At 71.9% G+C, this 56,905-nt stretch carries 52 protein-coding genes (2 of these 52 running past the window's edge); 32 read left to right on the forward strand and 20 right to left on the reverse strand.

The features are described from left to right. Both QQG74_RS05935 and QQG74_RS05940 read left to right on the forward strand, forming a co-directional pair. Positions 1–442 carry the 3' portion of a hypothetical protein gene (locus tag QQG74_RS05935; protein WP_341719284.1) on the forward strand. The gene continues 188 nt to the left of window position 1, outside the view, so the window shows 442 of its 630 coding nt (coding positions 189–630); its start codon lies beyond the left edge, outside the window; its stop codon occupies positions 440–442. A gap of 26 nt (positions 443–468) precedes the next feature. After that, positions 469–933 (forward strand): PPOX class F420-dependent oxidoreductase, encoded by a 465-nt coding sequence (locus QQG74_RS05940; RefSeq protein WP_341719285.1) that lies wholly within the window; start codon positions 469–471, stop codon positions 931–933. A gap of 189 nt (positions 934–1,122) precedes the next feature. Here QQG74_RS05940 and QQG74_RS05945 read toward each other — a convergent pair whose 3' ends face one another. The 3 genes from QQG74_RS05945 to QQG74_RS05955 all read right to left on the reverse strand — a co-directional run bounded on the left by QQG74_RS05945 (position 1,123) and on the right by QQG74_RS05955 (position 4,649). Beyond that, a complete protein-coding gene (locus QQG74_RS05945) occupies positions 1,123–2,565 on the reverse strand; it encodes a M28 family peptidase (RefSeq protein ID WP_341719286.1) in 1,443 nt (480 codons plus the stop codon). Positions 2,566–2,672: 107 nt separating this feature from the next. Continuing rightward, on the reverse strand, positions 2,673–3,314 hold the full coding sequence (locus QQG74_RS05950; RefSeq protein WP_341719287.1) for an NAD(P)H-binding protein: 642 nt from the start codon (positions 3,312–3,314) through the stop codon (positions 2,673–2,675). 102 nt (positions 3,315–3,416) lie between these two features. Beyond that, entirely contained in the window at positions 3,417–4,649 is a 1,233-nt protein-coding gene (locus QQG74_RS05955) for a serine hydrolase domain-containing protein (protein ID WP_341719288.1), read from the reverse strand. A gap of 73 nt (positions 4,650–4,722) precedes the next feature. Between QQG74_RS05955 and QQG74_RS05960 the strand changes: the two genes are divergently transcribed. From QQG74_RS05960 to QQG74_RS05980, 5 genes are all read left to right on the forward strand, one after another. Beyond that, positions 4,723–5,319: a pentapeptide repeat-containing protein gene (locus QQG74_RS05960; RefSeq protein WP_341719289.1), complete on the forward strand. Its 597-nt coding sequence runs from the start codon at positions 4,723–4,725 to the stop codon at positions 5,317–5,319. Between the two features lie 129 nt (positions 5,320–5,448). Continuing rightward, complete coding sequence (locus QQG74_RS05965) at positions 5,449–6,468, forward strand: hypothetical protein (RefSeq protein ID WP_341719290.1); 1,020 nt, start codon at positions 5,449–5,451, stop codon at positions 6,466–6,468. Between the two features lie 104 nt (positions 6,469–6,572). After that, on the forward strand, positions 6,573–7,010 hold the full coding sequence (locus tag QQG74_RS05970; protein WP_341719291.1) for a nitroreductase family deazaflavin-dependent oxidoreductase: 438 nt from the start codon (positions 6,573–6,575) through the stop codon (positions 7,008–7,010). 128 nt (positions 7,011–7,138) lie between these two features. Continuing rightward, entirely contained in the window at positions 7,139–7,480 is a 342-nt protein-coding gene (locus QQG74_RS05975; protein WP_341719292.1) for a DUF1330 domain-containing protein, read from the forward strand. A gap of 237 nt (positions 7,481–7,717) precedes the next feature. Next, entirely contained in the window at positions 7,718–7,999 is a 282-nt protein-coding gene (locus tag QQG74_RS05980) for an adhesin (protein WP_341719293.1), read from the forward strand. Positions 8,000–8,078: 79 nt separating this feature from the next. On the opposite strand, the gene QQG74_RS05985 is transcribed toward QQG74_RS05980, so the two are convergent. Then, on the reverse strand, positions 8,079–9,155 hold the full coding sequence (locus tag QQG74_RS05985) for a hypothetical protein (RefSeq protein ID WP_341719294.1): 1,077 nt from the start codon (positions 9,153–9,155) through the stop codon (positions 8,079–8,081). 77 nt (positions 9,156–9,232) lie between these two features. Between QQG74_RS05985 and QQG74_RS05990 the strand changes: the two genes are divergently transcribed. Further along, the gene (locus tag QQG74_RS05990; RefSeq protein WP_341719295.1) at positions 9,233–9,454 is read left to right on the forward strand and encodes a hypothetical protein; all 222 of its coding nucleotides are present in this window, start codon (positions 9,233–9,235) and stop codon (positions 9,452–9,454) included. Between the two features lie 5 nt (positions 9,455–9,459). Here the strand turns inward: QQG74_RS05990 and QQG74_RS05995 are convergent, their stop codons facing one another. The 3 genes from QQG74_RS05995 to QQG74_RS06005 all read right to left on the reverse strand — a co-directional run bounded on the left by QQG74_RS05995 (position 9,460) and on the right by QQG74_RS06005 (position 12,065). Next, complete coding sequence (locus QQG74_RS05995) at positions 9,460–9,966, reverse strand: PepSY domain-containing protein (RefSeq protein ID WP_341719296.1); 507 nt, start codon at positions 9,964–9,966, stop codon at positions 9,460–9,462. A 123-nt stretch (positions 9,967–10,089) separates the two neighbouring features. Continuing rightward, positions 10,090–11,373: a HAMP domain-containing sensor histidine kinase gene (locus QQG74_RS06000; RefSeq protein WP_341719297.1), complete on the reverse strand. Its 1,284-nt coding sequence runs from the start codon at positions 11,371–11,373 to the stop codon at positions 10,090–10,092. Further along, positions 11,370–12,065, reverse strand: a complete 696-nt coding sequence (locus tag QQG74_RS06005; protein ID WP_341719298.1) for a response regulator transcription factor — start codon at positions 12,063–12,065, stop codon at positions 11,370–11,372. Before QQG74_RS06005 ends, QQG74_RS06000 begins: the two co-directional genes overlap by 4 nt. A 112-nt stretch (positions 12,066–12,177) precedes the next feature. Between QQG74_RS06005 and QQG74_RS06010 the strand changes: the two genes are divergently transcribed. From QQG74_RS06010 to QQG74_RS06020, 3 genes are all read left to right on the forward strand, one after another. After that, complete coding sequence (locus QQG74_RS06010; protein WP_341719299.1) at positions 12,178–12,687, forward strand: septum formation initiator; 510 nt, start codon at positions 12,178–12,180, stop codon at positions 12,685–12,687. 290 nt (positions 12,688–12,977) lie between these two features. Continuing rightward, on the forward strand, positions 12,978–13,370 hold the full coding sequence (locus QQG74_RS06015) for a cupin domain-containing protein (protein ID WP_341719300.1): 393 nt from the start codon (positions 12,978–12,980) through the stop codon (positions 13,368–13,370). A 130-nt stretch (positions 13,371–13,500) separates the two neighbouring features. Further along, the gene (locus tag QQG74_RS06020) at positions 13,501–15,288 is read left to right on the forward strand and encodes a glycoside hydrolase family 15 protein (protein WP_341719301.1); all 1,788 of its coding nucleotides are present in this window, start codon (positions 13,501–13,503) and stop codon (positions 15,286–15,288) included. A gap of 182 nt (positions 15,289–15,470) precedes the next feature. Here the strand turns inward: QQG74_RS06020 and QQG74_RS06025 are convergent, their stop codons facing one another. Both QQG74_RS06025 and QQG74_RS06030 read right to left on the reverse strand, forming a co-directional pair. Then, a complete protein-coding gene (locus QQG74_RS06025) occupies positions 15,471–16,664 on the reverse strand; it encodes a threonine synthase (RefSeq protein WP_341719302.1) in 1,194 nt (397 codons plus the stop codon). Positions 16,665–16,680: 16 nt separating this feature from the next. Next, positions 16,681–17,820: a DNA polymerase ligase N-terminal domain-containing protein gene (locus tag QQG74_RS06030; protein ID WP_341719303.1), complete on the reverse strand. Its 1,140-nt coding sequence runs from the start codon at positions 17,818–17,820 to the stop codon at positions 16,681–16,683. Between the two features lie 149 nt (positions 17,821–17,969). On the opposite strand from QQG74_RS06030, the gene QQG74_RS06035 reads away from it, so the two are divergent. Beyond that, positions 17,970–18,758: an aldo/keto reductase gene (locus tag QQG74_RS06035; RefSeq protein ID WP_341719304.1), complete on the forward strand. Its 789-nt coding sequence runs from the start codon at positions 17,970–17,972 to the stop codon at positions 18,756–18,758. An 87-nt stretch (positions 18,759–18,845) separates the two neighbouring features. Here the strand turns inward: QQG74_RS06035 and QQG74_RS06040 are convergent, their stop codons facing one another. After that, positions 18,846–19,973 (reverse strand): cellulose binding domain-containing protein, encoded by a 1,128-nt coding sequence (locus QQG74_RS06040; protein ID WP_341719305.1) that lies wholly within the window; start codon positions 19,971–19,973, stop codon positions 18,846–18,848. A 272-nt stretch (positions 19,974–20,245) separates the two neighbouring features. Here QQG74_RS06040 and QQG74_RS06045 point away from each other — a divergent pair, with 272 nt between their 5' ends. Both QQG74_RS06045 and ctaD read left to right on the forward strand, forming a co-directional pair. After that, on the forward strand, positions 20,246–21,352 hold the full coding sequence (locus QQG74_RS06045) for an FAD-dependent monooxygenase (RefSeq protein ID WP_341719306.1): 1,107 nt from the start codon (positions 20,246–20,248) through the stop codon (positions 21,350–21,352). Between the two features lie 117 nt (positions 21,353–21,469). Continuing rightward, positions 21,470–23,230: a cytochrome c oxidase subunit I gene (gene ctaD / locus QQG74_RS06050; RefSeq protein WP_341719307.1), complete on the forward strand. Its 1,761-nt coding sequence runs from the start codon at positions 21,470–21,472 to the stop codon at positions 23,228–23,230. A 286-nt stretch (positions 23,231–23,516) separates the two neighbouring features. On the opposite strand, the gene QQG74_RS06055 is transcribed toward ctaD, so the two are convergent. The 4 genes from QQG74_RS06055 to QQG74_RS06070 are packed head-to-tail and all read right to left on the reverse strand — an operon-like array spanning position 23,517 to position 29,415. Further along, on the reverse strand, positions 23,517–24,818 hold the full coding sequence (locus tag QQG74_RS06055; RefSeq protein ID WP_341719308.1) for an MFS transporter: 1,302 nt from the start codon (positions 24,816–24,818) through the stop codon (positions 23,517–23,519). A 20-nt stretch (positions 24,819–24,838) separates the two neighbouring features. Then, positions 24,839–25,420, reverse strand: a complete 582-nt coding sequence (locus QQG74_RS06060; protein ID WP_341719309.1) for an isochorismatase family protein — start codon at positions 25,418–25,420, stop codon at positions 24,839–24,841. A 13-nt stretch (positions 25,421–25,433) separates the two neighbouring features. Continuing rightward, positions 25,434–26,720 (reverse strand): nicotinate phosphoribosyltransferase, encoded by a 1,287-nt coding sequence (locus QQG74_RS06065; protein WP_341719310.1) that lies wholly within the window; start codon positions 26,718–26,720, stop codon positions 25,434–25,436. 16 nt (positions 26,721–26,736) lie between these two features. Beyond that, positions 26,737–29,415, reverse strand: coding sequence for a LuxR C-terminal-related transcriptional regulator (locus QQG74_RS06070; protein ID WP_341719311.1), 2,679 nt, complete (start codon positions 29,413–29,415; stop codon positions 26,737–26,739). A 200-nt stretch (positions 29,416–29,615) separates the two neighbouring features. Between QQG74_RS06070 and QQG74_RS06075 the strand changes: the two genes are divergently transcribed. The 9 genes from QQG74_RS06075 (at position 29,616) to rdgB (ending at position 36,506) form a co-directional block, all read left to right on the forward strand. Next, positions 29,616–31,136 (forward strand): hypothetical protein, encoded by a 1,521-nt coding sequence (locus QQG74_RS06075; RefSeq protein ID WP_341719312.1) that lies wholly within the window; start codon positions 29,616–29,618, stop codon positions 31,134–31,136. Between the two features lie 88 nt (positions 31,137–31,224). Further along, entirely contained in the window at positions 31,225–31,515 is a 291-nt protein-coding gene (clpS, locus tag QQG74_RS06080; RefSeq protein WP_341719313.1) for an ATP-dependent Clp protease adapter ClpS, read from the forward strand. Further along, positions 31,491–32,012: a DUF2017 domain-containing protein gene (locus tag QQG74_RS06085; protein WP_341719314.1), complete on the forward strand. Its 522-nt coding sequence runs from the start codon at positions 31,491–31,493 to the stop codon at positions 32,010–32,012. Before clpS ends, QQG74_RS06085 begins: the two co-directional genes overlap by 25 nt. Before the next feature lie 54 nt (positions 32,013–32,066). Then, complete coding sequence (locus QQG74_RS06090) at positions 32,067–32,555, forward strand: M67 family metallopeptidase (protein ID WP_341719315.1); 489 nt, start codon at positions 32,067–32,069, stop codon at positions 32,553–32,555. A 65-nt stretch (positions 32,556–32,620) separates the two neighbouring features. Beyond that, entirely contained in the window at positions 32,621–32,971 is a 351-nt protein-coding gene (locus QQG74_RS06095) for a MoaD family protein (protein WP_341719316.1), read from the forward strand. A gap of 10 nt (positions 32,972–32,981) precedes the next feature. Continuing rightward, on the forward strand, positions 32,982–33,947 hold the full coding sequence (locus QQG74_RS06100; RefSeq protein ID WP_341719317.1) for a pyridoxal-phosphate dependent enzyme: 966 nt from the start codon (positions 32,982–32,984) through the stop codon (positions 33,945–33,947). Positions 33,948–34,211: 264 nt separating this feature from the next. Then, on the forward strand, positions 34,212–34,958 hold the full coding sequence (locus tag QQG74_RS06105) for an MBL fold metallo-hydrolase (RefSeq protein WP_341719318.1): 747 nt from the start codon (positions 34,212–34,214) through the stop codon (positions 34,956–34,958). A gap of 48 nt (positions 34,959–35,006) precedes the next feature. Beyond that, the gene (gene rph / locus QQG74_RS06110) at positions 35,007–35,735 is read left to right on the forward strand and encodes a ribonuclease PH (RefSeq protein WP_341719319.1); all 729 of its coding nucleotides are present in this window, start codon (positions 35,007–35,009) and stop codon (positions 35,733–35,735) included. Between the two features lie 165 nt (positions 35,736–35,900). Beyond that, positions 35,901–36,506: an RdgB/HAM1 family non-canonical purine NTP pyrophosphatase gene (gene rdgB, locus QQG74_RS06115; protein ID WP_341719320.1), complete on the forward strand. Its 606-nt coding sequence runs from the start codon at positions 35,901–35,903 to the stop codon at positions 36,504–36,506. 41 nt (positions 36,507–36,547) lie between these two features. Here the strand turns inward: rdgB and hutH are convergent, their stop codons facing one another. The 6 genes from hutH to QQG74_RS06145 are packed head-to-tail and all read right to left on the reverse strand — an operon-like array spanning position 36,548 to position 44,432. Beyond that, entirely contained in the window at positions 36,548–38,083 is a 1,536-nt protein-coding gene (gene hutH / locus QQG74_RS06120; RefSeq protein WP_341719321.1) for a histidine ammonia-lyase, read from the reverse strand. Continuing rightward, positions 38,080–39,270, reverse strand: a complete 1,191-nt coding sequence (gene hutI, locus QQG74_RS06125; RefSeq protein WP_341719322.1) for an imidazolonepropionase — start codon at positions 39,268–39,270, stop codon at positions 38,080–38,082. The genes hutH and hutI overlap by 4 nt, the downstream gene beginning before the upstream one ends. 51 nt (positions 39,271–39,321) lie before the next feature. Next, positions 39,322–40,680, reverse strand: a complete 1,359-nt coding sequence (locus QQG74_RS06130) for a formimidoylglutamate deiminase (protein ID WP_341719323.1) — start codon at positions 40,678–40,680, stop codon at positions 39,322–39,324. Beyond that, on the reverse strand, positions 40,677–41,894 hold the full coding sequence (locus tag QQG74_RS06135) for an allantoate amidohydrolase (RefSeq protein ID WP_341719324.1): 1,218 nt from the start codon (positions 41,892–41,894) through the stop codon (positions 40,677–40,679). Before QQG74_RS06135 ends, QQG74_RS06130 begins: the two co-directional genes overlap by 4 nt. Next, a complete protein-coding gene (gene hutU / locus QQG74_RS06140; protein ID WP_341719325.1) occupies positions 41,888–43,570 on the reverse strand; it encodes a urocanate hydratase in 1,683 nt (560 codons plus the stop codon). The genes QQG74_RS06135 and hutU overlap by 7 nt, the downstream gene beginning before the upstream one ends. A gap of 13 nt (positions 43,571–43,583) precedes the next feature. Continuing rightward, positions 43,584–44,432 (reverse strand): MurR/RpiR family transcriptional regulator, encoded by an 849-nt coding sequence (locus QQG74_RS06145; RefSeq protein WP_341719326.1) that lies wholly within the window; start codon positions 44,430–44,432, stop codon positions 43,584–43,586. A gap of 173 nt (positions 44,433–44,605) precedes the next feature. Between QQG74_RS06145 and QQG74_RS06150 the strand changes: the two genes are divergently transcribed. From QQG74_RS06150 to QQG74_RS06190, 9 genes are all read left to right on the forward strand, one after another. Beyond that, complete coding sequence (locus tag QQG74_RS06150; RefSeq protein WP_341719327.1) at positions 44,606–45,874, forward strand: hypothetical protein; 1,269 nt, start codon at positions 44,606–44,608, stop codon at positions 45,872–45,874. A gap of 32 nt (positions 45,875–45,906) precedes the next feature. Further along, a complete protein-coding gene (locus tag QQG74_RS06155; RefSeq protein WP_341719328.1) occupies positions 45,907–47,193 on the forward strand; it encodes a trypsin-like peptidase domain-containing protein in 1,287 nt (428 codons plus the stop codon). Positions 47,194–47,273: 80 nt separating this feature from the next. After that, a complete protein-coding gene (locus QQG74_RS06160; protein WP_341719329.1) occupies positions 47,274–49,316 on the forward strand; it encodes an acyltransferase family protein in 2,043 nt (680 codons plus the stop codon). A gap of 210 nt (positions 49,317–49,526) precedes the next feature. Beyond that, positions 49,527–50,585, forward strand: a complete 1,059-nt coding sequence (locus QQG74_RS06165) for a glycosyltransferase (protein ID WP_341719330.1) — start codon at positions 49,527–49,529, stop codon at positions 50,583–50,585. Then, on the forward strand, positions 50,572–52,089 hold the full coding sequence (locus QQG74_RS06170; RefSeq protein ID WP_341719331.1) for an O-antigen polymerase: 1,518 nt from the start codon (positions 50,572–50,574) through the stop codon (positions 52,087–52,089). The genes QQG74_RS06165 and QQG74_RS06170 overlap by 14 nt, the downstream gene beginning before the upstream one ends. Further along, positions 52,082–53,290: a glycosyltransferase gene (locus tag QQG74_RS06175; RefSeq protein ID WP_341719332.1), complete on the forward strand. Its 1,209-nt coding sequence runs from the start codon at positions 52,082–52,084 to the stop codon at positions 53,288–53,290. Before QQG74_RS06170 ends, QQG74_RS06175 begins: the two co-directional genes overlap by 8 nt. Then, on the forward strand, positions 53,287–54,525 hold the full coding sequence (locus QQG74_RS06180; RefSeq protein WP_341719333.1) for a hypothetical protein: 1,239 nt from the start codon (positions 53,287–53,289) through the stop codon (positions 54,523–54,525). Before QQG74_RS06175 ends, QQG74_RS06180 begins: the two co-directional genes overlap by 4 nt. A 17-nt stretch (positions 54,526–54,542) precedes the next feature. Beyond that, positions 54,543–55,811, forward strand: a complete 1,269-nt coding sequence (locus tag QQG74_RS06185) for a DUF1800 family protein (protein WP_341719334.1) — start codon at positions 54,543–54,545, stop codon at positions 55,809–55,811. After that, positions 55,808–56,905, forward strand: partial view of a DUF1501 domain-containing protein gene (locus QQG74_RS06190; RefSeq protein ID WP_341719335.1) — the 5' portion only. Its footprint extends 165 nt past the window's final position; 1,098 of the gene's 1,263 nt are visible here — the first part of the coding sequence; its start codon is at positions 55,808–55,810; its stop codon lies beyond the right edge, outside the window. The genes QQG74_RS06185 and QQG74_RS06190 overlap by 4 nt, the downstream gene beginning before the upstream one ends.

Below are 56,905 nucleotides of genomic sequence, written 5' to 3' on the forward strand. Positions count from 1 at the left end.
CCACCGGCTCGGCTTCTTCGCGATGCACGGTGAGCCGAACCGGTTGTGCCTGACCGACTGGCACTCGGTGGAGCTCACCGAGGTGGCCGAGCGGATGGCCGGGCGCTGCGAGGGGCGGCGGCTCTACTTCGGCAGCTGTTCCGTGCTGCGCGCCCCCGAGTCGGTGCTGCGCGACTTCCTCGACGTCACCGGTGCCGCGCTGATCTGTGGCTTCACCCGCGAGGTGGACTGGGTCGAGTCGGCCGCGTTCGAGACGGTGTTGCTCGACGTGCTCGCCAACGGTCAGCGACACAACGCCGCCGAGCTGCGGATGGGATCGGCACACTGGGCGCCGCTCGCCTCGTACCTCGGCTTCCGGGTGATCTACGCGAACGGCCGGGCGTGGCGACCACCGGCCCGCCCCCGGGTGCCCAGCCAGGCGTCCGCCGGACGGTCCGGCTGAGCGGTAACTGCTGGTAGAAACGAACGATGCCGCGCACAATCGCCACCAACTCCCGGGTCGACCGGGACGAACTCCTCGAGTTTCTCCGTCCACGGCACCGAGTGGTGCTGATGACCACCCGCGCCGACGGCCGTCCGCAGTCCTCGCCGGTCACCGCCGGGGTGGACGCCGACGGCCGTCTGGTGATCTCCACCTATCCGGAACGCGCGAAGGTCACCAACATCCGGCGCGACCCGCGGGTCTCGGCCTGCGTGCTCTCCGACGACTGGAACGGGCCCTGGGTGCAGATCGACGGCACCGCCGATCTGCTCGACCTGCCCGACGCCCTGGAACCGCTTGTGGAGTACTTCCGCAGCATCTCCGGCGAGCATCCGGACTGGGACGAGTACCGGGCGGCGATGGTACGGCAGGGCAAGTCGCTGATCCGGGTCACCATCACCGGGTGGGGGCCGGTCGCCACGGGCGGCTTCCCGGCCCGGCTGGCCGACTGAACCGGCTCCGGCTGCCCGACTGGTCCGGTCCGGGGTCCGGCAGGTCGGCTGGAACCGACTCCGGCTGCCCGACTGGTCCGGGTCCGGCAGGTCGGCTGGACCGGGGTCCGGCTCCGGCTGGTCGGCTGGGCCGGTCGGCTCTGGCAAGAAGGGCGGGGTGCGGCGATCTGCCATACCCCGCCCGATCGGTCAGGCCCGTGCTGTCGCGTACGTGGCGCAGCCGATCAGTTCCATCGACACCTGAAGCCGCTCCAGGCTGATGTTCTTGGCGATGGTGTCCTCCGGGCTGTGGTACGGAGGCTCCAGCAGCGCCGGCGACTCCTCACCCCGCCAGGAGAAGTTGGCGCTTGCGATACCGACCTCCTGGAACGACTGGTGGTCGCTGGCCCCGCGCTGGGTGACCGGGGAGATCTGCGGCTCGTAACCGAGCCGCTGCGCGGCGGCGGTGACCTCGTCGGTGGCCCGGTTGCTCTGGCCGGTGAACGACAGCTGCCAGTACCGCGTCGCCGGGTCCCAGCTGGTGGCGACCATGTCGTTCTGGTAGACGGCGAGGATCCGGTCGCGCTCGACCTGCGGCAGCTCGCGGACGTAGTAGCGCGACCCGATCAGGCCCTGCTCCTCCGAGCCCCACAGGCCGAACCGCACGGTGGCGTTGACCGGGATCGCCTTCAGCACCCGGGCCAGCTCCAGGCAGAGCACGGTGCCGGAGCCGTCGTCGTTGGCGCCCGGCGCACCGATCACCGAGTCGTAGTGGGCGCTGACCATCACCACCGGGCCGTTCGGGCCCGACCGTCCCTGCCGCTCGGCCAGCACGTTGTACGAGGTAAGCCCCCGGTGCGCGGTGGTGGCGATGGTGAGCGTCAGCGGCCGGGCGGCGAGCAGCGCCCGGAGCCGGTGCTTCTGCGCCTGGGCGACCCCGACCACCGGGATCGGCAGCGGCGAGTTGGCCGAACCGGGCAGGGTGGGGGAGAACGCCTGCGCCCGGCGGGGCTCCACCAGGTCGGCCGGGAGGAAGACCAGCCCGACCGCGCCGGCGGCCACCGCCCGCGCCGCCACCTGCTCGCGCTGGCCGGCGACGTAGTCCACCAGGGCGATCTTGCCGCTGACCTCGGCGGTGAAGTCGCTCGCGGCGCCCGCACCGACGTCGATCACCGAGGCGGTGACGCTTGTGTCGAGCGCCGCGTGGGCGCTCGCGCCGACCTGCCAGTTCAGGTCGGTGGGCAGGCCGGCCGGCGAGCTGAGCTGCGCGAGGAACTTGTCGGCCACCGCGAACGGCTGCAAGGTGGTCTGGTAGCCGTAGTGGTCGAGTTGGCCGGCGATGTAGTTGGCGGCCCGCCGCTCGGACTCGGTGCCGCCGATCCGCGGACCGATGTCCTCGGAGAGCACCTTCAGGTGCTCCAGCGCCCGTCGGCTCGACAGCTGGGCGATGACCTTCCGGTCGTCCGACGTGAGCCTCGGCGGCTTGTGTGCCCCCGGGCGCTGGTCGTTGGCGGCCCAGGCCGGCGCGGGCAGCGCCACGGTGGCGGCCCCGCCGAGGGCGACGGTGAGCATCCGTCGCCGGTTGAGGAAGCTGGAGCCGATGGAGGGGGAGGAATCGTGCGAGGGTGTCACGGTGTCGTCGAGTGAAGACAAGACGGCGCCTCCTGAGTCGAGATCGGACCCGGCGTTCAGGGGTGTGTCGCCCGGGTCACAGCCGCTCGAATCTAACTCGCGAGCTGCTGCTTCTCAAGATCGCGGCGTCAGTAGCCTGCGGTGAAGCGCATGTTCTGGTGGCGTGGCCGCTCGATCTCATCGACCACCGCGACGGCGAGGTCCTCGTAACTGAGGACGCTGCGACCCTCGGCGTCGACCACCGGATGGTCGGTGCCGGTGCGGTACCGGCCGGTGCGTTCGCCCGGATGGAACTCCAACGGCGGGGGAGAGAGGTACGTCCAGCTCACCCCGTCGGCCGAGGAGCGGTAGAGATCCAGGGCAGCCGCCTGGCCCAGCGCCGCGTCACGGTACTGGGCGGGAAAGTCCGGCTCGTCCAGCAGCCGCGTGCCGGCCGGCGTGAGCAGGGTGGCCCCGCCGCCGACGTGGATGACCCGGGGCGCGGCCGGCATGTCGCGCAGCGCGCCGAGCAGCGCCCGGACGGCGTCGGACCAGAGCGAGTGGTCACCGCCGCCGATCGCCACCACAAGCGCGTCCGCCGCCGGTGCCAATTCCCGTACGCTGCGCTCGCTTGTGGCGTCCCCGGTGACCACCCGGATACCGGCCGGCAGGTACGACGTGGCCTCCGGCCGGCGTACCGCGGCAACGACCCGGTGCCCCCGGTTGAACGCCTCGACGGCAATCCGCGATCCGGCGGTGCCACCCGCTCCGAACACGACGATGTCGCTCACGGTCCCAGGCTATGGACCGCAGCGGTCGGCCGTCGGCGGAACGGCGATCCCGCGACGTTTCGGTCGACAAGCGTGAACTGCGGTCCTCACCGGGCCGGGTCCTCAGTCGAGCAGCGCGGAGTAGACCAGCTGCCGCAGTTGCGGCCGGATCGGCCAGGTGCTCGACGGCATCAGCTGGGTGAAGAACAGGGCGGTGATCTCCTCGACCGGGTCGACCCAGAAGGCGGTGCTGGCCACCCCGCCCCAGTAGTACTCGCCGACGCTGCTCGGCAGCCGGGCCGGGATCGGGTCGTCCACCACCGCGAAGCCGAGGCCGAACCCGATCCCGTCCAGGGTCGTCTCGGCGAACCCGCCGGTCGACAGGGTCCCCAGGTCCTGACCCCCGGGCAGGTGGTTGCGGGCCATCAGACGCACCGTGCGGGGGGCGAGCAGGCGTACCCCGTCCAGTTCGCCGCCGCGCAACAGCGCCTGGGTGAACCGGTGGTAGTCGGCCGCCGAGGAGATCAACCCGCCGCCGCCGGAGAGCAGCGTCGGCTTCTCGTACGCCAGGTCGCCGATCGCGTCGTGGCGTACCGCGCGACCGGTCGCCGGATCCGGCACGTAGAGCGCGGCGAGCCGGGCGGTGTCGGCGCCGTCGACGTACCAGCGGGTGTCGTCCATGCCGAGCGGACGCAGCACACGGTCGGTGAGGAAGGTGTCCAGGCTCTGCCCGGAGACCACCTCGATCAGCCGGCCGAGCACGTCGGTGGCGACCGAGTATCCCCAGGCGGTGCCGGGCTGGAACAGCAACGGCAGGGTGCCGAAGGCCCGGCTGGCCTCGGCCAGGTCCACGTCCGCCGGTGGGTAGAGGTCGTAGCCGGCGGCCCGGTAGAGGCCGTCGACCACGGAGGTCTGCATCCAGCCGTAGGTAAGCCCGGCGGTGTGGGTGAGCAGGTGCCAGACCCGGATCGGCTCGATCGCGGGCACGGTGTACGGCTTGAGCGTCGACCCCTTCGAGTAGACCCGCATGTCGGCGAACTCGGGCAGCCAGCGGCCGATCTCGTCGGTCAGCTCGAACCGACCCTCCTCCCAGAGGATCATCGCCGCCACCGAGGTGATCGGCTTGGTCATCGAGTAGATCCGCCAGAGGGTGTCGTCGGCCACCGGCGCAGCGGCCTCCCGGTCGCGCAGCCCGTACGTCGAGGCGTGCGCGATCTCACCGCGCCGGGTGACGACGAGCTGCCAGCCGGCCAGCCGGCCGTCGTCGACGTACCTGCCGAAGTGCTCGTCGATCCGGGCCAGTCGGGCCGGGTCGAAGCCGAGCTGTGCCGCGTCGGTGCTGCGTATCGTGCTCACCCGAGCGAACCTACCGGCCGGTACCCGTGCCGGGAAGACATCCGGTGTCAGTGTCGACGGTTAGCCTGCGGTCATGCCGGAGCCGATCGAGGACGTCACCTTCCACGACGAGGACTGGTACGCCGAGGAGCTGGCCGACCGGCACTACGTCGGCTGCGCCTTCCACCGGGTCGACCTGACCGAGGCGACCAGCCGAGGCGCGATCTTCACCGGCTGCACCTTCGGCGACGTGCGGTTCAACGTCTCCCGGCACACCGACTCGGCCTTCACCCGCTGCACCTTCATCCGGTGCAACCTGTTCGAGGCGGAGTTCACCGGGTGCAAGGTCATCGGCAGCACCTTCGACCGGTGCGACCTGCGCCCGCTGACGGTCACCGGCGGCGACTGGTCCTTCGTCACGCTTGCCGGAGCCGACCTGCGCGGGGTGCGGTTCACCGACGTACGCATGCGGGAGGCCGACCTCAGCGGCGCGGACCTGACCGGGGCGGCGGTGCGTGGCACCGACCTGTTCGACGTGCAGTGGCGGGGCGCCCAGCTGTCCCGTGCGGACCTTCGCGGCAGCGACCTGACCGGGCTGGATCCGACGGCGATACAACGGACCGGTACGGTCATCGATGTTTTTCAGGCCGGGACGCTGGCCCGGGCACTCGGCTTCGACATCCGGGACTGAGCTCTCGCCAGTGCGAAGGCCGTCCCCGCCCACTGGCGCGGAGGGCACCCTTGATGCGAATGTGAGTCGCCCCCGCATCCGGGTCGAGGTGTGCCGGTGCGAGTCCGGTCCGGCAGAAGTGGAGAGTCGGTGGCCGAGGAACATCCTGCGCCGAGCGGTGGCTCACCGTCCCGCCCCACCCGGGCCGCCCGCCACGGTGGATCCGCCCGGCACCGTTCGAAGGGCCTCGGTGGCCTGCGGGGCCGCCTGCACCGCCGGGTGGCCACCCACCGGCGACCGCCCGGGGCGCCGGGCGAGAGTCGGGCCGACACCCGCCGGCTGGTCCGGGCCCGTCGGCGTCGCCGGTACGCGGTCGAGGCGGTCGCCGCCTTCACCGGCCTGCTGGCCCTGGTCGGATTCGTGAACTGGTGGTCGGAGTCGGCCCCGGACGGTCCGGCGGAGTCCGACGGTCTGCCGGCGGTGGTCGGGCGGCCGAGCCTGCCGAGTGCGGTTCCCACCGCGCCGGCCGTGCCCGGGCTGCGGCCCCGCGACCGGTCGCCGAGTCCCAGTCCGAGCAGTTCGACGCCAAGTACCGCGCCGATGGCACCCGTCGCGCCGATCGCCCCGGTGACGCTCACCGTGCGCCGGGCGGACATCCCGGCCACTGTGGACCTGACCGAACTGGGCGGGCGCGACTGGGTGCACTGGGGGTTTGGCGGCGCCGGAACGACGGTGCGCAAACGCGACGGTTCCGCCGAGATCCGCGACCTGGGCGGTCCGGGCGAGCGGAGCGGCTGGGACGGCAATCAGGAACTCTTCGGGTGGCGCGACGGCGCGCCGGTCGAGTCCACCGATCCCACGCCCGACGGCGTCTTCACCTGCGGCGTGGGCAACGGCTTCGCGCTCGCCGTGGTCGCCGACGGTAGGCCGCGTACCGCCACTGTCTACCTCGGCGTCTGGATGGCCCGGGGCCGCCTGGACGTCGCGCTCTCCGACGGCGGCCCCAGCCGCACCCTGCGCCTGGAGGAACGCCACACCACCCAGTCCACCGCGGTCACCGTCGGCTTCCAGGCGCCGGCCGGAACCCGCCTGCTGCTCACCTGGACCGTCGAGGAGACCTTCACCCCGCACTGCGGCAACGTGGCCCTCCAAGCCCTCACCCTGAGGTGAAAGGAAGGGCACCTTATTAACGCCTCGGGTAGAGCAAGGGCCCCCTTTCAACACTCGAACGGCCGGTAGCGTGGTGGGAACGTAACCATGATCCAGGAGGGCCGATGAGCACGGGCGAACAGGTGGTGGACAGCCCCGCAGGCTGGGTCGCCGAACACATCAACAGGTACGTGGAGACCGACGGCGCCGACGGGCACGAATGGCAACCCGGCGTGTTCACGCTGCTGTTGACCACCCGTGGCCGGCGCAGCGGCCAGCTACGGCGGACCGCGCTGATCTACGGCCGGGACGGCGACGCGTACGTGATCGTCGCCTCCCAGGGCGGCGACCCCCGGCACCCGGCCTGGTACCTCAACCTGCTGACCGAACCCGAGGTGCAGGTGCAGGTCGGTGCCGACCGGTTCACCGCGCGGGCGCGGACCGCCACCGGGCAGGAGCGCGGCCGGCTGTGGCGCACCATGGCCGGCATCTGGCCGGCGTACGACGACTATCAGGCCAAGACGGACCGGGAGATTCCCGTGGTCCTGTTGGAGCGGGTCTGACCTGCTGCTCCGCCTGGGTGGGCGGCCTGTTGCGGCGCCAGCGGGGTGGCCGGTGTCGGGGGACTGGGGCAGACTGCCAGGACCGTCCGCGCTCGCCGCCGGGCGGTGCGACGACACGGGGAGGACGAATGCCCGCCTTCGCGCTGGCCCATCTGCACAATCCACAGGTCAACGAGGACATCCTGCGCTACCTGGGGCGGATCCAGGCCACCTTGGAACCGTTCGGAGGGCGGTTCCTGGCGCACGGGCCGGAGGTGACGGTGCTGGAGGGTGACTGGCCCGGCAGCCTGGTCATCCTTGAGTTTCCCGACCGCGACCAGGCGCTTGCCTGGTACGAGTCACCCGCCTACCAGGAGATCCTGCCGTTGCGTACCCGGCACATCAGCGGCTCCGCGATCATTTTCGACGGGGTCCCGCCGGATTACGACCCGAGCCGGCGGGCGGCGGCGCGGGCCCAGTCGACCGACTGAAGTCACCGAAATCTGCTGGCGTACCCGGTTCCGGCGCGGTTATTCCGGCGAATTGAATTGACTGCTGTCTATTTGACGAACGCCCTGGTAGGGGGCACCGTGGGCAGTGCGGGGGCGCGGAGGCGCCCCGATCTGACGGTGGTCCACCGCCTTCTGGGTGGGCCGATCCCGGTCCCAGGAGACCGCGACCCGGGCGTACGTACCCGGAGCCGACCTAATCCACGAGGAGTCCCCACCATGCTCACGATGACCGACAACGCCGTTCTGGTGATCCGTGACCTCGCCGCACAGCAGGACGTTGCCGAGGACGGCGGCGTACGCATCGCTGCGGACACGGTGGCCGGGTCGCTCACCGTCGAGTTGGTCGCCGCGCCGACCGAGGGCGACCAGGTGGTCGACAACCAGGGTGCCCGGATCTTCCTCGACTCCGACGCCGCCGACCTGCTCGGCGACGCCGCGGTCGACGCCACCGTGGACGACGAGGGCATCGTGCAGTTCGGGTTCACCGAAAAGCAGTGACCGACCGGCCACCGGAGCGGCAGTGACCGACCGCCACCGAAAAGCAGTGACCGTCACCGGAAGCGTGGGTGCCGCCGCCTCAGCCGGTGACCCGTCGCCGCGGCGTACGGCCATGGCGCGGCGGAGCCGGCACGGGCGGCCGGGCCGAGTCGCGGGGCGGCCGGCGCAATGCGTCGAGCACGTGGGCCAGATGGTGCGAGGTGCTCCAGGCGATCCAGTTGGTCGTCGAACCGGCTCCGGCCACCCGCCGGGCCCGGCGCAGGATCTCGTGGTCGCCCCAGGAGAGACCCGCCCCGGCCGGCGGCCAGTGCGGCGCGGACACGAGGGTGCGACACAGGTCGGTCACCCGCTCGTCACCCCGCCCGCCCCGGCGGGACCAGCGGTAGACCCACCAGGCGCCGTCGGCGGTGTACGGGACGGTGGGCAGCCGGTCGCCACCCGGGTCCACGCCGGGCGTCGCCGGGCTCACGCCGTAGTCGCCGAAGCCCACGCCCAGGTCGGCCAGCCGCAGCCAGAGCAGCCAGTCCCAGCGGTCCAGCCGGACCGGCTCGTCGGTGGGCAGCCGGTACAGCGTCGGCGGCATCCCGCCGGCCACCACACTCACCGAGTGCCACGCGTGCCGGCGGGCCCAGTCCAGCACCCGCCGGGCCCGGGGTTCGGTCGCCCGTACGTCCGCCGGGCAGCACACGTCACCGCAGTCGACCAGCAGGTCGCACTGCTCGGGTGCCAGTCGGGCGTACCGCCAGATCCGCTCCACCGATGCGGTGTTCGCGTCGGGGCCGGCCCGGTCCTGGGCGATCCGCAGCCGCACGACGGCCCGTCCGGTACCGGCCCGGGCGGTGGCGCCGTGCGCCGCCAGCCGCCGGTCACCGTCCGCCAACCCGATCACCGGCAGCATCGGTACGCCCCACCGGGCCGGTTCGATCTCCGCCAGGTCGGCTCCACCGCCGACGTCGATTGCCGGTACGAGCCCAGCCGGCAGCCGACCGATGGCGTCCACGGTGGATCGATCTACAACGGACAGTTGCAGGATCGGGGCGATTGTCGGGGCGAGGGCGGCGTCGAGGTGGCCGAGCGCCTCCAGCTCGCCCCGTCGCGCGGCGAGGATGGGGCGGTAGTGCACGTCCGCCGCCCGGCCCCCGCAGCCAGGCATCATAATTCAGAGTAGCCAGCTCATCACCCGACTCACAGGGCAGGTCGCGGAAACAACCCGGACGGGCGTCGGCCGACCGGATGCGGGCCCGCGCGGAGCACCTGGTGCCGGATCCGGTCGGTGTGCTCAAGGATCGGCGGGCCTTTTTCCGTGTGCTCAAGGATCGGCGGGCCTTCTTCCGTACCGGCCGATCCGGTCAGGGCAACGCCCTGCTAGACGACGCGACCCGGGCCCGTCACCGGACCCGGGTCGCCGCGCTGGCGCAACCGGACCTGCTCGCCTGGCTGCACCGCGACCGTTGACCCGGTCAGTCGTCGTCCCGGTCGTCGTCGTCGTCATCGTCATCGTCGTCATCGTCGACCGGCTCCTGCTCGGCCTTGACCACCGAGCCGTTCTCCCGGTCGATGTCGACCTCGTGCTCGGTGTCGCCCCGGACGATCTCGACCTCCCACACCGGCCGGCCGTTCTCCCGGTCGCGGTCGACCTCGGTGATCTGACCGCCGCCGACGTGCGCCAGCGCGATCTCGCCGGCCCGCTCCAGACTCACCGCGTCGGTTCCGCTGGCCGGCGCGCCGGTGCCGGGCGGGGTGGCCGTGCCGGTCGGGTCGGCCGGCGTGGCCGGGGTGCTGCTGTCGTCCGGCGTGGCCGGGGTGACCGGGACGCCCTCGGTCGTCGGCGCGCTGGTCGCGGCGGTAAGCGTCGTCTGCTGGGCCCGGTCGTTGTCGGCCGCCGTCACGCCCAGGAACACCCCGGCCGCCGCGAGCACCGCTGCCGCACCGCCGACCGATGCCAGGAGCAGAGGGTTGCGCCTCATCGTCTTCCACCTTTCCTCGGTTGTTGCATCGAGGATCGGTGTCGGCGGGATAGCGGCGCGCTGTCCGAACCCTAATGCCCGGTTAAGGTCCGCCGCGTCCACCACGAGCCGGGTCGAGGCGGCTCACCGGCCGGCGGCGGTTGCCCGGCCGAGCCGGAGAATCACCTCGGCACCGCCGCCGGGCCGCTCGCCCAGTTCCAGTCGGCCGCCGCTGGCCTGGGCCGCCCGGCGGGCGATGTCCAACCCGAGACCGGTGGAGCCGGCCTGGCTGGCGCCCCGACGCACCGATTCGGCCGCTATGCCGGGGCCCTCGTCGGCGACGGTCACCGTGACATGCTCGTCGGTGGGGGTGAGTCGTACGGCGAAGGCGGTGCCGTCCGGCGTGTGCGCGAAGACGTTGCCCAGCAGGGCGTCCACCGCCGCCGCCAACTCGTCGGCCGGCACCGCCACCGGCAACGGCCCCGGTGCCAGGTCCAACTCGACCGAGCGGCCGGTCTCCTCGGCCAGCACCGACCAGAACGCCACCCGCTCGGCCACCGTCGCCGCCGCGTCGGTGGCCACCGCGCCGGTGGCGGGGGTACGCCAGCGGGCCTGCTGGATCAGGCCGGTGACGGCCCGCTCCAGCCGGTCCACGGCGTCGGTGACCCGGGTGGCGTCCTGCGGATCACGCAGCGACTCCGCCTCCAGCCGCAGCGCGGTCAGCGGGGTGCGCAGCCGGTGCGACAGGTCGGCCACCTGCTCCCGCTCCTGCACCAGCAGTTCCTGGATCCGACCAGCGAGGTGGTTGAGGGCACCGCCCACCTCCCGTAGCTCCGCCGGGCCGGTCGGGCTCACCCGGGCGTCCAACTCGGCGTTTGCCAGCCGGTGCGACACCGCCGACAGTTCGCTGATCGGGCGGACCAGGGTGCGGGCCAGCCGGTCGGCCACGACCAGACCGATAAGCACAAGCAACACCCCGAGCAGGGCCAGCACCAGCCAGGCCCGGTCCACCCCGGCGGTCATCTCGGCGTACGGCACGACCGTGCGGATCACCGCCGTGCCCTCGGGACGGCCCTGTACCGCGATCACCACCTCCCGACCCTCGGCGGACTCCGCGGTGAGGCTCTCCCCGCGCCCGGCCAGTTCGACGGTGGGCGTACGGGAGCTGGGTGAACCGAGCACCGTGCCGTCGGGCAGGAAGACGCTGACCGGCCGGCCGGATTCGGCGGCCCGCTGCTCGACGGCGAGCCGGACGGTGTCCGCGTCGGCGGTGCCGACCACCGGGGCGAGGCTCTGCGCGTCCGCGGTGGCGCGTACGGTCGCCCGGTCCGCCGCGGTGGTACGCAGCAGCAGGGCCAGCGGGACCAGGAAGGCGATCACGATGAGTACGCTGACCGCGGCGACCAGCAGGGTCAGGCGGGCCCTCATCCGGTGGCCTCCGGGGCGACCAGGCGCACCCCGACCCCGCGTACGGTGTGCAGGTAACGCGGCTGCTGGGCGCTCTCGCCGAGCTTGCGGCGCAGCCAGGACAGGTGCACGTCGACGGTCTTGTCCGCGCCGCCGTACGGGATCTGCCACACCTCGGTCAGCAGTTCCCGCTTCGTCACCACCTCACCGGTGCGGCTGGCCAGGTGCCGCAGCAGGTCGAACTCGCGGGGGGTCAGCTCGACCGGTTCGCCGTCGAGGCTGACCTGGCGCGACCGGGGGTCGATCCGCAGCCCGCCGATCATGATGGTGGGGTCCTCGTCGGCCGCCCCGCCGGGCCCGCGCCGCAGCACCGCCCGGATCCGGGCGTCCAGTTGGGCGGCGGTGAACGGCTTGACCACGTAGTCGTCGGCCCCGGCGTCGAGCACCCGGACGATCTCCGTCTCGTCGTCCCGGGCGGTGGCGACGATCACCGGCACCGCGCTTACCGCCCGCAGCATCCGCAGCAGTTCGCGGCCGTCCAGGTCGGGCAGGCCGAGGTCGAGCACGACCAGGTCGGGCCGGTCGTCGAGCGCGTCGCGTAGTCCGGTCATCGCGGTGGACGCCGCCGCCACGGCGTGCCCGCGTTCGCGCAGCGCCCGCACCAGCGGCGTACGGATGGTGAGGTCGTCCTCGATCAGCAGCAGGCGGGCCACAGCAGGCAGGGTAGCTCTGCCCGGTGCCGACCTCGACCCACCGCCGGCCCGCCGGTGCTGCTTTAACGTTGCCCGAAGGTCGCCTTAACCATGGATCGGGCATAGTCGGGTGATGGGTCGCCGTACCTTCCTCGCCGTCGCCGGGTGGCTGGCCACCGCGCTCGTCGCCACCCTGATCGGGCTCGCCGCGATCCAGGTGGTGGGGGAGAGCCTCACCGGGACTCCGGGCGGCGTACGCAGCCAGGAGGAGGTCGCCCGGGCGTTGGCCGAGCCACCGGCGACCGTGCCGACCACCCCGCCGACCGGCGCCCCGCTGCCGACCGGGTCGGGCGGCCCACCGGAGCCGGGTGGGCAGAGCCCGACGCCGCCGCCGACGAGCCCGAGCGCCGAGGCGGCGAACCGGCGCAGCTTCAGCACCCCGGGCGGCAGCGCGATCGCGGTGTGCGTGCCGGGCGGGGTGTGGCTGGAGTTCTGGTCGCCACGGCAGGGCTACCGGGTCGACGACGTCGACCGGGGGCCCGACGACGACGCCGAGGTGAAGTTCGTCGGCCCGAGTGGCAGCTACGAGCTGTCGGTGCGGTGCGTGGGCGGGGTCCCGGTGCTGGAGCCCGACGACGACTGACCGCGCGGCCGTGCCGCGTGCTGATGGTGCCGCGTGCCGGGGAGGTCCCCGTGCTCCCGGGGGCCGGGCACGAGCGCGCGGCGCCGTTCCAGCCGGAACGTCGCCGCGCTCGACCGTCTCCCACCGCCGCAGCCGTACGGCGGTACGTCAGCGGGGACCTGGTATGGCCGGCGGTGCCGGCCGGTCCTGTCGATCCCCGTTCGAGCCGGGGACAAACCCTCGAACCGGCGCTGATTCCACCATTTGCGAGTCCTGGCGTGGGTCGGCCCGTGACGGGGTATGTGCGGGGCATGGAGCACTTCACTATCGCGACTGTCGCCGAGAAGAGCCCGGACTTCCGGCGCGTGCTGTGGACCGGGCAGAACACCCAACTCGTGATCATGACCATTCCGCCCGGGGGTGAGATCGGCGAGGAGGTGCACGAGGGCATCGACCAGATCCTCACCTTCGTCAGCGGCACCGGTGAGGCCCGGGTCGCCGGTGAGAAGCGCGAGGTCGTGCAGGGGGATCTGGTTGTCGTACCCGCCGGTACCAAGCACAACTTCGTGAACACCGGCCCGAATCCGCTTGTGCTCTACACGGTCTACGGCCCGCCGGAGCACGCCGACCAGGCGGTGCACCGAACCAAGGAGGAGGCCGACGCAGCCGAAGCCGCCGGCCAAGACGAACCCCCCACCTCCTGACCTGCACCCCGCCCTGACCCCCGTCGATCTTGCACTTTTGGTCGTGATTGTGCCGCTTCTGCGACGTATGCGGCGACACAAAGTGCAAGATCGACGGGGGTCAGGGCGGGGATCGGGGTACCCGGAGCGGATGGAGCAGCCGGCCATCTCCGACTACGGATTTCTCTCCGACTGCCGCTCCGCCGCCCTGGTCGGCCGGAACGGCTCGATCGACTGGTGGTGCCCGGACCGCTTCGACTCGCCCTCGGTCTTCGCTCGGCTGCTCGACCCGGACGGTGGCCACTGGCGGCTCGCGCCGGTCGGCACCGGGCACCGGGTGCAGCGGTCGTACCAGCCCGACACGCTCGTGTTGCGTACGGTGCACCACACCCCGGAGGGCAGCGTCGCGGTGACCGACGCGCTCGCCGCCGAACAGGGTGCCCGCGCACACCAACTCGGCATGCACTCGCCGGCCGTACTGCTGCGGGTGGTGGAGGGTCTGTCCGGCCGGGTGCGGATGGCCGTGGATTTCCGGCCCCGACCGGAGTACGGCCTGCTCACCCCGTACCTGCGGGAACAGGACGACGGTTCCGTGCTGGCCAGTGCCGGCCCGGTCGTGCTGGTGCTGCGCTGCGCCGGGCTGCGGTTGCGCGCCGCCGAGGACCGGGTCCGGCACAGCTTCGAGGTGGCCGCCGGAGAGGTGGTCGGCTTCGACCTCGCGTACGGTGCCGCCTACGGTGATCCGCCGGTCCGGATGGACCCGGTGGCGAGCGTCGGCGACACCGTACGGGCCTGGCAGGCGTTCCGCGAGAGTCACCACTACGACGGCCGGTACGCCGAGGTGGTCCGGCAGAGCGCGACCGTACTCACCGGGCTGACGTACGCCCGCAGCGGTGCGGTCGCCGCGGCACCGACCACGTCCCTGCCGGAGAAGCTCGGCGGTGACCGCAACTACGACTACCGCTTCTCCTGGCTGCGCGACTTCGCCATGACCATGCGGGCGCTCTGGGTGGCGGCCTGTCCGGACGAGGCGTCCCGGCTGTTCGCCTGGGCGGCCTACTCGACGGGCCGGATCGGCGATCAGCCGGTGCCGGTGCTGTTCGGGCTGGAGGGGGAGCGGGACATCTCCGAGCACCTCTGCGCCAACCTGGCCGGCTACGCCAACAGCCGGCCGGTACGCATCGGCAACGACGCCTGGCAGCAGCGGCAGCTGGACGTGCCCGGCGAGGTCGTCTCGGCGATCTGGCGGCTGCGCGACTATCTCGGCGACCAGTTCGGCGCGGAGTTGGGGGAGATGGTCCTCGGGCTCACCGAGCAGGTGGCCGCCACCTGGCAGCTGCCGGACCGGGGCATCTGGGAACCCCGGGACAGCGAACGGCAGTACCTGTCCTCCAAGGTGCTCTGCTGGGTGGCGATGGACCGGGCGGTGCGGCTGGCCCCACGCCTGGGCGAGCGGGCGGACGCCCGACGGTGGGCGGGCATCCGGGACGAGATCCGGGCCACCGTGCTACGTGAGGGGTACGACGAGCGCCGTGGCGCGTACACCGGCGCCTTCGGTTCGGCCGAGCTGGACGCCGCGGCGCTGTACCTGCCGGTGGTGGGTTTCCTGCCGGCGAACGACCCGCGGATGCGGGCGACGATCGAGGCGATCGAGCGGGAGCTGGGCGCGGGTGGCGGGCTGATCCGCCGCTGGGCCGACGACCCGGCGGGCTTCCTGCTCTGCTCGTTCTGGCTGGTGGAGTGCCTGGTGCTGGCCGGTGAACGGGAGCGGGCCGAGCGGCTGTTCGCGGAGGTGGCCGGGCACGTCAACGATGTCGGGCTGCTCAGCGAGCAGATCGACCCGAGCACCGGGGCACATCTGGGCAACACCCCGCAGGCGTTGTCGCACATCGGCCTGATCAACGCCGCCTGGCGGCTGACCGATCCCACAGCTGACTAGGATCCGTCCTTATCTCTGCTCCACCTCGTACCAGCGGCACGTGGTGATGGACAACATCGCCGCCACCTCGACCAAGGTGAACTGCATCTACTCGTCGCCCGACAGCACCTACCGCTGATCCGTACGGCTGATCCCGCAAGATTGCCGATGCCCCGGGCGCCCCAGGCCCCGGGGCGTCGTGGTCAGCGGGGCAGCACCGGTACGCCGGAGACGTCCACCGTCTCCGGATACTTCACGCCCGCACCGGTGTTCAGCACCACCACCCGCTCGCCGGCCCGGATCCAGCCGCCGGCTCGCAACTTCCGGGCGGCGGTCAGGCAGGCCGCCCCCTCGGGGCAGAGCAGCAGCCCCTCCCAGGCGGCGAAGTCGCGCAGGTCGGCGAGGATCTCGTCGTCGTCCACCGCGATCGCGGTGCCGGCGGTGGCCCGCAACGCGGCCAGGATCAACTCGTCGCCGAGGGGTGCCGGCACCGTGATGCCGAACGCCACGGTGTGCGCGTCCGCCCAGGGCCGGGCGCGATCCTCGCCAGCGGCGAACGCCCGCACGATCGGCGCGCAGCCGGTGGACTGCACCGCCACCAGCCGGGGCAGCTTCTGCTCGATCCAGCCCAGTTCCCGAAGTTCGCCGAGGGCCTTGTGGATGCCGATCAGCCCCACCCCGCCGCCGGTCGGGTAGACGATCACGTCGGGCACCTGCCACCGCAGTTGCTCGATCAACTCGTACCCCATCGTCTTCTTGCCTTCGAGCCGGTACGGCTCGCGCAGCGTACCGGCGTCGAAGATGGTGCCCGCCGACGCCGCGACGAGCGCGGCGACCTGGCGCCCGGCGTCGCCGATCAACCCGTCGACCAGGCGCAGGTCGGCGCCGGCGGCCACGCACTCCCGCCGGCAGATGGCCGGCGCGGAGAGCGGCATCGCGATGGTCGCGCCCATCCCGGCGCGGGCCGCGTAGGTGGCCCAGGCGGCGCCCGCGTTGCCGTTTGTCGGCATGGCGATCCGCCGGATGCCCAGTTCCCGGGCGCGGCTGACGCCCACCGCCGCGCCGCGCGCCTTGAACGAGCCGGTCGGCGTCAGCCCCTCGTCCTTGACCAGCAGGTCGTCGACGCCGATCTGGGTGCCGTACCTCGGTGCCCGCAATATCGGGGTCCAGCCCTCGCCGAGGGTGGTGACGCAGGCCGGGTCGGTCACCGGCAGCAGCTCCCGGTAGCGCCACAGGTCGGCCGGACGCAGCCCGAACCGCTCCGGCTCGACCCGTCCGGCCACCGTCGCGAGGTCGTAGCGGGCCAGCAGCGGGGAGCCACACCCACAGAGGTTCTGCGGTATGCCGGCGTCGTGCTCCCGTGCGCAGCGCGGGCACTCAAGGTGGGTCAGGTACACGCTGCTCCTCGCCGTCTCAGCTCGCGTCGACGCTGCGCCACGCCGGGCTGCGCCGCCCCGGCTCGTACCCCGAGTCCAGCCGCTTCGCCAACACCCCGGGCAGCCCCTGCTCGCGGGCCGCCGCCAGGGTCTCGGCACCGGCACCGGCAAACCACGGCGGAGTCTGCCAGCGCGGCCCGGCCAGGGCCAGCCCATCGAGCAGCTGCCGGCGCTGCGGGTACGCCAGCCCGGTGCTGGTCACCCCCTCCAGCCAGAGCAGGTCGACCAGCAGGTACTGGGTGTCGGTGGCGCCCCGCCCGCCGTGGCCCGGTCGGCCTCGTCCGCTGCGGCCCGCCCGGTCGCCTCCGCCGTGGTCCGGCTGGCCGCTCGCCGGGTGGCCCGGGTCCGGGCGGCCGGCGCGCGGCGGGCGGACCCGGCCGGCCTGGTCGATGCGGACCAGGACGCCGTCAAGCACCGCCTCGGTCGGGGCCAGCGCCTCGGCCATCGCCCGCAGCCACGGGTACTCCCCGGTGATCTCCTCGCCCGTCTCGGCGAGCAGCCGCAGCCGGCCACCCGACACGTACGCCACCGCCCGGATGCCGTCCCAGCGCAGCTCGAAGCCCCACTGCGACGGGTCGGCGGGCAGCCGGGCGGCCCGGGTGGAGTGCATCGGCGCGACCAGCTCCGGCATGCTGGTCCAGCCCGGTGGCGCCGGATCGGTACGCCGTACCATCCAGTCCCGGTCGCCCCGGCCGCCGGTGGCGAACAGCACGTACCGTCCGGCGGTCCGGTCGCCGTGCAACTGCACGACCACCTCGCGGTCCTGCCACTTCTCGCAGTGGTAGGTGCCCCGGTCGTGGATGGTCATCCGCCCGCCGCCGTATTCGCCAGCCGGGATCTCGCCGGCAAAGTCGAGATACTCCATCGGATGGTCCTCGGTGTGCACGGCGAGGTGGTTGCGCCCGGGCTCCCGGGGCAACCCGCGTGGCACCGCCCAGGAGGCGAGTACGCCGTCGCGCTCCAGCCGCAGGTCCCAGTGCAGGCTGCGGGCGTGGTGCTGCTGGATGACGAACCGGGCCCGACCGCCGGTGCGTCGGCGAGGGCGTTCGGGCGGTACCGGCTCCGGGGTACGCGCCGCATCCCGCTTGCGCCGGTACTCCGTCAGCCGGTCAGCCACACCCCGCATTGTCCGACAAATTGGGCCGGCGCGCCGCTCGGCCCGGCCGGCGCGCCGCTCGGCCCGGCCGGCGCGCTGGGGCGCGGCGTGGCGGCAGCTCGTCCCCCGGTGCGGGCATGCCGGCGGAGATCGGGGGTAGAACGGTCGGTATGGACCACGCTGACCACCCCGTCGCCCTTCTCTCCGGCGACGTCCGGATTCCGCTGCTCGGCTTCGGCACCTGGCAGGCCACCGGCGAGGCCGGTTTCAAGGCCGTGCTGGCCGCGCTCGACGCGGGCTACCGGCACATCGACACTGCCACGATGTACGGCAACGAGGAGGAGATCGGCCAGGCGGTACGCGAGAGCGGGGTGCGCCGGGAGGACATCTTCATCACCACCAAGCTGCCGCCGGAGCGGGTCGGCCGGGAACGGGAGACGATCGAGCAGAGCCTGCGCGCCCTCGGCGTCGATCACGTCGACCTGTGGCTGATCCACTGGCCGCCGGCCGACCCCGGTGACCTGATCCCGGCCTGGCGGGAGATGCTCGCCATCCGCGAGGCGGGCCTGGCCAGGGCGGTGGGGGTGAGCAACTTCAGCACCGCCCAGATCGACGAGCTGATCCAGTCGACCGAGGAGAACCCGGCGGTCAACCAGATCAAATGGAGCCCGCAGCTGTACGACCGGCAGCGGCACGCCGAGCACCGGGACCGTGGGGTGGTGCTGGAGGGCTACAGCCCGTTCAAGGCCGCCGACCTGTCCGATCCGGTGCTGACCCGGATCGCCGCCGCACACAACGTCTCGCCCGCCCAGGTGGTGCTGCGCTGGCACATCGACCACGAGATCGTGGTCATTCCCAAGTCGGTCACGCCCGAGCGGATCCGGGCCAACGCCGACGTCTTCGGCTTCTCGCTGACCGCCGAGGAGATCCGCGACATCGACGCCCTCGGCAGGGGCTGAGCGGCTGTCGGCAGGCGGACTGCCCTCCGACAGATGTTAAGAGGGGCCCCTTCCTATACGCGAGGCGTTAGGAAGGGGCCCTTCCTTTCACCTACAGGTGGTGCCGTTGAGGGTGAAGCTGGTGGGGGAGGAGTAGCTGCCGTTCAGGGTGCCCTGGTAGCCGAAGCTTGCGGTGCCGCCGGGGGCGATCGTGCCGTTGTGGCCGACGTTGCGGGCGGTCACCGAGGAACCGCTCTGGCTCACCGTCGCGTTCCACGAGTTGGTCACCTGCTGCCCGGACGGCAGCGAGTACGCCAGGGTCCAGCCGTTGATGGTGCTCGACCCGGTGTTGGTGATCTGCACGTCGGCGGTGAAGCCGTTGTTCCAGGAGTTGGCGGTGTACCGCACCGCGCACGCGCTGTTGCCCGACGGCGGGGGCGTGGTGGGGTTGCCGGTCGTCGGTGGCGGGTTGTTGCCGCCGCCGTTGACCGAGGCCGAGAAGTTCGTCACGGCCAGACCGACGCCGCCCTGCCAGGGCTCGAACCCGGCCTGGATGCTTGTCAGGTACCAGGAGTTGGTGATCGCGCCACGGTTGCGGGTGTCGTTGATGAAGGCCAGCAGGTTGAGGTTGGCGCTGCTGATCGCCGACGGGGCCAGGTACGAGATGACGTTGTTGGAGCCGTTGCTGCCCCGCCAGACCTCCCAGTTGCGCCCGTCGATGTTGGCGTTGCCGACAGGTGAGCCGATGGGCTGGATCGAGCCCTGCCGGTTGAGCCAGATCATGATCTCCATCTGGTTCACCCCGTCCCGCTTCGGTGACGGGTCGAGCCAGATGTCGTACGAGGCGTTGTAGGTGGCCCCGCTGACGTACCGGTAGTTGATGCTGCTGGTCGCGCTGCTGATCTGGCTCACCTGGATCGGCAGGTTGGTGCCGGGCGAGCAGTTGGTGTAGTGGCAGCCGAGGAAGACCGACGGGTAAGCCGTGGGCGCACCGTTGGTCGGGCTGCTGCCGTTCTGGGTGGTGATCTCGAAGCCGCTGCTGGTGACGTTGATGCACTGCTGGGCGGTGGTGCCCCAGCGGTTGTTCTGCACCACGTACCGGTTCTGGATCACGGTGCTGCCGTACTGCTCGCAGATCTGGGTGTCGGCGGAGGCGGTGCCGCCGACGGCCACCGCGACGATCGAACCGGCGGCGAGGAGGCCGGCGGCCGCTAAGGCTCGCAGGGTACGTCTCATGATGCTCCTTGCGCTGCGGCGTCACCTCGACGCCGGGACGGGTTGCGGACGGAGCGGTCGGAAACGCTCGTTTGCCGGGGTGGGGGTCCGGGAGCGCTCCCATGCTCATCGTCACATTTACATGTATGAAACAACGATCGCAACCGGCGAGGAGAAATGCGGGGAAAAAAGCGCTCTGCCGCGCTCCGGTTGCCTCTGGCGTGCGCCGATTGCGCCGAGTAGTGTCTTGCCTTCAACGCGTGCCGAATCCCCCTCCGGAGGCGTACACCCCCATGCGTGGCTCCCCCCTGCGCATTCTCGTCGTCGGCGCGGGCATCGCCGGCCTGGCCGTGGCCCGGGCCCTGCGTCTGGCGGGCTTCCGCCCGGACGTCACCGACAAGGCCCCGCCCGGCGAGTTCACCGACGCCGGCCTCTACCTACCTGGCAACGCGGCCCGAGCGCTGCGCCGGCTGGATCTCGACGGTCCGGTCCGCCCGTACGGGCAGGTCATCCACACGCAGCGCTTCCTGGACGCGGCCGGTGCGCCGCTCTGCGAGGTCGACCTCGACGTGCTCTGGGCCGGCGTCGGTGAATGCCGGGCGTTGGCCCGCTCCGACCTGCACCGGGTACTGCTCAGCGGGGCCGGCGGGGCGGTCCGGCACGGGGCCGAGGTGCGCACCATCGACCTGCTGCCGGCCGCCGTCGGCGTCACCTTCGTCGACGGCACCCAGACGGAGTACGACCTGGTCATCGGTGCCGACGGGCCACGGTCGTCGATCCGGGCGCTGGCCGCACTCGGCGGTCCACCCCGCCCCGCCGGTCAGGTGGTCTACCGCGGTGTCGTGCGGCACGGCCCGGTGGTCGACGAGTGGACCGCGCTGCTCGGGCTGCGCAGCGGCTTTCTCGTGGTGCCGATCGGCGCTGGCCGGCTGCACTACTACGCGGACGAGGCGGGCACCGAGCCGCCGACCGATCCGCGGGCCCGGCTGCGCGAGCTGTTCGGCGACTACGGCGGGCCGGTGCCGGAGGTGCTCGACGCGCTCGACGCGGTGCACGTCACCACGACCGACGAGGTCGAACTCGGCCGCTGGTACCGGGGCCGGGTGCTGCTGGTCGGTGACGCCGCACACGCCACCGCGCCGACGCTGGCCCAGGGTGCCGCGATGGCACTGGAGGACGCGGTGGTGCTCGCCGAGTCGCTGAGCGCCGCGAGCAGCGTGGAGGCGGCGCTTACCGCGTACGAGAGTCGCCGCCGGCCGCGTACCCGATGGGTGCGGGACCGGACCCGGGACCGCGACCGCACCCGGGACGTGCCCCCGGCGCTACGTGATCCGCTGTTGCGTGGGCGGGGCGGGCGGATCTTCGGCGAGCACTACCGGTTGCTTCTCGGCCCGCTGTGATCCACGCCTGGTGACCCCACGCGGCGCTCTCACCTGCCGGGGACTATCCTCCTTGCGGATGACGGCCCGCAGAGACAACGCGTGCCGAGCGGGACAACCCAGAACCGGAGGCCACTCGTGACCACCGTCGCACCCAAGCCGGTCGTGACCCGGCCCTGGCCGGTCCACGAGCCGGTCAAGGGGTCGGCCATCGCACGGCTGTTGCGAACCACGGACGCGAAGCAAATCGGGATCATGTACATGGTCACCGCGTTCGTGTTCTTCATGATCGGTGGCGTGATGGCCCTGATCATGCGGGCCGAACTGGCCCGGCCCGGGCTGCAGTTCCTGTCGGCTGAGCAGTACAACCAGCTGTTCACCATGCACGGCACGATCATGCTGCTGTTCTTCGCGACGCCAATCGTGTTCGCGTTCGGCAACTACGTCGTGCCGATCCAGATCGGCGCGCCCGACGTGTCGTTCCCCCGGCTGAACAGCTTCGCGTACTGGCTCTACCTGTTCGGTGGCACCATGGCCACCGCCGGCTTCCTCACCCCCGGCGGCGCGGCGGACTTCGGCTGGACCGCGTACACCCCGCTGAGCACCACCGAGCATGCGCCGGGCGTGGGCGCCAACATGTGGGTCGTCGGCCTGGCCATCTCCGGTCTCGGCACCATCCTCGGCGCGGTCAACCTGATCACCACGATCCTGACCCTGCGCGCCCCCGGCATGACCATGTTCCGGATGCCGATCTTCACCTGGAACATGCTGGTCACCAGCCTCCTGGCGATCCTGGTCTTCCCGCTGCTGGCCGCCGCGCTGTTCGCCCTCGCGGCGGATCGGATGCTCGGCGCGCACGTGTACAGCCCGGAGACCGGTGGGCCGATGCTCTGGCAGCACCTGTTCTGGTTCTTCGGCCACCCCGAGGTCTACATCATCGCGCTGCCGTTCTTCGGCATCATCAGCGAGATCATTCCGGTCTTCTCCCGCAAGCCGATCTTCGGCTACAAGGGTCTGGTCGCCGCCACCATCGCCATCGCCGGCCTGTCGATGAGCGTCTGGGCGCACCACATGTTCGCCACCGGCCAGGTGCTGCTGCCGTTCTTCAGCTTCCTGAGCTACCTGATCGCCGTGCCCACCGGTATGAAGTTCTTCAACTGGATCGGCACCATGTGGCGGGGGCAGATCAGCTTCGAGACCCCGATGCTGTTCTCCATCGGCTTCCTGGTCACCTTCCTGCTCGGTGGTCTGACCGGCGTGCTGCTGGCCGCCCCGCCGCTCGACTTCCACCTGCACGACTCGTACTTCGTGGTGGCGCACTTCCACTACGTGCTCTTCGGCACCATCGTCTTCGCGGTCTTCGCCGGTATCTACTTCTGGTTCCCGAAGATGTTCGGCCGGATGCTCGACGAGCGGCTGGGGAAGATCCACTTCTGGTTGACCATGATCGGCTTCCACATGACCTTCCTGGTGCAGCACTGGCTGGGCAACGAGGGCATGCCCCGGAGGTACGCCGACTACCTGCCCGGTGACGGCTTCACCACGCTGAACATGGTCTCCACGATCGGTGCCTTCATCACCGGCATCTCGACGCTGCCGTTCATCTACAACTGCTGGAAGTCGTACAAGGCCGGACCGGTGGTCGAGGTCGACGACCCGTGGGGTCACGGCAACTCGCTCGAGTGGGCGACCAGCTCGCCGCCGCCGCTGCGCAACTTCGACCGGATGCCCCGGATCCGCTCCGAGCGGCCGGCCTTCGACGCGAAGTTCCCGGAGCTGGCCGCCGGCAACCAGAGCCTGGCCGGTCCACCCGAGGGTGGTTCCAAGCCGCTGACCAGCGAGTCCGACGGCGGCGCCAGCTACCAGGAGGACACCTCCAGCGACGTCGACCGCCGCTGACCCACCCCGAACCACCCGCCGGGCGCCGTCCCCCCAGGGGCCGGCGCCCGTCCCTATCCCCACCCCCACCCCCACCCCCACCCCACCCCCACCCCCACCAGCTCCCGCGATCTTGCAGTTTGGGTCGCCTATTTGTGGCCTTTTAGACCCTTATGGAGCGACCGAAAGCGCAAGATCGACGCGGCGGGGGTGTGGGCGACGCGGGAGGGGTGTGGGTGACGCGAGGAGGGTGTGGGTGACGCGGGGAGGGGTGTGGGGCAGGAAGGTCCCTGGGGAGGTGGGGGACTTAGGTGGTCTTGGTGAGGGTGGGGGGGTTGGCGGCGCCTTTGGCGGTGGCACAGGCTGCAGCGGTGGCAGAGGCTGCGCGGGCGTCGGATCGGCGGTGACGGAGTTCGATCGGCAGCACGGCGAGGGCGACCACAGCGCCGATAGCGCCGGTGACGGCGAAGCCCCAGAGTGGTGCCGAGGCGTCGATCACCGCGCCGGCCAGCGGGGCGCCGATGGCCATGCCGACGGTGACCGCGGAGCCGTGCATCCCCATCGCCTCACCACGGACACTTGCCGGGGCGAGCCGGCTGACCGCGTCCGAGGTGGCCGCGATGGTGGGCGCGCAGAGCAGGCCGGCGGGGAGCAGCGCCAGGCCGAGCAGCCACCAGTGTGATCCGCCCAGCCCGACGGGGATGGTGGCCAGGCTCAGCCCGCCGATCAGCGCGACCGGGGAGAACGGGCGGTGGACCGCGCCGTAGGCGAAGCCGCCGACAAGCGACGCGACCGCCCAGACGGAGAGCACCGCGCCGGTGAACGCGGCGTCGCCGTTCTCCCGCAGCACGGCGATGACCGCCACGTCGGTGCCGCCGAGTACCAGGGTGGCCGCGGTGCTCACCGCGAAGATGGCGACCATCCGCGAGGTGAGCCACTGGCGGCGGGCGATCCTCGGCTGCGGTCCGGCCGCCTGCTCGGTGGCGTTGCGTACCGGGGGGTTGAGCAGCCACAACGCGACACCGGCGACCACGATGCCGGCGCCGACCAGGTAGAGCGTGAGTCGGGCCGAGATGGTGGTGACACCGACCGTGGCGAGCGCCGGGCCGATCATGAACGACAGTTCGACCGACATCGAGTCCAGCGCGTACGCCGGGCGGCGCCTCTCCAGCGGCACCAGCGCGGCGATGGACTGCCGGATCACCGAGAAGATCGGCAATGCCAGCAGACCGGCCACGAAGGCGGCCGGCAGCAGCAGCGAATAGGAGAGCTGTGGCGCGATGGACCAGAAGATCGCTTCGGCCACTGTGGTGAGGACCAGCACCGGACGCAGGCCGCGCCGGTCCACCAGCCGACCGAGCAGCGGACCGCCGATCGCCGCGCCGACGGTGATCGCGCCACCGACCAGGCCGGCCGCCCCGTAACCGCGCCCGAGATCCTGCACGACGTAGAACGTCAGCGTCACACCGGTCGCGGTCAGCGGGACCCGGGCCAGAATCGCCACCAGCAGCAACGACCGCAAACCGGGCAGGGCAAGCGCCGCCCGGTAAGGCTTCATGTTCACGTCGGTCCGTACCTCCGCCGGACATCCTCGGCCGGAGGTAGGCATCCCGCCAACGAATTACCGGATCATGCGGCCCTGATCACAGGCTCGCCGTGCATGGTGATCCCGGCACCGTCGAAGGCGCGCAACGCGACGTCGGTGGTGTCCGGCGCGACGGCCGCGGTCAGGTCCAGCAGTACGGTGGTGGCGAAGCCCTCCCGGGCCGCGTCCAGGGCGGTGGCCCGGACGCAGTGGTCGGTGGCGATGCCGACCACGTCGACCCGATCCACCCCGTGCCGGCGCAGCCAGTCGGCCAGACCCTCGCCGTCCTCGGCGTGCCCCTCGAAACCGGAGTACGCGGCGGCGTACTCGCCCTTGTGAAAGATCGCCTCGATCCGGTCGGTGGCCAGTTCGGGGTGGAACTCCGAACCGGGGGTGCCGACCACACAGTGCCGGGGCCAGGTGCTCACGTAGTCGGGCGGATCGCCGAAGTGCGAGCCGGGATCGACGTGATAGTCCTTGGTCGCCACCACGTGCGCCCAGCGGTCCGGCTCGCTGGCCAGCAACCGGGAGATGCCGGCGGCCACGCCCGCGCCTCCCGCCACGGCCAGGGAGCCGCCCTCGCAGAAGTCCTTCTGCACGTCCACGATGATCAGCGCGTTGGGCACCGACTCGCTCCTCTCAATCGGCGGGTACCACGGTGACCGGAACCGCCGGGTCGCCGGCGGAGAGTTTCAGGCCCTCCCAGGGAATGGAGATGAGGCACTGCCGCAGATGCTCCCGCGCCTCGTCCAGCGTCGGCAGCGGCACCGGCTCGCCGCCCACCACGTACGAGCGTTGCAGCAGCCGGTCGTTGGGATGCCGGTCGGGTACGCCCTGCGGGACGATTATCTCCTCGGTGGCGGTGCCGGTCGGCTTGTGCCGCCGGACGGCCACCTTGCGTCCGCCGATGGTGGCCTTCTGCTCGGAGCGCTTGACCACCGGGCGGCCCGCCACCTCGACCAGCTTGTAGACCAGGCCCGCCGTCGGTGCCCCGGAGCCGGTGACCACGGCGGTGCCCGCGCCGTACATGTCCACGGGTTCGGCGGCCAGCGCGGCGATCGCGTACTCGTCGAGGTCACCGGAGACGATGATCTTCGTTTCGGTGGCCCCGAGCGAGTCCAGCAACTGGCGGGACTGCTGGGCGATGACGGCCAGGTCGCCGGAGTCGATCCGGACGGCCCGCAGCTCCGGCCCGGCCACCTCGATCGCGTTGCGGATGCCCTGGCTGATGTCGTACGTGTCGACAAGCAGCGTGGTCTCCTTGCCCAGCGTGGCGACCTGCGAGGCGAATGCCGTCCGCTCGTCGTCGTGCAGCAGGGTGAACGCGTGCGCGGCGGTGCCCGCCGTGGGGATGCCGTACCGCTGCCCGGCGGCCAGGTTTGAGGTGTAGCGGAAGCCGGCCAGGTAGGCCGAGCGGGCCGCGGCGACGGCCGCCTCCTCGTGCGCCCGGCGCGACCCCATCTCGATCAGGGCTCGACCCCGGGCCGCGGTCACCATCCGGGCCGCGGCGGCGGCCACCGCGCAGTCGTGGTTGAGCACCGAGAGCACAAGCGTCTCCAACACCACACACTCGGCGAAGGTGCCGGTCACGGTCAGGATCGGTGAGCCGGGGAAGAACAGCTCGCCCTCGGCGTACCCGTCGATGTCGCCGGTGAACCGGTAGTCGGCCAGCCAGGCGGCGGCCTGCTCGTCGACCACGCCGGTGCGGCGCAGGAAGTCGATGTCGGCCGGGTCGAAGCGGAAGTCGCGGATCAGGTCGATCAGCCGGGCGGTGCCGGCGACCACGCCGTAGCGGCGGCCGGCCGGCAGCCTTCGGGTGAACACCTCGAACACGCAGGGCCGATCCGCGGTGCCGTCCCGCAGGGCGGCACTGACCATGGTCAGCTCGTAGTGATCGGTCAGCAGCGCGGGACGAAGGCTGTGCACACCCTCAGCCTAGGGTTCACGTCGCCGTCGTGTCGTCATGGCCCGGGATCGTCCGCAGCGCCGCCCGCAGCTCCGCCCGCCCGGTCACCCCGAGCTTGCTGTAGATCCGTTGCAGGTGGTTCTCCACCGTCCGGGTGGAGAGAAAGAGCTGCTCAGCGATGGCCCGGCTGGTCTCGCCCTCCGCCGCGAGTCGGGCCACCTGCCACTCCCGGTCGCTGAGCGTCGGCGTGGCCGCTCGCAGGGCCGGGGTGTGCACGATGTCACAGCAGCCGAGCAGGCCCGCGAGCCGCTCGCTGGCCGCGGCGATCTCCGGGGAGCGGTTGCGGCGCAGCAGGTGTACGGCGGCGGCGGCAGCTTCCGCGGCGGGCAGCGCCAGCCCGAGTGCCATGAAGTTGTCGGCGGCGGCGAGCAGTTGCTCGGGTGCGCCGTCGGCCGCCGCCCGGGCGTGCCGGGCCAGCAGCGGGGGCAGTTCGCCGTCGACCTGTTCCGACAACTCCGTCAACCGCTGGGCGACCGTACGGCGGCTGCCGTCGGAGCAGGTCGGCCCGGTGAACGCGGCGGCCTGGCCCAGGCGTACCAGATCGTGCAGGGCAAGCGTCTCGTGCCCGGCGAAGCCGTCGGCGCGCAGCCGCCGGACCAGCTCGTGCAGGTGTGCCACCGCGCCGGGCAGGTCGCCGTTGGCGGCGAGCGTGGCCGCCCGGGCCTGCTCCAGCCACGGGTACAGCACGGCCATGCTCGACGCCTGGCTCTGGTCGGCCTCGGCCATCGCCTCGGCCGCCTGCCGGGCGTCACCGCGCAGCGCCGCGGCCTGGGCCCGCTCCGCCTGGGCCAGCCCGGCGTAGACCCGGCTGGTCGCCAGGATCGCGCAGGCGCCGAGCGCAGCCTGCATCGCGGTGTCGCTGCGCCCGCGCAGCCGCGCCGCGTACGCCCGCAGGATGGTCAGGTAGCCGCTGCCGAGCCGGAAGTCTCCCGCGTCGGCCAGGTCGGCGAACTCGTCGGCGACCAGGGTGTCGATGCCGGCCAGGTCGCCGGAGAGGGCCAGCCGGGTGCCCCGGGCCAGTTCCACGGCCAGTTGCAGGTACGGCATGTCCGCCCGCCAACTGGCCGCCTTCGCCTGTACCAGGTCCACCGCCGTGGCGCTGCGGCGCAGCTGTCCCTGCACGGCCTGTAGGTGGGCGATGGTGCAGCGGGCCAGCTCGCGGGCGGCCACGCTGGCCGCTGGCCGGTCCAGCACGCCCTGGGCGAGCCGGAGCGCGGTCGGTGCGTCCAGCCGGTGCAGCCGCATGATCGCCTCGAAGGCGCGGATCCGGGCCTGCGCGGCGAGGTCGGTCAGCTCGGCACCGCGCCGGGCGATCTCCTCCACCGTGGACCTCTGGCTCAACCCCCAGTAGCTGACCATGCCCCGGGCCGTCAGCCAGCGGCTGAGCCGTTCCTCGTCGTCCGTGTCGGTGGCGACCGCGTCGAGCACGCCGAGTGCCTCGGCCGGCCGGTCGGCGAACATCAGGATGGTGGCCAGCAGTTCGGCGGCGTCGAACCCGCCGCCGGCGTCGAGCGCCGCCCGGGCCAGCCGGGTCGCCAGCGGTACGTCGTAGCGCGCGAACGCCTGCCCGGCCGCGGCGATGAGCATCGAGGCGTCCTGCGCGGTGCCGGAGTCCAGTCGCCACACCGCCACCCGTAGCAGGTCCTCCCGCCGCCGCTTGCCCACACTTTCCAGCAGTTCGGCCAGGTGCGCCTGCAACCGGCGAGTCCGGCTGACCGGGCACTGCCGGCGGACCACCTCGCCGTAGAGCGGATGACCCAGTCGGACGTTCAGCCGCCGGTCGGATTGGACCATCGTGATCAGCCCGCGTTCCTCGGCGGTCTCCACGTCGGTGTCCTCGGCGACGGTGTTGAGCAGCCGCAGGCCCAGCGGCTCACCGAAGGCGACCAGCTCGACCACCGCCCGTACGCCGGAACTGAGCTGGCCGATCCGGATGTCGATCAGCTCGGTCAGGTTCGGTGCCAGCTCCAGCCGACCGGTCCAGGTCCAGAGGCCGTACCGCTCGGTCAGTTCCCGGCTGCCCTGGACGGCGTGCACCAACTCGCGCAGCAGCAACGGGTTGCCGGCGCTCAGCTGGCCCAGCCGGTCCGCCGTGCGGCCGTCGACAGGTCCATCCAGGATGGCGGCGAGCAGGCCGGCGGTCTCGGTGGGCGGCAGCGGGCTCAACTCGGCGTGCTCGACCAGGTCGTCGGTCCACAGTGCCCGGATCGGCAGCGGAAGCTGCTCGCCGTCGCGCAGCGTACCGACCACGCAGGCGTTCTCGGCGCGGGCCACCAGGTGCACGAGGGCGGCCGTGGGTGGATCCAGCAGGTGCGCGTCGTCCACGGCGAGCACGATCCGCCGCCCGGCGGCCTGCTGCTGCAACAGGTCGACGGCCCACCGCAGGATGCCCGCCGGGGACAGTCCCTGCGGCTGCTCGACCGGCAGCACCTGGACCAGGCCGCCGAAGGGCATCGCCGCCGTGGTGGCGCTGGCCGCGATCCAGCCGACCGCGTACTGGTCGCCGGGGAGAGTGTCCACACCCTCCCGGAGCAGCCGGCTCTTGCCGATGCCTGCGCTGCCGGTGAAGAAGATGCCGCGCCCGAGGTCGCCGGTCACCGCCCGATGCAGACGGTCGAGTTCCGCCCGCCGGCCCACGAAGCTCCACCGACCCATTACCGCAGCATATCGACGGAAGTGTTGCGCGGCTGGTAGCCCCGCGAGCTAAGTTGAGTAACCCGAGACTTACTGCTGAGTATCAGGAATCCCCCTTTCTCAGCGTCAAATCGCCGTACCCTTCCGGCATCCGGATGCGGTAACCGGATGTTCATCGCGGCCGGCTGCGCCGGCCGCCCTGCCTCGGAGGACGCCGTCTGATGAAGCCGGGTCCGCTGCACGACCTCGGTCCGCCCGACGATGCTGCCCGGCCGCCCGGTGCCAGGATTTTTCCGTACCGGCTCGGGGTGGCAGCCACCGGCCCGCACGAGCCGCTCGCGGTGCTCGCCGCCGGCCCGGCCGGCGCCGGCCGGGCCGGCGTGCTCGCCGCGCTGCTGGAACTCGATGTCGAGCTGCTCAGCGTGCCGACCGGCAGTTGGCTGCTGGTACGCCACGCCGCAGCGGACGCCCGGGTCGCGCATGTGCCCGGTTACCGGACGCCGCACTCGTACCGCCCGGACCAGCCCGGCGTCGGGCCGGCGTTGGCCCGGCCGCCGCGCCGGGTCGAGTTGAGCCTGTCCCGACCGCTGTTGAAGCGGTTCGACCTGGTCGACACGCCGGACATCGGAATGCTCGGGCGAGCCGGTGCCGGGGTCCTGCGCGACGCGGTGGGTCGGGCCGGCGCGTTGCTGTTCGTGGTCGCGGCGGACCGGTCGTTGAGCGGTGCCGAGTTGAACCTGCTCGCCGAGGTCGCCGGGACGGCGGTGCGGGTCTTCTTCGCGGTGACGGCGGGTGCCGGCGGTTGGGCGGTTTCGGAGGACTCGGCGGCAGCGCAGGACTCGGGGGAGTCCGGTGGCCCGGCGGTGGACGCGGTAGCGGTCACCGTCGCGGCGCACCGGGCTGCGCTGCTCGCCGCGGTGCCGGGGCTGGCCGACGCCCGGTGGTTCCCGATCATCGACGGCAACGGGGACCACCTGCGGCAGGCGCTTGTCGACTGGGCGTCCGACGAGGGGCTGCGCCGGGCCAGTTCCCAGCCGCCGGAGGTGCCCGGCGGTCGCGGCGTCCGGGTGCCGGTGCTGGCGACGCCGGGCGAATGGTCCGAGCGGCTCGACCGACAGATCCGGGTCGCAGCTCAGCGGATCCGCCAACATCTGGCACTGGACCTGGCCGACCTGCACCGGCGCACGGTGCAGCAGATCATCTTCGGGGTCGGCTGTGCCGGCCTGCCCCGCTTTCTCGACCAGGAACTGGAGGCGATGTCGCTGCTGGCCACCGCGCAGTGTGCGTACAGCGTCCGGGCGATCGTCGAGGACGTCGCCGGGCAACTGTTCGGCGCGCCCCTGCCCGAGGCCGTCCACCGGCGCATCACCGAGGCGGTCCGGTGGAGCCTGGTCCACCACCCGAGCGGGCCGGAGTTGGAGCGGGCGCTGCTGGTCACCAGCGGTGCGGGCGTGACGGGGATGACCGGAGCCGCCGCCGTCGGCGCACTCGCCGCGTATCCCGCATCGGCGCGTACCGACGTGCTTCCGCCGGTGGCGGTGGCGCTTTCCGGCGGCTGCTGGCAGCACTGGCGTACCCCGGGCCGCAACGACCCGAACGATGCCCGGGCCTGGGCCCAGCGGGCGCTGCGGGAAATCGAGCTGGGGTTGTCCCGGGAGGTGGCCCGCCGGTTCGAGGTCATCCGTCGCGCGCTGCGCACGGTGCTCACCGATGCCGCCGACCATGGCACCCTGCTCGCCTGACCGCTCGCTGCCGGGTGGCGGTGGCGATCCGGGCTGGTCCGGCGTTCCGGTTCCTCGGTTCCGCCGATCCGGTGGCACGATGGGGGGCATGGCGGCTCCGCAGGTTGCACCGGTCGAGACCCCGGACACCGATGAGGTGCCGGATCCCGACCGGCCGTGGGTGACGATCGTGTGGGATGACCCGGTCAACCTCATGACGTACGTGACTTGGGTGTTCCAGAAGCTTTTCGGCTACAGCCGGGAGAAGGCCGAGCAGCTCATGCTGGACGTGCACCACAAGGGCAAGGCGGTGGTCTCCAGCGGAGCCCGGGAGCGGATGGAGCATGACGCCTCGCAGTTGCACGCCTACGGACTATGGGCGACGGTGGACCGGTCGTGAGCATGTTCCGCCGCCGGGGTGACCGGTATGTCGCCAACTTCGCCGTCGACGAGGTGCGCGTGCTGCGCAAGGTCGCCTCCGAGGTCGTCGGTCTACTCACCGACGGCTTCGACCACACCGATCCGGTGGTGTGCCGGCTCTTTCCCGAGGCATACCCGGACGACGCGGCCGGCACCGCGGAGTTCCGCCGGTACACCGAGGGTGATCTCAAGACCGCGAAGATCGACCAGGCCGGGGCGATCCTGGCCGCGCTGCCGGACGACGGTAGCGGGGAGGTACGCCTGGACGCCGAGGCGGCCGAGGCGTGGCTGCGGGCGCTCAACGACGCCCGGCTGGCGATGGGCGTACGGCTGGAGATCAAGGACGGGACGGACCTCGGTGCCGAGCTCGACGACGCGGTGGCCGCGGACCCCACCTCCAGCCGGGTGTTCCAGCTTTCGGTCTACGCGTACCTGGGTTATCTCCAGGAGTCCCTGCTCAACGCCTTGATCGAGTGACTGTGACCAGCACCGCCTCGCGGTTGGCCGGTACTGGACGCTAGGCTTGGCGGCGTGCTGAGCATTGACCGGTCGATCGTCGACGCGATCGTCGCCCACGCTCGTCGGGACCACCCCGACGAGGCCTGCGGGGTGGTCGCCGGTCCGGTCGGCAGCGACAAGCCGACCCGGCACATCCCGATGGACAATGCCGCCCGCTCGATGACGTTCTACGAGTTCGACTCGATGGAGCAGTTGCGGGTGTGGCGCGAGATGGACGACCGGGACGAGGAACCCGTCGTCATCTACCACTCGCACACCGCCACGGAGGCATACCCGTCGCGCACGGACGTCGCCTTCGCCGGTGAACCGGGCGCGCACTACCTGCTCGTCTCCACCCGAGAGCCCGACACGGAAGAGATTCGCTCCTTCCGCATCGTGGATGGAGTGGTGACCGAGGAGCCGGTGCGGATCCTCGACGCCGGGGTGGATCCGCACGCCGTGCAGTCCTACATGTTCGGGCAGAGCCCGGCGACGGTCGACTACGAGTGTTCGGAGCGCTGAGTCCCGTTCAGCCCCGTTGCACCCTTCCCCGTCACCGAGCACAGCCGATCAAGGAATAGGACACCATGGCCATCGAGGTTCGTATCCCCACCATCCTGCGCAGCTACACCGGCGGCGCGAAGGTCGTCGAGGGCAGCGGTGACACGCTGAACGACCTGCTCACCGACCTTGACTCCCGGCACTCCGGGCTGCGTGCGCGGCTGGTCACCGAGGCCGGCGCGCTGCACCGCTTCGTCAACGTCTACGTCAACGACGAGGACGTCCGCTTCCTCGGCGCGCTGGACGCCAAGCTGAACGACGGTGACAGCGTCACCATCCTGCCCGCGGTGGCCGGCGGCGCATTCGGCTTCGCCGCCGCCGCGGCGATCGCTCAGCACCTCGCCGCGGGGCGCCGGACGCCCGTCACCGCCGGCTGAGGCGGCCGCGATGGCGCGGTACGACAGCCTGCTGGACGCCTGTGGCGGGACGCCCCTGGTGGGGTTGCCCCGACTGTCGCCGACGGTGCCCGACGGGGCACCGCCGGTGCGGCTGTGGGCGAAGCTCGAGGACCGCAACCCGACCGGCAGCATCAAGGACCGGGCGGCCATGTTCATGGTCCGGGCCGCCGAGGCGGCCGGCAAGCTCCGGCCGGGCGACACGATCCTGGAGCCGACAAGCGGTAACACCGGCATCTCCCTGGCCATGGTGGCCAAGCTGCGCGGCTACCGGCTGGTCTGCGTGATGCCGGAGAACGTCTCGGCCGAGCGGGTGCAACTGCTCCGGATGTACGGCGCGGAGATCATTTTTTCGCCGGCGGCAGGCGGCTCCAACCAGGCGGTCGCCACCGCCAAGCAGATCGCCGCCGAGCATCCGGACTGGGTGATGCTCTTCCAGTACGGCAACGAGGCGAACGCCCGGGCGCACTACGAGACGACCGGCCCGGAGCTGCTGCACGACCTGCCCACGATCACCCATTTCGTGGCCGGGCTTGGCACCACCGGCACGCTCATGGGCACCGGGCGCTACCTGCGGGAGAAGGTCGAGGGCATCCAGATCGTCGCCGCCGAGCCGCGGTACGGCGAGCTGGTCTACGGCCTGCGCAACATCGACGAGGGATACGTCCCGGAGCTGTACGACGCCACCGTGCTGACCCGACGGTTCTCCGTGGGCACCCGGGACGCGGTGCTGCGCACCCGGCAGTTGGTGGAGGTGGAGGGCCTCTTCGTCGGCTTCTCCACCGGGGCGGTGCTGCACGCGGCGCTGGCCGTGGCGCACGAGGCGGTCCGCGACGGCCGCCGCGCCGACGTGGCCTTCGTGGTCAGCGACGGCGGCTGGAAATACCTCAGCACCGGGGCGTACGGCGGCACGCTCGCCGACGCGGAGGAGGCCCTGGAGGGGCAACTCTGGGCCTGACCTGGGCAGAGTGACGGTCACGCGGGCCACCGGCGAATCGCCGGTGGCCTCGTCACGTCGGGTCGTCCTGATCAGCCACTCAGTCAACGACGTGTCGATCGGACGGGCGAAGCGGGTGTCACGTTGGTGACAACTTCCAGCAGATCATTCTTGCCCCTGTGCAGGCGGGCGTAGGCTTCCCAGCGTGGCGTACGCGTCGGTAGTGATCATCGCCGGAGCGGCGGCCGGCTGGACCACTACCTACCGTGACAGCGAGACAACTCGATGCGACTGACCGTCCTGGGCTGTGCGGGCAGCTTCCCCGGACCCGAGTCCCCCTGCTCCGCGTATCTGGTCGAGGCCGAGAACTTCCGGCTTCTGGTCGACTTCGGCGTGGGCTCGCTCTCCACCCTCCAGCGCTACGCCGGGCTGCACGCGCCGGACGCGATCCTCCTGACCCACCTGCACTGCGACCACATTCTCGACGCCGCGTCGTACGTCGTGGTGCGGCGGTACGCCCCGGACGGGCCCTATCCGCCGCTGCCGGTCTACGCGCCGGCCGGCGCACCGGACCGGCTCGCCGCAGTTTACGGACAGGAGGACAGCACCGTCGAGGACGTCTATCAGTTCTACGCGCTGCAACCCGGCACCTTCCCGATCGGCCCGTTCACCGTCACCGTCGACCGGGTGCTGCACCCGGTCGAGACGTACGGCGTCCGGCTGGAGCACGGCGGCCGGGTGCTCTGCTACTCCTCGGACACCGCCCCCTGCGAGGCGCTGGTGCGGCTGGCCCAGAACGCCGACGCCTTTCTCTGCGAGGCCAGCTACCTCGACGGGGTGGAGAACCCGCCGGACCTGCATCTGACCGGCCGGGAGGCCGGCGAGGCAGCGGCCAAGGCCGGCGTCGGGCGGCTGCTGTTGACCCATTTGGTGGACGCCTGGGGCAGCGAGGCGCAGACCGTTGCCGCCGCCACCGCCGCGTACGCCGGCCCGCTGGAAGTGGTTCGTCCGGGCGCCAGCTACGAGATCTGACCCGCCCGACCGGACCCGCCGACCGGACCACCACATAGGGTGCAGGGCATGGCGCGACCTGACGGGCGAGGGCCCGACCAACTCCGACCGGTGACCCTGACCCGTGGCTGGAGCACGCACCCGGAGGGTTCGGTGCTTGTGGAGTTCGGCCACACCCGGGTGCTCTGCACGGCGAGCGTCACCGAGGGCGTGCCCCGCTGGCGCCGGGGCTCGGGGCTGGGCTGGGTCACCGCCGAGTACGCGATGCTGCCCCGGGCCACAAACACCCGCTCCGACCGGGAGAGCGTCAAAGGTCGGGTGGGTGGACGGACCCACGAGATCTCCCGGTTGATCGGCCGGAGCCTGCGGGCCGCGATCGACCTCAAGGCGCTCGGCGAGAACTCGATCGTGCTCGACTGCGACGTGCTCCAGGCCGACGGCGGCACCCGGACCGCGGCGATCACCGGCGCGTACGTGGCCCTGCACGACGCGGTGAGCTGGCTCGCCACGCGCCGGGCCCTGGCCGGTAAGCCGGAGAACGTGATGCACCGGTCGGTGGCGGCGGTAAGCGTCGGCGTGATCGCCGGTGAGCCGCGGCTGGACCTGTGCTACGACGAGGACGTGGCCGCCGAGGTCGACATGAACGTGGTCTGCACCGGCACCGGTGACTTCGTCGAGGTGCAGGGCACCGGCGAGGCCGCTGTGTTCGCCCGCGACCAGTTGGACGCACTGCTCGATCTGGCCGTCCTCGGTTGCCTGGACCTGGCCGAAGCCCAGCGGAAGGCTCTCTCCCTGTGAGCGCGAGGAGTGAGCTTGCGAGCCCCGCAGTCGCGAACGAAAGGTAGCACTGTGAGCGCGAGGAGTGAGCTTGCGAGCCCCGCAGTCGCGGGAGCGAAAGGTAGCACTGTGAGCGCGAGGAGTGAGCTTGCGAGCCCCGCAGTCGCGAACGAAAGGTAGCTCAGAATGAACAAGGTGCTGCTCGCCACCCGGAACCGCAAGAAGCTCATCGAGCTGCAACGCATCCTCGACGGTGCCATCGGCGCACATCGGATCGCCCTGATCGGGCTGGACGACGTCGAGGCGTACCCGGAGCTGCCGGAGACCGGGTTGACCTTCGGCGAGAACGCGCTGATCAAGGCGCGGGAGGGCTGCCGGCGTACCGGGCTGCCGACGATCGCCGACGACTCCGGGCTGGCCGTGGAGGCGCTCAACGGGATGCCCGGGGTGTTCAGCGCCCGCTGGGCCGGGCGGCACGGCGACGACCAGGCCAATCTCCAGCTGGTGCTCGACCAGGTCGCCGATGTGCCGGACGAGCACCGGGGCGCCTCCTTCGTCTGCACCGTCGTGCTGGTGCTGCCCGGCGGCAAGGAGCACCTGGTCGACGGCAGGCAGGCGGGGCGGCTGCTGCGTGCCCCGCGCGGCGACGGCGGCTTCGGCTACGACCCGATCTTCCTCGGCGACGGTCAGGACCGCACAAACGCCGAGTTGACCCCCGAGGAGAAGGACGCCATCAGCCACCGTGGCAAGGCCCTGCGCGAACTGGCCGCCCTGGTCGCCAAGGTGCTCTGAGCAGCCTGGTACGGCAGGGGACGCCCGCGTACCAGGGTCCGTCAGTCGAGTTCGCCTATTTCGCGCTCGATGGCGAGCCGTAGGTCGGGGGCGCTCACCGCAGTGCGGGCGGCCTCCATCAGGGGGGCGAGGAAGACGTCCGGGCCCGGCTCGCCGGCGACCTCGCCGAGCGCGGCGATCGCGGCCCGGCCGGCCGGCGACGGGGCCAGCGGGGCCCGGAGCTGAAGTCCGCGTACGGCGGCCAGCAGCTCCACCGCGAGCAGGCTGGTCAGGTTGTCCAGGACGGTGCGCAGTTTCTTGGTGGCGGCCCAGCCCATCGAGACGTGGTCCTCCTGCATGCCGCTTGTCGGCAGCGAGTCCACCGAGGCGGGCCCGGCCAGCCGGCGGTTCTCCGCGACGATGCCGGCCGCCGTGTACTGAGCGATCATCAGCCCGGAGTTGACTCCCGCGTCGGGCGAGAGGAAGGCCGGCAGCTCCCGGGAACGGGTCACGTCGAGCAGCCGGTCGACCCGGCGTTCGGAGATCGCGCCCACCTCGGCGGCGGCGATGGCCAGGAAGTCGGCGGCGAAGCCAAGCGGCGCGCCGTGGAAGTTGCCTGTCGACTCGACCCGACCGTCGGGCAGCACCACCGGGTTGTCCACCACCGAGCGCAGCTCGCGGCCGGCCACCGTGCGGACGAAGTCCAGGGTGTCCCGGGCCGCGCCGGCCACCTGGGGTGCGCAGCGCATCGAGTACGCGTCCTGCACCGCGTGCGCCAGGTCGTCGCGGTGCGAGTCCATCACCCGGGAGTCCTGCAACAGTCGGTGGATGTTCGCCGCCGAGACGCCCTGCCCGGGGTGCGGGCGGATGGCGTGCAGCTCCGGCAGGAACGGCCGCTCCGAGCCGAGCATCGCCTCGATGGCCAGCGCGGCGGTCACGTCGGCCATGGTGAACAGGTGCGCCGCGTCGTGGATCGCCAGCAGCAGCATGCCGAGCATGCCGTCGGTGCCGTTGATCAGCGCCAGCCCCTCCTTTGCGGCCAGCTCGATCGGGGCGAGACCGGCGTCGTGCAGCGCGTCGGCGGCGGGCAGCCGGGTACCGTCCGGGCCGAGCACCCAGCCCTCGCCGAGCAGCACCAGCGCGCAGTGCGCCAGCGGTGCCAGGTCGCCGGAGGCACCAAGTGAGCCGTGCTCCGGCACCCACGGGGTGACGTCGTGGTTGAGCAGGTCCACAAGCGCGGCGGCGACAAGTGGGCGTACCCCGGACCGGCCAAGCGCGAGCGAGCGGACCCGCAGCAGCATCATCGCCCGCACCACCTCCCGGGGCATCGGGGCGCCCACCCCGGCGGCGTGCGAGCGGATCAGCGCGTGCTGCAACTCGGCCCGACGCTCGGCGGCGACGAAGGTGTTGGCGAGGGCACCGAAACCGGTGGAGACGCCGTAGACCGGCCGACCGGCCGCCTCGATGCCGTCCACGATGGACCGGCTGGTCGCCATGGCGGCCACGGTGGCCGGGTCGAGGACGACCTGCCCGGTGCCCCGGGCCACGGCGAGCACGTCGGCGGGGGAGATCCCGGTGGGCTGGATGGTGACGGTCATAGCGGAACTCCGTTGTGCAGGACCTGGCGGATCAGCGGTACCCCCGGCCGGTAGGCCAGGTGCAGATGGGAGGGGGCGTCGAGGATGATCAGGTCGGCCCGGGCGCCGGGCCGCAGCACCCCGACGTCGGTCCGGCGCAGCGCCCGCGCGCCTCCGGCGGTCGCGGCCCATACCGCCTCCGCCGGGGTCATCCGCATCTCGCGTACGGCAAGCGCGATGCAGAACGGCATCGACGAGGTGTACGACGAGCCGGGGTTGCAGTCGGTGGCCAGCGCCACGGTGACTCCGGCGTCGAGCAGCCGGCGGGCGTCCGGGTAGGGCGACCGGGTGGAGAACTCGGCGCCGGGCAGCAGGGTGGCGACGGTGGCGGTCTGGCCGTCGTCCGTCGCGGTCGACGCCAGCGCGTCGACGTCGGCGTCGGTCAGGTGGGTGCAGTGGTCCACGCTTGCCGCGCCCAACTCCACCCCGAGCCGCACGCCCGGGCCGGGGCCGAGCTGGTTGGCGTGCACCCGTACGCCCAGTCCCACGGCCTGCCCGCAGGCCAGGATCGCCCGGGTGTGGTCGGCGTCGAAGGCGCCCCGCTCGCAGAACACGTCGATCCAGCGGGCGTGTGGTGCGGCGGCGGCCAGCATCGGCCCGCACACCAGCCCGACGTAGTCGTCGGGGCGGTCGGCGTACTCGGCCGGCACCACGTGCGCGCCGAGGAAGGTGGTCTCCGCGCTGACCTCGGCGGCGATCCGCAGCGAGCGGGCCTCGTCGGTGACGGTGAGGCCGTACCCACTCTTGATCTCGATCGTGGTGCTGCCCTGGCGCAACGCCTCGGCGCGCAGCCGGCGCACGGTGGCGCGCAGCTCGCTGTCGGCGGCGGCGCGGGTGGCGCCGACGGTGGTCCGGATGCCGCCGCCGGTGTACGGCTGCCCGGCCATCCGGGCGGCGAACTCTGCGGCCCGGTCTCCGGCGAAGACCAGGTGGGCGTGGCTGTCCACGAAGCCCGGCAGTACGGCGGCACCGGCGGCGTCGATCCGCCGGTCGGCGGCCGGCGCGTCGGCGGCCGGGCCGACCCAGGCCACCTCGCCCTCCTCGACCAGCAGCGCGGCCCGTCGCCGGATGCCCAGCGGCCCGCCCTCGCCCCGGCCGGCCTCGTTGGTGACCAGCTCACCGATGTTGTCCACGAGCAGACTAGGCACGCTGCCCCCTCTTGGTGGCGACTGCGGGGCTCGCCAGCTCACTCCTCGCGCTCACGCGCTCACCGCCGCGATCGCGGCGGCCAGTTCCGCCGGTACGTCGACGGTCAGGTGCTCGCCGTCGCGCACCAGCACCCGGCCGTCCACCACGACCTGGCTGACGTCGGCCGCGCTCGCCGCGAACCAGACGCCGGCCGGGTCCACCCCGGCGGTGCGTACGCTGTCCAGCCGCACCGTGACCAGGTCGGCGCGGTCACCGACCGCGATCTGCCCGGCGTCGGTCCAGCCCAGCGCGGCGTGCCCGGCGGTGCTGGCGGCCGTCAACAGCTCGGCGGAGGTGAAGTGACCCCGCTTGCGGGTCCGCAGTCGCTCGTCCAGCTCCACCGCGCGGGCCTCCTCGAACGGGTCGATCACGGCGTGGCTGTCGCTGCCCAGGCTGAGCGGGATGCCGGCGTCGGCCAGCCGGCGCGCCGGACCGATCCCGTCGGCGAGGTCCCGTTCCGTGGTCGGGCAGAGGCAGACCCCGGTCCGGCTCTCCCCGAGCAGGCTCACGTCGCCGCTTGTCGGGTGGGTGGCGTGCACCGCAGTGGTGGACGGGCCCAGCGCGCCGTGGTCGGCGAGCAGCCGGGTCGGGGTGTGACCGTGCACCGCCCGGCAGGCGTCGTTCTCGGCGGGCTGCTCGGAGAGGTGCACGTGCAGTGGGGCGTTGCGGCCTTGCGCCCAGCCGGCGACCGTGGCGAGTTGCTCGGCCGGTACCGCGCGCACCGAGTGGATCGCCGCACCGAGCCGGGCGTGTTCGCCGTCGGGAGTGAACCCGTTGACCCGGTCCGCCCAGCGCAGCGCGTCGCCGTCACCGAAACGCCGCTGCGCTCCGGTCAGCGGCTGGCCGTCCACCGCAGCGGTCAGGTAACAGGCGTCCAGCAGAGTCAGCCGGATCCCGGCGTGCGCCGCCGCCTCGACAAGCGCCGCGCTCATCGCGTTCGGGTCGTCGTACGCGGTGCCACCCGGGCCATGGTGCAGGTAGTGGAACTCGCCGACGCAGGTGATCCCGGCCAGGGCCATCTCGGCGTAGACCGCCCGGGCCAGCGCCAGGTAGGACTCCGGGTCGAGGCGGTCGGTGACGGCGTACATCTGGTCGCGCCAGGTCCAGAAGTCGCCGCGCCCGTCGTGGGTGCGCCCGCGCAGCGCCCGGTGGAAGGCGTGCGAATGGGCGTTGGCCAGGCCGGGCAGGGTCAGCCCCGGCAACCGGACCACGTCGGCGAAGACGTCCACCCCGGCGGCCGGGCGGCCGGCCGGCGTCAACGGGGTGACCTCGGCGATCCGACCGTCGACCGTCTCGATCAGCACATCCGGGGTCGGTGCGGCCTGCCCGGGCAGCCAGGCGTACTCGGCAAGCCAACGATCGGCGGTCATCGGACGAGTTCCGCAAGCACTCGGGCCAGGGCGGTCACCCCGGCGGCGCAGTCGGCGTCGGCGGCCGACTCGGCCGGGGAGTGCGACACCCCGGTCGGGTTGCGGACGAAGAGCATCGCCGTGGGTACGTGTGCCGCGAGCACTCCCGCGTCGTGTCCGGCCCCGGTGGGCAGCACCGGCGCCGCCAGCAGTTCCGCCAGCCGGTCGGCCAGCCCGTGGTCGAACGCCACAAGCGGTGTCGCCGACTCCTCGGTAAGCGTGACCCGGGTGCCGTCCCGGCGGGCCCGTTCGGCGACCTTGGCGCGTACCGCCTCGACCAGTTTGGCGAGCGTCTCCGGTTCGGCGGCCCGGGCGTCCAGCCAGCCGGTCACCCTCGACGGGATGGCGTTCGTCGCGTTCGGCTCCACGGCCACCCGACCCACGGTGGCGTGGGCATCGCGCAGCCGGGCCTCCTTGTTGGCGGCGAGCACCGTGAAGGCGTACGTCAGCATGGGGTCGCGGCGGTCGACCATCCGGGTCGTACCGGCATGGTTGCCCTCGCCGGTGAAGTCGAAGCGCCAGCGTCCGTGCGGCCAGATCGCGCTTGCCACCGCGACCGGCGCGCCCTGGTCGACAAGCGCCCGGCCCTGCTCGACGTGCAGTTCCACGAAGGCGGCGAGCCGACCGAGCAGCGCCGGGTCGGGCCCCGCCGGCCGGCCGCCAAGGGCCTCGGCGAAGCTGACCCCGGCCGCGTCGCGCAGCGCCGCCGCGCGGTCGGCGCAGAGTTGCCCGGTGAGCAGCCGCGACCCCAGGCACGGTACGCCGAACCGGGCCCCTTCCTCCTCGACGAACGCGCCGACGACCAGGGGACGGGTCGGCGTCACCCCGGCCGCGCGCAGCTCGTCGACGGCGAGCCAGGCGCTGACGATGCCCAGCGGCCCGTCGTACGCCCCGCCGTGCGGCACCGAGTCGAAGTGGCTGCCGGTGAGCACCGCGTTTCCGGCTTCCGGGTCGCCCCACCAGGCGAACAGGTTGCCGTTGCCGTCCTCGGTGACCGGCATGCCCCGGGTGTCGGCCTGCTCCCGGAACCACTCCCGCAGCCGCAGTTCCGGCTCGGTGAGCGCGTACCGCAGGTATCCGCCGCTGTGCTCGTCGCGGCCGATCGGCGCGATCTCGTCCCAGAGCTGGCGGAACCTGTTAACAAGGGGCCCTTCCTCTACCGTAGGCGTTAGCAAGGGGCCCTTCCTTCGGTCATGGGCACGCGCACGCCGGTGCGCTCGGCGACCGTGCTCGCCGCGTCGTATCCGGCATCGACGTGCCGGATCACCCCCATCGCCGGGTCGTTGGTGAGTACCCGTTCGATCTTCTGCCCGGCCAGCGCGCTCCCGTCGGCCACGCAGACCTGCCCGGCGTGGATGGAGCGGCCGATGCCGACCCCGCCGCCGTGGTGCAGGGACACCCAGGATGCGCCACTGGCGGTGTTGACCAGCGCGTTGAGCAGCGGCCAGTCGGCGATCGCGTCGGAGCCGTCGGCCATCGCCTCGGTCTCCCGGTAGGGGCTGGCCACGCTGCCGCAGTCGAGGTGGTCCCGGCCGATCACCACGGGCGCGCTCAGCTCACCGGCGGCGACCATCTCGTTGAACCGGACGCCCGCCCGGTCGCGCTCGCCGTAGCCCAGCCAGCAGATCCGGGCCGGCAGGCCCTGGAAGGCGACCCGCTCGCCGGCCAGCCGGATCCACCGCGCCAGGGACTCGTTCTCCGGGAACAGGTCGAGGATGGCCCGGTCGGTGGCGGCGATGTCGGCCGGGTCGCCGGAGAGCGCCGCCCACCGGAACGGCCCCTTGCCCTCGCAGAACAACGGCCGGATGTACGCCGGCACGAAGCCGGGGAAGTCGAAGGCCCGCTGGTACCCGCCGAGTCTGGCCTCGCCCCGGATCGAGTTGCCGTAGTCGAAGACCTCGGCACCCGCGTCGAGGAAGCCCACCATCGCCTCGACCTGCCGGGCCATCGACGCCCGGGCCCGGTCGGTGAACTCGGCCGGCTTGGCGGTGGCGTACTGGCGGGCGTCGGCCAGCTCCACCCCCTCGGGCAGGTACGACAGCGGGTCGTGGGCGCTGGTCTGGTCGGTGACCACGTCGACAGGTACGCCCCGACGCAGCAGTTCGGGGAAGACGGTGGCGGCGTTGCCCACCACGCCGACGCTGAGCGCCCGGCGATCCCGCTTCGCGGCGAGGGTCCGCTGCACCGCGTCGTCGAGCGAGTCGGCGATCTCGTCGAGGTACCGGTCGTGCACCCGGCGTTCCAGCCGGCCGCGGTCCACGTCCACGATCAGGCAGACGCCGCCGTTCATGGTCACCGCGAGGGGCTGCGCGCCACCCATCCCACCGCAGCCGCCGGTGAGCGTCAACGTGCCGGCCAAGGTGCCGCCGAAGCGCTTCTCCGCGACGGCGGCGAAGGTCTCGTAGGTGCCCTGGAGGATGCCCTGGGTGCCGATGTAGATCCACGAGCCGGCGGTCATCTGGCCGTACATGGTCAGGCCGAGCTGCTCCAGGCGGCGGAACTCCGGCCAGCTGGCCCAGTCGCCGACCAGGTTGGAGTTGGCCAGCAGCACCCGGGGCGCCCACTCGTGGGTGCGTAGCACCCCGACCGGGCGGCCGGACTGCACAAGCATGGTCTCGTCGTCGCGCAGGTCGGTGAGCGTACGCACCAGGGCGTGGTACGACGGCCAGTCCCGGGCGGCCTTGCCGGTGCCGCCGTAGACGACCAGGTCGTCGGGGCGCTCGGCGACCTCCGGGTCGAGGTTGTTCATCAGCATCCGCAGGGCGGCCTCCTGCGGCCAGCCGCGCGCGGTGCGTCTGGTGCCCCGCGCGGCACGGACGGGGCCGGGCGCGGCCTGGATGGATTGCGTCATTGCGGGTCTCCTCCTAACCGAGGAACAACTGACGACGGGCGGCTGAGGCTTCGAACGCCTCCAACCGGCGCTGGGTTTCGGCCGGGGCGGCGTCGCAGATCGCCTGGAGCAGCACCATGGCCAGGGTCATCGGGGCGGTGTGCAGGTCGAAGACCAGTTGCGCGCCGACTGCGGCGGGCAGCACCACGTCGGCGTGCTCGGCCGCCGGGCTGACCGGCGAGTCGGTGATCGCGACCACGGTCAGCCCGGCGGTGCGGGCCTCGCAGAGCGCGTCCAGGGTCTCCCGGGGGTAGCGCGGCAGCACGAAGGCGAGCAGTGCCCGCGCCCCGGCCTCGGCGGCCTGTTCGAGGCGGTCGGCGAGCAGGCTGCCCCCGTCGTCGAGCACCCGCACGTCCGGGTGCACCTTGGCGGCGAAGTAGGCGAAGTACGCGGCCAGCGGCGCGGCGGCGCGCAGGCCGAGCACCGGCAGCGGGCGGCTGGCGGCGAGCAGTCGCCCGGTCTCGGCGATGCGCTCCCGGTCGGCGAGCTGCTCGGCCAGCCGATCCAGGTTGCCGATCTCGGCGCGTACCGCCTGCTGGACTTCGTTGCCGGCGGGGGCCGGGCCGGGCGCGGCGGCGGTCAGCTCGCGCAGCCGGCGGCGCAGCGCGGGGTAGCCGTCGTGGCCCAGGGCCACCGCGAACCGGGTGACCGACGGCTGGCTGACCCCGGCCAACTCGGCGACCTCGGCGGCGGAGAGGTAGCCGATGGCGGGAGCGTGCTGCACCAGGCAGTGCGCGATGCGGCGTTGGGTCGGGGTGAGCCGCACCCCGTCGAACAGGCCGACGACCCGCTCGGTCGGTGCCATGGCAGCTCCTTCATTCACGCCCTGACTCTATGCATAAAAACTTTCACCAGGCAAGACGTCGCAAGAATCCACAATGGAATGCCGGTGAGCTGCGACTTCGCGGTGATTACCGGGAGTGCGGGGGTCGGTGGGCCGGGTGACATACGCCGCCTCGGTAGGATCCGCACGGCGGTCGAGCAGAGGAGTTGTGCATGCAGCCGGACGGCCCCTACCGGTACACCCACCTGCTGGGCGGGTCGCCGGTCGGCAAAGCATGGGCAGCTATCGACGAGCACGGCCGGCTGGTGACCGTGGCCGTCCTGGACACCCACGTCGCGGCCACGCCGGGCTGGCGCGAGGCCTTCGCCGCGATCGCCGACAACCTGGCCCAGACCCCTGGCGGCGTACCCTTCATCTACGCGGACTTCGCAGCCGCGGCGCCCTGGGTGGCATACTCCGCCGAGGCCGGGCCGGCGGCGGAGAACCTCTTTCGCGCTCTCGGCGTCGCCTACCAGCCCGTGCCCTCCTCCGCCCCGCCGGTGTCCGGAGCACCAGTGTCGGGAACGCCGGTGTCCGGGTCTCCGGTCTCGGGGATTCCGCCGGTCTCCGGTGCGCCGGTCTCGGGGATGCCGCCGGTGTCCGGTGCGCCGGTCTCGGGGATGCCGCCGGTGTCCGGTGCGCCGCATCCGACGTCCGGGACGTCGCCAGGCGCGGCATATCCGCCCGCCGAGCAGCCGGCCGGGGGCAGCGACCCGTTCTCCTCTCCGGTGCGCCGCATAACGCCGTCAACGCCGCGGCGGCGGCCGACGGGCCGCTGGGCGGCGATCGCCGCCCTGGTGGTGGTGCTGCTCGTCGGCGTGGGTGCGGTGGTCGTCTGGGCGGGGGCCGACGAGGACGAGCCGTCCACCCCGGTCGCCGGTCCCAGTTCGCCGCTGCCGCCGGCCCCGACCTTCGCGCCGCAGTCGCCCGGCATCGAGCCACCTCAGGCGGGTGAGTGGCCGACCGAGTGGCCGAAATTCGCCCCCGGGGACCACGTGCGTACCCTGCCCAACTTGGAAGGGCTCGGCTTCGCGGTGAAGCTGCCGGCCGAGTGGGACTGTTCCCTCGGCGGCCGGGCGGAAGGCTACGTCAAGTACAACTGTGGGGCCGCGGAGCCGGGGAAGCCGCAGCTGGGCGGCGAGTTGATCGTGCGGGACTGCGCGGTGCCGTGTGACGAGGAGACCCAGGCCGCCATGCGGCAGGCCGAGGAGGCCTGGGGCCTGCAGTGGATGCGGGGTGGTGTGTTCGCCGCTTACGCCGACTCCAGCCGTTTGGAGATCGACGGTGAACGCCGGTACGGTCTCGCCGTTGTGGCGTACTGGCGCGGCGGAGAAAGTGGGCGAATCGACCATCAGCTCGTGCTGCGGATGACGTCGCCGATCGACGGTGCCGGCCGGCTGCGGCGGGTGGCCAACCACCTTCGCGACACGCTCATCTTCTGACCGCGTCACCCATCGTTTCGCTGGAGATCGACATGGCCTGTGGTAGGCCCGCCGTGCTGCTCGGCGTACTCGCGGTGGTCGCCGTGACCGGCGTCCCGGCGGTGGCGGCCCCCACCTACGTTCGGCACGAGCCGGCCATCGCGGTGGCGGCACCCGCTGCGGTCTATCTGGAGGCGACGTACACCGGCTACCTCCGTGACCCGGCGGGCAGGCTGATCAGCCGGGATCCGGTGGTGGTGACCCGCAGGTGCAGCGGCGTCGTGGTGAGTCCCGAAGGCCACGCGGTGACCACCACCGTGTGCATCCAGCCGAGCGAGGAGGTCCTGCTGGTCAACGCGCTTTACCGGCACGGTCGGGAGCTGGTGCGGCAGAACGACCTCGCAGCCGAGGAACTGGACGGCTACGTCGGCGGGCTCCTCGACTCGTCCGTCTTTACCGGTCGGAGCCGCCGCAGCGCGCCCGAACACGCCCTGGTCGGCCAGCCGGACCCGGCGATCTCTGGTAACACTGCGGCACCGGCAATCGCGGCCACCGTCACGGCGACACTCGACCCGGTCGACGGCAACGCGGCACTGGTGAAGTTGGCCCGGCCCGGCCTGCCAGCGGTCGAGATCACCGCCGCCGAGCTGAGCCCCGGTGTCCCGCTGCTGATCATGGGCTTCGGTCGGGAAGAGACGACCGACGGCTCGGAACGCTACCGGCTGCGGAACCGGGCGGTCGAGGTGATCGGACGCACCGGCACCAACCGGATCGGCGTCAGCGAACAGATCGGCCCCGACTCTCGGGGTGGCCCGGTGGTGAACGAGTCGGGTCGTCTTGTCGCGCTCCTGGACACCGACGGCTCCGCCGCCGGAGAGCCGATCCGTGACCTGATCACCGCCGCCACCCTCCGCCGGCTGCTCGAACAGGGCAACGTCGACGCCCGCCTCAGCGAGGTCGATCGGGCCTACCGGGCGGCCTTGGGCGAGTACTACCTCGGCCGGTACTCGCAGGCCGTAACCCGCTTCGACGCGGTGCTACGGCAGGACGCCGCGCACCCGGCGGCGCTGCGCTACCGCGAACGCGCGCAGGAACGCCTGGTGCGCGACGGCGACGCCACCGAGAACTCGGCAGAGTGGACGCTGTACCTGGTCTCCGCAGCCGGTGGAGCCGCCATCATCGCCGCCATCGGTCACCTGCCCCGCCTGCGCCAACGATCCGCCAGCGGCGCGGTGGCCGACGTGCCGGACACCGGGGAGTTGCGCCAGTCGATCCTCGCCAGCCCGGCGTCGGGGGCAGACCAGCCGGCACCGACGCCCGGAACGGCGGAGACACGATGACCTCGTACGGCACCAGTAGTGACCGTCCGTCGACGCGACCGGTGCCGCCGCCATCCGCGCCCGGCGGCGGCTGGGAGCCGGTGTCCGACGGACGCCCGCGCAGCGCCTTCCGGGCCGACATCGAGGGCCTGCGCGCCCTTGCCGTGCTGCTGGTCGTGCTCTGGCACGCGGACGCTCCGCTGATTTCCGGCGGCTTCGTCGGAGTGGATGTCTTCTTCGTCATCTCCGGTTACCTGATCACCCGGGGCATGCTGGCCGAGGTTCGGGAACGGGGCCGCTTGTCGCTGAGCCGGTTCTACGCCCGCCGGGCGAAGCGCCTGCTGCCCAGCGCCGGGCTGGTGCTGCTCGCCGCACTGGTGCTGGCCTACCTCTTCCTGCCCGACATCCGCTGGCGTAACACCGCCTGGGACGTGGTGACCAGTGCTTTCTACGTGGTCAACTGGCGGCTTGCCGACCAGGCGGTGGACTACCTCGCCGCCGAACAGGCGCCGAGCATCGTCCAGCACTACTGGTCGCTCGCCGTGGAGGAACAGTTCTACCTGGGCTGGCCACTGCTCCTGGTCGGTGTCGCCTGGTGGGCCCGTCGGCGGGCGTCGGCCGGGTCGCGCTTTCGCGCCGGCGCGCTCGGCGCGGTGGCCGTGGTGGGGCTGGCGTCCTTCGCCTGGTCGGTGTTCCTGGTGGAGACAGATCCCGGCCGCGCCTACTTCGTCACCACCGGACGGGTCTGGGAACTCGCGATCGGCGCGCTGCTCGCCCTCGCGCCGCTGCGGCTGCCTGGTGCCCTGGCTCCGGTCCTCGGCTGGGCCGGCGTCGGTGCCATCGCCGGCTCGGCGATGCTGCTCGACACCTCGTCGGCCTTTCCAGGGCTGCTGGCGGTGCCCGCCACCGTCGGTACGGCGCTCGTCATCGCCGCCGGGACCACCCACCGGTACGGTCCGGTAGCCTTGCTGCGCCTGCGGCCCATGCAGTTCGTCGGCGGCATCTCCTACACCCTCTACCTGTGGCACTGGCCGCTGCTCGTGGCGTTCACCGTCGGCATGGACGACCCGGGATTCACCGCACCGGCCGCCGCAGTGGCCCTGGCGGTCCTGCTCGCGTACCTGACCAGTCGGCTCGTCGAGCGACCGCTCTGGCATTCCCGGAAGCTGTCGGTACGGCCACGAGCCGCGCTCGCCGTCGGGCTGGCCTGCACCGTGCTGTCCGGGTGCGGCGGGGTGGTCTTCCAGGTCGCGACCGCGCCGGACCGGGGCGACAACCCGGCGGTGTGGGACATGCAGGGGGCAGCGGCACTCGACGTGGACGACGCCGAGCGGGCCGGTGCTCCCGTCGATCGTGCTGACCAGATCGTGCCCGACCCCCGGGTAGCCCGTGACGACCTGCCCACCATCTACGCCGACGACTGCCACGCCAGCAAGGAGGAGACCCGGGTTCGCCGGTGCACCTACGGGGGTGCCACGCCCACGGCAACCGTCGTCCTGATCGGTGACTCGCACGCCGCACAGTGGGCGCCCGCCCTCCAGGCGATCGGGCAGCGGCGGAATTGGAAACTGATCACCTACACCAAGTCCTCGTGTCCCTACCTCGACATCGTGGTGGCGGAGAGCGACAAGCCGTACCACGATTGTCGGACCTGGAACCAGGCGGTGCGCCGAGCGGTGGCCGAGGACCGTCCCGACCTGATCGTCACCAGCAGTTTCAACTATTCGGCTTATTCCGACGGTGGCGTACTATCCGGCCGGCAGAACCGGACGGCGCTGGTGGAGTCGATGCGCCGGACCTGGCGCGAACTCAGCTCGCTGGCGCCGGTCGTGGTGCTGCGCGACAGTCCGGCGCCGCGCATCGACATCGCGGACTGCGTCTCCGGCAACCGGACCCGGCTTACCGCGTGCGCGGTATCGCGCGACGAGGCCCTGGCCGGAATCGGCCCGTTGCAGGTCGAGGCGGCCCAGGGCGCGCAGGGTGTGCATCTGATCGATCTGACCGAGGCGATCTGCCCCACCGACCGCTGTGCGGCGGTGATCGGCGACGTACTCGTTTACCGGGACACCAACCATCTCACCGCGACATACGTACGGACGCTCGCGCCGCGACTTGACGAGCAGTTACCGGCGATCGCCAGGTGACGGGGGAGGCGACGTGGATGGTGTGCGCGGCGGTGTATTGACATGGCCGTGGTAAACGGTTTTATTGATACGGCTTTGTCGCTGCATGTTGCGATGCGATAACAGGCGGGCGGCCTTCCGTGGTGAGGAAAGGAAACGGCGATCACCGAGCTTGCGCCCAATGTCCAGAATGGACCAACATCTCTGCTGGCCGGCAGGTCGGTCGCGCTGGTGCACGAGTGGTTCGGTGCCACGGGCGGCTCCGAGAACGTCTTCCTCTCGCTGTGTAAGGTGCTGCCCGAGGCCAAGGGGTTCGTACTCTGGCGTGACCGCGACGCCCGGCGCGGGCTCGACCTGCACGAGTCCTGGCTCGCCCGGACGCCGTTTCGACGCGCGAAGGCGGCGGCGCTGCCCCTCATGCCGGTGACCTGGCGCACCCTGACCCGGGAACGCTTCGACGTGGTCATCTCGTCGAGCCACGCGTTCGCGCACACCGTCAAGCTGCCGTCCGCCCCGCAGGCGCGTTACCTGAGTTACGTCCACTCACCCGCTCGTTACCTGTGGAGTCCCGACCATGACGGTCGCGGTTCCAACGGCCTGCTGGCGCTTCCCCGGGCCGTGCTGCGCGCCGCCGATGTCCGGTTGAGCCGGCATGTCGACAGCTATGCCGCGAACTCCCGGGAGGTGCGCAACCGGATCCGGCGGTTCTGGAAGCGGGACGCCCGGATCATCCATCCCCCGGTCGACGTCGACTACTTCCGCGCCGCGCCGGACCAGCAGCGCCGGCAGGATCGCGACTATCTGCTGGGCGTCGGGCGGTGGATCCCGTACAAGAAGTTCGATCTCATGATCGAAATCGCGGACGCGGCCGGGCTGCCGCTGGTCGTCGCCGGTTCGGGGCCGGAGGAGGAGGCCCTGCGTCGGCGGGCGGCGCTGGCCCGGGTGCCGGTGACCTTCGAGGTCCGGCCGACCCGGAACCGCCTGCGCGAGTTGTACTGGGGTGCCAGCTGCCTGCTCTTTCCCACCCACGAGGACTTCGGCATCATCCCGGTGGAGGCGATGGCCTGCGGCACCCCGGTGCTCGGCCTGCGCCGTGGTGGGGTGTTGGAGACGGTGGTCGACGGCGAGACCGGCTTTCTGGTGGATTCGGACGACCCACGCGCGTACGCGGCTCTGCTGCACCAGGCCGACGACCTGGACCGGGACCGGATCCAGGGGCACGCGGACGTCTTCTCCGCCTCGGTGTTCCGCGAGAAGATCGCGGTGTGGGTCACTGATGAAACCTCCTGACGTCGAACCGGCGAGCGGGCCACCGGCGTCCCGCTCGCGCAGGGTGACCCTGGCCGCGACGGCCACGTGGATCGTCGTCATCGCGGTCCTTGGGATCACCACCGTGCTGCCCCGCCCGACCGTGGCCGGACTGCTCGGTCTCGGCGCGGTCGCGATCTGCCTGGCGGCGCTGTACCAGACCACGGTGTCCGGGATCTTCAGCCCGGTGGCGGTGACGTTCTGGGCCTTCGTGGCGGTGTGGGTCGGCTTCGCGCCGTTGCTTCAGATCAGGGACCGGCGCCTGCCCTGGCCCGACCTGCCCCTTGACCAGCACTACGTCAGCGCACAGGTCATTCTGCTCTTCGCGGTGGTCGCCTTCTGGGCCGGCAACGCGCGGCGTGGCAAGGCGTGGCGTGGCACCGACCGGCCTGACACCGACCGGCGGCCGACGACCTCGCCACGTGCCCGGCTCACCGTCGAGAAGGCGGCGGTGGTGACCACGCTCGCGGCGGTGTTGGCGGTGGTCTGCCTGCCGATGACCGGCGGGCTGTTGGTCCGCTTCTCCAGCCGGGACGACCTACAGCGGGCGATCGCCGAGGCGGGGCTCAGGAGCCAGCAGGACCTGGCGCTGCTCGGGCTGCTCAACACCTTCCCGGCCGCGATCAGCGCGGTCGCGCTGCTGCTGTGTCTGCTGTGCTGGCGTAGCCGGAACCACACCCGCCGGGGCAGGCGGGTCCTGCTGGCCGCGACCAGTCTCGCCAGCGTCCTCAACCTCATCTACAGCAATCCGCTGTCCGCGAACCGTTTCGCGTCGTTCGGGGTCATGCTCGCCGCCGGGCTCGCTATCGTCCGGTTCGACCGGCAGCGCTTGCGGGTCCTGTTCTCGGTGGGCATGCTGCTGGGTCTCGCCGTGCTCTACCCGCTGGCGAACCTGTTCCGCAACGAGCGCTCCCGTAGCGACCTGCGGTGGGGCTTTGACGCGTACTACACCTGGGATTTCGACGGTTTCCAGCAGACCGTGAACGCGGTGCACCACGCGGGCGTGACGGGCCACACCTGGGGCCATCACTTCGTCTCCGCGCTGCTGTTCTGGGTCCCCCGGTCGTTCTGGGAGGGCAAGGCGGTCCCGGCGGGCAACGCCGTGGCGGACAGCCGGGGCTACGAGTTCCAGAACCTGGCCCTGCCGTTCTGGGCCGAGACCTACCTGGAGTTCAGCTTCATCGGCGTGGTGGTGCTGTTCTTCTTCTACGGCAGGCTCGCGAAGCGCCTCGACAGGTCGCTGGCCGGTGCGTCCACCGACCTGCTGGTCGCCTTCACGATCATGTTCGCGGCGTTTCAGATCGGCCTGCTACGGGGACCGCTCGGCGCGCAGATTCCGTTCGTCGGTGCGGCCCTCGTGGTGCTCGTCGTCGGCATCACGGCGTGGCGTGGTCCAGCCTGGGGCGCCACCAGACCTCCCGTCTCGGCGGACAAGGCGTCCGGCGTGGGCCCAGACCGCGATGCGGTGGAGGCCGCGCATGAGTGAGCGGATGCCCCGGGTCGCGGTGGTCGCCGACTGGTGGTGGCCGGAGGATGTCGGTGGCGCGGAGCGCTCCGGCCGCGAGGCGACGATGGAACTTGCCCGCTTCGCCGAAGTGGCGATCTTCGTGCCGGCTGCCGTGGAGCGCTCCTACTCGGACGGTTCGCTCAGCGTCCACGCGGTCCGGCGTCCCCTCGCCCGGCGGGTACACGCCGACACCCGGTTCCGCCGGGGCCTCGAGTTCCTCAGCGCCTGGCTGCTGCCCTGGAGTGCGGCACGCCTGGTGCGCAGGGTCCACGACTTCCGACCCGATGTCGTCGTCGCGGCGAACATCTCGCGTACCGGTCCCTGGCTGCCCCGCTGGGCGCGGGCTCGCGGCCTGCGTTTCGTCCGGGTCTTCCACGATCTCAGCGACACCTGCTGGCGCCGGTCCCGGCTCCGGGGTGATCGCAGCTGCCACACGGTCTGCGGGGAATGCCGAGTCAAGGCGCGCATCATGCGCAGCGCCACCCCGCCCACCGCGACGAGCGTCTGCGTGTCCGCGTTCGTCCGCGACGATCTGGTCCGCGCGGGCTTGGTCACCCCGGAGTCGAGCATCGTCGGCTACCCGCTGGTCGGTTCGGAGGAACCGGTACGCGCGCGGCGGCGGGACGGCACCGGGATCGTCATCGGGTACATCGGTCGGATCAGCCCTGTGAAGGGCATCGAGGCGGCGATCCGTACCGCGGCGGCCTATCGACGCCGCACGGGTACGACCGTCACCGTCCTGGCCGCCGGGGAGGGACAGGCCGACTACACCCGGACGTTGACCGACCTCGCCCGGTCCGAAGGAATCTCCCTGGATACGCCCGGCCACCTGCCCGTCGACCAGTTCTGCGCCATGGTGGACGTCGTCGTCATCCCGTCCCGGTGGATGGAACCGTTCGGCCGGGTCGCCGTCGAGGTCGGGCGTGCGGGCCGGCCGATGCTGATCTCGCCGCTGGGCGGTCTACCCGAAGCTGCAGCGGTTTCCGGGGGCGAGTACTTGTTCGCCGACTTCCAGGACCCGGAGGAGGCCGCGGTCTCGCTGGGCGCGCTGCTGGCGGGCTCCGCCAGCGAGAACCGGCCGACCGTCAGCACCGTGCCGACGCTCCGGGCGGCCATCGTCACGGCCACCCGCAGGGCGCTCGCCGGTTGGCCCGACGTGAGCGCCGGGCAGGGGCAGTGACAGCCGGTACGCGTGGGCGGAACTGGGCCCGGCCCGCGCTCGTGCTGAGCCAGTTCGCCCTGATGGGCACGAGCCTGATCCTCAGTCTCTCCCTTGCGTACGGCGGTGATCTGGTCGCGGTCGGTGCCACCGCCCCAGCCGTGCTCGTCTTCCAGTTGACCTGCGGCGTCCTGCAACGGGCGCTGGCCGAGGCGACGTTGCTCAGCACCGCGCACGCCGAGCGGGTGGCGGAGCGTACCGACTGCCGGCGATCCGTGGCCGTCGCGTTCCTCGGCGGGCTGGCCGGCGCGGTGGTCGCGGTGGTGGCGGCGCTCGCGGTCCCGGGAGCGCCGATCGAGTTGGCTGCCGCGTACGCGGCGGGAATTCCCTTCGCCATCGCGCTGGACATCGGCCGTGCCGCCGGGGTGGCCGCCGGTGCGGCCCGGTCCGTCTTCGTGGAGACGGCCGCGTGGCTGGCAGCGCAGCTCATCCTGATGGTCACCTTCGCCGTCTGGCGCGCACCCCTGGGGATCTGCCTGTCCTGGGCCGTGGTGAACGCGGTGTTCCTCGTCGCCGCAGCACGGCTGCCCGACCGGCGACCGCTCTTCGCCGGACTGACCGGCTGGGTCCGGTCCGGCCGAAGGGTGCTGGGTCCGGCCTCGGTCGACGCCTTCCTCGTCGGCCTCACGCCGCTGCTCGCGATCCAGATCACCGCCCTGGTAACCGGGGCGGCCACACTCGGCGCGATCCGGCTCGTGCAGCAGCTGTTCGCACCGCTGGCGTTCGTCTCGATCACGTTCCGCCGGGTGCTGGTCTACCAGCGCAAGGCCGGTGTCGGCACGACCAGGCGGCAGGACCTCCGCGACGGGATACTGGCCCTCGGGCTGATGTCGGCCGGCGCGGCCGTGCTCGGCGCGGCGGTCGTCGCCGGCCGGGAACTCGTGCCGGCGCTCGCCTTCATCCCGGTCGGTGTGGTGCTGATCGCCGCCGCCGTGGAACGCGCAGCCCTCGGCTTCTCCTATGGATGCTCGCTGAACAGGTTCGTCCGGGGCGAGTTCACGCTGCTGTTGCGGGCCCGCTACGTGATGCTCGGGCTGACGGTGCTCGCCGCACCACTGCTGACCGCCGTGATCGGCGCCCCCGGTTACCTGATCGGCTCGGCCGTCGGCCTGTTCGGGTACTCCCTTGCCGTTCTCGCCCTGCCGGTCGGACCGCCACCGACGGCGTCGATCGCGCAACCCATGAGGGTTTCGTAATGAGTTAGGTTGGGCCCATGAGCGACGGTACCGGCCTGCTTCTGCGGCGCGCCGGCTTCGGTCCGACGGCTGCGGAGATCGCCGCCGCGCGCCAGGCCGGCTACGCGCCGACGCTGGCGGCTCTGGTCGCTCCCCGCGGGCCGGACGTCGGGGCGGCGAGCGCCACGGTTCCCGATCTGGGCGACGATGTCTACGCCGGCACGCGGGACCTGACCTACGACGAGAAGGTCAAGCTGGAAGCCCTGCGGACCATTCAGACCGAGCAGCTCACCCAGTGGTGGTTGAGCCGGATGGTGGTGGCCAGCCACCAGTGCCTGGAGAAGCTGGTCTTCTTCTGGCACGGACACTGGGCCACCTCGGTCAAGAAGGTGCGTAGCCCACAGCTCATGCTCAAGCAGCACCGGGCGCTCCGGAACGCCACCGACTTCCGGGCCATGGCCCGGTCGATGGTCGTCGACGCGGCGTTGAACCTCTACCTGGATGGTCATCTCAACGTCAAGGCGGCGCCCAACGAGAATCTCGCCCGCGAGCTGTTCGAGCTGTTCGTCCTCGGTCATGGCCAGTACACCGAGAACGACATCAAGGAGGCGGGCCGGGCGCTTACCGGCTGGCGGTTCAGCCTGACCCGGGGCGCCTCGGTGTTCGACCCGGCCGCCCACGACGCCGGCCACAAGACCATCCTCGGCCGGACGGAGCGGTTCACCGCCCACAGTCTCGTCGAACTGTTGCTGCAGCGGGAGGCGTGTCCCCGCTTCATCGCCTCTCGTCTCTGGTTCCGCTACGGCTCGTCCACGTCGCCGATTCCGGAGCCGCTGCGGGAGAAGATGGCCCAGGCGTTCCCGGTGGCGATGGAGATGCTCCGGGTGCTCTTCTCGGACGAGGCGTTCCACGCCACCGCCGGCACGTTGGTGAAGCAGCCGGTCGAGTGGTTCGTCGGCGCCCTGCGGCAGTTGGGCCTACGGCCGGCTGCTCTGCCCGCCGAAACCCGCGCGGCGATCCTGCGCGATCTGGACAATCTCGGGCAGTTGCCCTTCGCCCCACCCAACGTGGGCGGCTGGCCTGCCGGGGGTACCTGGCTGACCTCGGCGGCGGCCCAGGTCCGGCTGCGTCTTGCCGGCCGGATCGCCGACCACGTGTCGGCTCCGGTCCGGACGCCGGAGGAACTTGCGTACCTCCTCTGCGTCGAGAAGTGGACCAACCGCACGTACGCGGTGCTGCGCGACAGCCAGGACCAGCGGCAGTTGTTGATCCTCGGACTGGTGAGTCCGGAGTACCTGGTGTCATGACCATGGACCCATGGACCCGACGACGGTTCCTCCGCGCCTCAGGCGTCGCTGCCGGGGCGGCGATCGCGGCGGGAGCGGGTGGGATCGGGCTGGCCGAGCTGTTGCGGACCGGGGCGGACGCCCCGGCCGATGCACCGCAAACCAACAAGCTCGTGCTGGTGACGCTCTACGGCGGCAACGACGGGCTGAACACCGTCGTCCCGTACACCGACCCCGCCTACCACAGCGCCCGCCCGGAGTTGGCGTACGCCCCCGAGAAGGTGCTGCACCTCGACGACACCCTCGGCCTGAACCCGACCCTTCCTGGCCTGCGGCGGCTGTGGGACGAGAAGCAACTGGCAGTGGTGTTGGGGGTGGGCTACCCGATGCCCGACCGCAGTCACTTCCGATCCATGGACATCTGGCAGACGGCCTCACCGCAGGCGGCGGTGCCGACCGGTTGGGTGGGTCGGTGGCTGGACGGCACGAAGGCCGCCCCGGAGGCGGCGGTCAGCTTCGAACCGGTGCTGCCGCCGGTGCTGGCGGGGGAGACCCGCGCCGGGGCCTGTGTCGGCGTCGGCGGACTCGACCTGCCACCGGGCGTCAGCGTCGAATCGGTCGCGGCGCTCGGGGAGGTGGCGGAGGGCGAGCCCGAGATGCAGGCGCGGGCGGCCGGCACGTACCGGGATCTGCTGCGGGTGGAGCGGCTCGTACGCGGCGCCGAACAGCACCACGCTGCCGGGCCGGGCGGCGCGGCGGAGGAGCTACCGACGACCGGGCCGGGCAGCCGGAGCGTGCTGGAGACACAGTTGGCGCTCGTGGCCAGCTGCGTCGAGGCCGGCGTGCCCACCCAGGTCTACTCGGTAAGTCTGGACGGCTTCGACACGCACGCGCACGCTCTGGTCGGGCAGGAGAGCCTGCTCCGCCGGCTCGACCGCGCCCTGTCGGCGTTTCTCGACCGGATGGCGCGCACGGAGGCCGGTCGCCGGGTCACCGTGGTGGTGTACAGCGAGTTCGGCCGACGGGTGCGGGCGAACGCCTCGCAGGGCACCGACCACGGTACGGCGGGGCCGGTGTTCGTTCTGGGCCCGCAGGTCGACGGCGGCTTCTTCGGT

Origin of the sequence: Micromonospora sp. FIMYZ51 (genome assembly GCF_038246755.1) — a bacterium.
Classification (GTDB): Bacteria; Actinomycetota; Actinomycetes; order Mycobacteriales; family Micromonosporaceae; genus Micromonospora.

Excerpts from the sequence above, each read along its gene's own strand:
- QQG74_RS06100 (WP_341719317.1), top strand. The coding sequence starts at position 32,982 with ATGGCGCGGTACGACAGCCTGCTGGACGCCTGTGGCGGGACGCCCCTG.
- QQG74_RS06185 (WP_341719334.1), top strand. The coding sequence starts at position 54,543 with ATGAGCGACGGTACCGGCCTGCTTCTGCGGCGCGCCGGCTTCGGTCCG.
- QQG74_RS06000 (WP_341719297.1), bottom strand. The coding sequence starts at position 11,373 with ATGAGGGCCCGCCTGACCCTGCTGGTCGCCGCGGTCAGCGTACTCATC.
- QQG74_RS05990 (WP_341719295.1), top strand. The coding sequence starts at position 9,233 with ATGCGGGCCCGCGCGGAGCACCTGGTGCCGGATCCGGTCGGTGTGCTC.
- QQG74_RS06075 (WP_341719312.1), top strand. The coding sequence starts at position 29,616 with ATGAAGCCGGGTCCGCTGCACGACCTCGGTCCGCCCGACGATGCTGCC.
- QQG74_RS06150 (WP_341719327.1), top strand. The coding sequence starts at position 44,606 with ATGCAGCCGGACGGCCCCTACCGGTACACCCACCTGCTGGGCGGGTCG.
- QQG74_RS06095 (WP_341719316.1), top strand. The coding sequence starts at position 32,621 with ATGGCCATCGAGGTTCGTATCCCCACCATCCTGCGCAGCTACACCGGC.
- QQG74_RS05970 (WP_341719291.1), top strand. The coding sequence starts at position 6,573 with ATGAGCACGGGCGAACAGGTGGTGGACAGCCCCGCAGGCTGGGTCGCC.
- QQG74_RS06015 (WP_341719300.1), top strand. The coding sequence starts at position 12,978 with ATGGAGCACTTCACTATCGCGACTGTCGCCGAGAAGAGCCCGGACTTC.
- QQG74_RS05980 (WP_341719293.1), top strand. The coding sequence starts at position 7,718 with ATGCTCACGATGACCGACAACGCCGTTCTGGTGATCCGTGACCTCGCC.
- hutU (WP_341719325.1), bottom strand. The coding sequence starts at position 43,570 with ATGACGCAATCCATCCAGGCCGCGCCCGGCCCCGTCCGTGCCGCGCGG.
- hutH (WP_341719321.1), bottom strand. The coding sequence starts at position 38,083 with ATGACCGTCACCATCCAGCCCACCGGGATCTCCCCCGCCGACGTGCTC.
- QQG74_RS06155 (WP_341719328.1), top strand. The coding sequence starts at position 45,907 with ATGGCCTGTGGTAGGCCCGCCGTGCTGCTCGGCGTACTCGCGGTGGTC.
- QQG74_RS06085 (WP_341719314.1), top strand. The coding sequence starts at position 31,491 with ATGGGCGACGGTGGACCGGTCGTGAGCATGTTCCGCCGCCGGGGTGAC.
- rph (WP_341719319.1), top strand. The coding sequence starts at position 35,007 with ATGGCGCGACCTGACGGGCGAGGGCCCGACCAACTCCGACCGGTGACC.
- QQG74_RS06010 (WP_341719299.1), top strand. The coding sequence starts at position 12,178 with ATGGGTCGCCGTACCTTCCTCGCCGTCGCCGGGTGGCTGGCCACCGCG.
- QQG74_RS06035 (WP_341719304.1), top strand. The coding sequence starts at position 17,970 with ATGGACCACGCTGACCACCCCGTCGCCCTTCTCTCCGGCGACGTCCGG.
- rdgB (WP_341719320.1), top strand. The coding sequence starts at position 35,901 with ATGAACAAGGTGCTGCTCGCCACCCGGAACCGCAAGAAGCTCATCGAG.
- QQG74_RS06045 (WP_341719306.1), top strand. The coding sequence starts at position 20,246 with ATGCGTGGCTCCCCCCTGCGCATTCTCGTCGTCGGCGCGGGCATCGCC.
- QQG74_RS05960 (WP_341719289.1), top strand. The coding sequence starts at position 4,723 with ATGCCGGAGCCGATCGAGGACGTCACCTTCCACGACGAGGACTGGTAC.
- clpS (WP_341719313.1), top strand. The coding sequence starts at position 31,225 with ATGGCGGCTCCGCAGGTTGCACCGGTCGAGACCCCGGACACCGATGAG.
- QQG74_RS05975 (WP_341719292.1), top strand. The coding sequence starts at position 7,139 with ATGCCCGCCTTCGCGCTGGCCCATCTGCACAATCCACAGGTCAACGAG.
- QQG74_RS05940 (WP_341719285.1), top strand. The coding sequence starts at position 469 with ATGCCGCGCACAATCGCCACCAACTCCCGGGTCGACCGGGACGAACTC.
- QQG74_RS06070 (WP_341719311.1), bottom strand. The coding sequence starts at position 29,415 with ATGGGTCGGTGGAGCTTCGTGGGCCGGCGGGCGGAACTCGACCGTCTG.
- QQG74_RS06170 (WP_341719331.1), top strand. The coding sequence starts at position 50,572 with ATGAAACCTCCTGACGTCGAACCGGCGAGCGGGCCACCGGCGTCCCGC.
- QQG74_RS06020 (WP_341719301.1), top strand. The coding sequence starts at position 13,501 with ATGGAGCAGCCGGCCATCTCCGACTACGGATTTCTCTCCGACTGCCGC.
- QQG74_RS06040 (WP_341719305.1), bottom strand. The coding sequence starts at position 19,973 with ATGAGACGTACCCTGCGAGCCTTAGCGGCCGCCGGCCTCCTCGCCGCC.
- QQG74_RS05985 (WP_341719294.1), bottom strand. The coding sequence starts at position 9,155 with ATGATGCCTGGCTGCGGGGGCCGGGCGGCGGACGTGCACTACCGCCCC.
- QQG74_RS06130 (WP_341719323.1), bottom strand. The coding sequence starts at position 40,680 with ATGACCGCCGATCGTTGGCTTGCCGAGTACGCCTGGCTGCCCGGGCAG.
- QQG74_RS06055 (WP_341719308.1), bottom strand. The coding sequence starts at position 24,818 with ATGCCTACCTCCGGCCGAGGATGTCCGGCGGAGGTACGGACCGACGTG.
- QQG74_RS06105 (WP_341719318.1), top strand. The coding sequence starts at position 34,212 with ATGCGACTGACCGTCCTGGGCTGTGCGGGCAGCTTCCCCGGACCCGAG.
- QQG74_RS06175 (WP_341719332.1), top strand. The coding sequence starts at position 52,082 with ATGAGTGAGCGGATGCCCCGGGTCGCGGTGGTCGCCGACTGGTGGTGG.
- QQG74_RS05995 (WP_341719296.1), bottom strand. The coding sequence starts at position 9,966 with ATGAGGCGCAACCCTCTGCTCCTGGCATCGGTCGGCGGTGCGGCAGCG.